Genomic DNA, 44,740 nt, shown 5'->3' with positions numbered 1-44,740 from the left:
ACGATGACGCGGAACTCGTCGTCAAGGCCGGGGATCGCGAACTCGGCGGTGTCGATGACGTTGATGTCGGTGTCGCCGGTCACGCCGCGGTTGAGGAAGGCGCGGACGCGCTCGTCGAGCTTGCGGTTCTCGTCCTCGCCCATGAACAGGAAGACCGGGACGCCGGGCTCCACGAGCTCGAGGGTGCCGTGGAAGAAGTCGGCCGAGGTGATGTAGCGGGTGCGCTTCCACTGCATCTCCTCGAGGATGCACATCGAGAACAGGATGGTCTCGCCCCACAGGGCGCCGGAGCCGATGAACATGGTGTAGGGGGCCAGGGCGTACTTCTTGGCGAGCTCCTCGGCGCGCGGCTCGAAGCGCTTGCGGATATCGAGCATGTCCTTCCAGCTGTCCTTGGTCTGCTCGATAAACAGGTCAAACTTGGGGAAGCAGCCGCGGCGGTTGAGCAGGCGCAGGCCGAAGCAGTCGGCGAGGTAGTAGCCCATCTCGCAGCCGCCGTTACCATGATCGGAAGCCATCTTGACGCAATTCTCGGCGCCCACAGCCTGGCCGATGGGGCCCTCGGGCTTGGTCATGGCGTAGACGCGCACGCCCATGCCCTTCATCTTCTTGACGGCCTCGAGGACCTCGGGGGTGGTGCCGGACTCGGAGGCGGTGAGCACGACGGACTTCTCGGTCATGCGCTTGTGGCCCATGGCGTTCCACTCGGCGGCGTGGATCAGGTAGACCTCGAGGTCGCGGTCGCCGAACTTGTTCATGAGGTACTCGAGCTGCATGAGCTCGTCCCAGGTGCCGCCGACGCCCATCAGGAACACGGCGTCGTAGCCCTCGTCGGCGACCTTGTCGGCGAGCGCGGTCATCGTCTTGCCGGCCTCGTAGACGTTCTTGCCGTCCTCGACGTAGCCCTCCTGGCTAAAGTGCATGATCTCGATCTTCTCGGTTTCCTTCATGGCTTTTCCTTTCTGTCCTGCACGCGAATCTATACATCGCGTTTCTTTTCGATACCAATTATAGACATACACCCAATGTGTTTTTAATACCACTTTTCAATCTGTTCCAATCCTCGGTGAACGGTCGAAATTCTCTGGTGAGTGGTATTAAATTAGAATTTGATGTATAGCTAACGCCCCCGGCGTCTCCCTTGTGCGACAAAGAACAGCGTTCCTACCAGCGCAATAATGGTCGATGCTCCAAACAGTACCGTCTGGACGCCCAAAGCCTCCGCCAAAAACGGAGCCGCCAGCAGCGGCACCACGCCGGCGCTCATCAGGCCAAAGCGCACAAAGCCGGTAATGCGACCCAGGTATTTGATATCGGCGCGCTCCTGAATCAAGATCATCTGCAGCGGCTCCAGGAACCCCCAGGCCAGACCGTTAATCGCCTGACCGACAATCGCGACCCCCAGCATATCGGTGCCCACGTACACCATGGACCCAATGCCCACGGCCATGAGCGCGCCGAGCAGCAATCGCAGGTTGACATGGCGAGCAGAAAGCTTGGTCAGGATGAACGCGCCCACCGAGGAAGTGAGGCCCACGACCGAGGACAGCCAGCCCAGCCAGACGATATCCACGTTGAGCACATCACGGTAGAACAACGACTCCAGCGAATCGAACGCGCCAAACGCAAAGAATCCCAAAAAGCCCGAGATAAAGATGAGGCGCAGGTCGTGGTCGCGAAACGTAAGTCGCGCACCCTCGGCCATGCCGCCCAGAATACCGCCCTTCAGCTTTTCCCCTTTTGCGGGAACAACGCACTCGTGACAGCCCAAGGAGAGCACGGCCGCCACACCCATCATGCCCGCCATGAGCAGGTAGACCGATTGCGTGGCAAAACAGCTCACGATGGCACCGCCGAGCAGCGGGCCAGCGGTATAGGCAATATTGCTGTAGAACACCATGAGGCCGTTCACGCGGGTACGGCCCTCGGTGGTCGACTCCAGGTATCCCGGAAACGCATGCGTGCAGGTGTTGATAAAGCCGCCCGCAAGTCCCAAGACGCACGCGGCAAACAAAAGCCCGGGGACAGACAACGGCGCTAACCCCACACCAAGCGATAGCACTGCCGTAATCACGCACGTCACAAACGACGTCCGGCGCGGTCCAAAGCGGTCGATGACCGAACCCGACACCATATTGCCCACCGACGTCATAAGATTGCGCACGAGCGTAATGGCGGCAACCAAAAAGGCCGTGCCGGCCAGATCATACGTGGCCGCACCGATAAGCCCCAAAAAGTAGACCGCGTTGTTGGCGCACCACTGCAGGGACTCAATAAGAATCAGCTTGACCTCTGCCGGCGTCAGGCGCATTGCTTCGCGATCCTTCGCGAACATACGAACTCCTTCTATACAAAAAGGGGATGGAGGGCATAGGCCTGCTCCATCCCCTTTCCAGGTTGCAACGAAAATCTATGCAGCCGGGCCCTTACGCCAGCACGCCGAAGAACGCGCCGATGATGCCCACGACCATGGTGGCCACGATCAGCACCATGGGGTTGATCTTCTTGGACAGCAGCCAGTAGTACAGCCAGAAGGCGATCATGCCGAGCATGCCGGGCATGATGCCGTCCAGGATGTCCTGGAGGGTCTGGGCGTCGTCGCCCGAGCCGATGGCCACCGGGATGCTGGCCCAGAACATGTCCTTGCACATGGCGCCCACGACCATGACGCCCACGATTCCCACGCAGGTCATGATCTTCTGCATGAGGCCGGTCCTCTGGGCCTCGTCCAGGAAGCCCACGCCCAGCTCGTAGCCCTTGACGGCGCCCCAGACGCGCAGCGCGAAGCCGGGGACGTTGTAGATGAGCAGGAAGGCGATGGGGCCGAAGGGGTTGCCGGCCTGGCACAGGCTGATGCCCACCGCGGCGGCGACCACGCGCAGCGTCGACAGGAAGATGGAGTCGCCGATGCCGGACAGCGGGCCCATGAGGGCGGCCTTGACGTCGTTGACGCTCTCGGGCTCGATCTCGCCGCGGGCGACCTTCTCCTCCATGGCCATCGCGATGCCGCCGACGAACGGGGCGAACTGGACGGTGATGTTGAAGAACGCGCAGTGGCGGTGCAGGGCCTCGGCGTAGTCGTCGGGGCGGCCGGCGTAGATCTTCTTGAGCATGTTGGCGACCATCAGGCAGAAGGCGATGTTCATCTGCTTGTAGTAGGTCCAGGAGAACTCCATGCCTAGGGCGCCGACGTTGACGGCGCTCTTGACGAGGTCGGAGCGCGTGATCTTGTTCTCGGGACTAGAAGTCATCGTCCTCATCCCCTTCCGCGGAGAGCTGGGGCTGGGCTCCGCCCAGGCCGAGCAGGTCGAACTTGTCGATGCCGATGATGATGGCGATCAGGGCGACGCCCAGGACGGGCACGTTGGCATAGGAGCACAGCAGGAAGCCCAGGAAGTAGAAGGGCACGAGCTGCTTGGTGAGCACCAGGCGGCCGAGCATGGCGAAGCCCATGGCAGGCAGGATGTTGGCTGCAACGCCAAAGCCAGCAAGGACAAAGTCGGGGATAAAGTCGAGCACGCCATGGATAGCGTCAGCACCCAGATAGAACGACAGCGAGCACAACAGGAACGCCATGATGATACCGGTCAAACCGATCAGGAAGTGCATCGCATAGACACCCTTAAGGTTGCCCTGGCCGGAGAAGACATCAGCGCGGTCAACCAGGATCGGCAGGGCGGCGTTGAGGATGTTCTTGATGGCAAGGCACAGCGTGGCGATGGGCATGGCAAGCGCGATGGCTGCCTCGGTGCTCTGGCCCAGCTGGATAGCGAAGGCGCAGGCGAGCACGCCGCCGATCGTCTCATCAGGCGGCACGTAGGCGCCGATGGAGATTGAGCCCATGAACAGCAGCTCCAGGCTGGCGCCGATCGCGAGGCCGGACTGCAGGTCCCCCAGCACCAGGCCCACGAGCGGGCACAGGACGATGGGGCGGAACGCGTAGAGCGTACCGAGCTGGCAGTCGAACTTACCAAATGCGGCGATAAGTCCGATGAGGATTGCCTGGGTAAGCATATATCCACCTTTCCTAATAGGAAACTACGAAGAGCTCAGACTCTTCGAAATTGAACGCCTAGAGCACGCTGGCGCAGTCAACCTTGGGGTCATCGGCCAGGGGTCGAATCTCGACCTCAACGCCACGATCCAGCATCTCGCGCACATCGGCTTCCTCGGCAGCGGTCAGGAAGATCTGACGAGAGACCTGACGCGCATCGGGACGCTTCTCGTCCTTGGGCTTGGTGTTGCCCAGGTTGACCGACTTGATCTGCGGGCAGCCCTCAACAAGCTGCTTTGCCTCAGCAATAGTGGCGACACAGATGATCATCTTGTACTTGTCGGTCACGCCCGAGTTGATAGCTTCGATTGCATGCTCCATATCTTTGATGACGAGCTTGCAGCCGGCAGGCTTGCCCATCTTGAGCGTCGTCTTCCACATCGGGTCGTTAGCGACCTTATCGCCCACGCAGAAGATGCAGTTGGAGCCAAGGCCCTGAACCCAGGAAACTGCGACCTGGCCATGAAGCAGGCGATGGTCAACGCGAAGTAGCTGAATCATAATGTGACCCCCCAAAGGTCTTGTGCCGTCTTACGGCGTGTCAGTAGGTGCTGCGGATTAGAACTCTTCTTCCTCGTCGTCATCGACCAAAAGATCGTTGACAAACTTCACGCGCGTATCGTCCGCAGCGACGATGGCGCGAATCGTCTCCTCAACCGGCGCCGACTCGTCAGAGAACAGCAACTGGATGAGGAGAGGAAGGTTCATGTTGGTAACGAGGTACGTGCGGGGACGCGTCTGGACGATCTTGGTGAACTCGTTGTTGACGCTGCCGCCAAAGAGGTCGGTGCAGACAACGACATCATCGTCGGCAGACATGCCTGCCAGCAGTTTTTGGGCCTCCTCGGCCACGTCCATGCGGCCATCGACGAACATCGAAAGATCGTGGACGTTGTCGCGAGCGCCCGAGAGCAGCTCGACGCTCTCCTTGATGCCGGTAGCGAAGTGCGCATGGCTGGCGATGATGTACTGTCTCATTCTGTGTTCCTCTCAATAGCCCGGCACGTTCCCGCACCCGTTTTCTTTAGTAGTCGAACTGGTGATAGTAGCGACGATACTTGAGGTTGTGCTTGGTGACCGTCTCGTAGTAGCGAGCCAGGCGGTCGGTCACGAGCACCGTCAGAATCCACGGGGAGACGATGACGCGGAACTCGTCGTCAAGGCCGGGGATCGCGAACTCGGCGGTGTCGATGACGTTGATGTCGGTGTCGCCGGTCACGCCGCGGTTGAGGAAGGCGCGGACGCGCTCGTCGAGCTTGCGGTTCTCGTCCTCGCCCATGAACAGGAAGACCGGGACGCCGGGCTCCACGAGCTCGAGGGTGCCGTGGAAGAAGTCGGCCGAGGTGATGTAGCGGGTGCGCTTCCACTGCATCTCCTCGAGGATGCACATCGAGAACAGGATGGTCTCGCCCCACAGGGCGCCGGAGCCGATGAACATGGTGTAGGGGGCCAGGGCGTACTTCTTGGCGAGCTCCTCGGCGCGCGGCTCGAAGCGCTTGCGGATATCGAGCATGTCCTTCCAGATGTCCTTGGTCTGCTCGATAAACAGGTCAAACTTGGGGAAGCAGCCGCGGCGGTTGAGCAGGCGCAGGCCGAAGCAGTCGGCGAGGTAGTAGCCCATCTCACAGCCGCCCGAACCATGGTCAGAAGCCATGGCGACGCAGTTCTCGGCGCCGACAGCCTGGCCGATGGGGCCCTCGGGCTTGGTCATGGCGTAGACGCGCACGCCCATGCCCTTCATCTTCTTGACGGCCTCGAGGACCTCGGGGGTGGTACCGGACTCGGAGGCGGTGAGCACGACGGACTTCTCGGTCATGCGCTTGTGGCCCATGGCGTTCCACTCGGCGGCGTGGATCAGGTAGACCTCGAGGTCGCGGTCGCCGAACTTGTTCATGAGGTACTCGAGCTGCATGAGCTCGTCCCAGGTGCCGCCGACGCCCATCAGGAACACGGCGTCGTAGCCCTCGTCGGCGACCTTGTCGGCGAGGGCGGTCATCTTCTTGCCGGTCTCGTAGAGCGCCTTGCCGTCCTCGAGATAGCCCTCCTGGTCGAAATGCATGATCTCGATCTTCTCGGTTTCCTTCATTTGTCTCTCCTTTCTGGGGTTGTTTCCACATCCCCCATGCCAACGGGCATCAAAACCCGCTTACATTCCGTAACACTCGGCCGCTTTGGCCTTAAGCGCATTGACTGACTCTTCGTAGCCCTCTGCCTTGACCTCCATTTGCTTGGAGACGGCATCGAGATACGGGTGCACGTCCCATGACTTCAGACGCTCGGCTATCATGGCCGCAATCGTCTGGAAGAACACAAGATTGGGAATTGCGCTGAGCAGCGGAGCCACCTGAGGCACCGCAACCTCGTGAGCCCTACCCTTGGGATGGGCCGTGAGCAGCACCGTTTTTGTCGTAACGTTCGATAGCGCATCAGCGATATTCGCAAGACGCTCCGACCCCTGCGGATCGTCGACGATAAACACCAGATAGCCCGGAACGATCTGCATCTCGGGACCGTGGACGAACTCCTCGCCTTCGTGATGCATGGCAGGAATCTTGATGGTCTCGCTCAGCTTGAGGGCCGCCTCTTCGGCAACGCCATAGTTGGGGCCGTTGCCGACGACCATGGCGGGCGTGTGCTCAGAAAGCTCGAGCATGTGGTCTTGGACATATGCCTCGGCGGTCTTGCACATCACGGCATTGGCCTGGATGGCCTCGCGCAGGTCGTCAAGACGCTGGGCAACGCCCTTGGCGTCAATCGTTCCGCGCGCCTGACCGCCGTAAATACCAAAGAGCACCAGGTACTCAACGAGCACCTCGACGCCCAGAGTCACAAAGTCCACCGACTCGACGCCCACACCGTAGTCAAGAACGATGTCAGCGTGTTCCTTGATGGGTGCCTCGACGTTTGCCGTGAGCGCAACTGCAGCCATATCGTGTGCGCGCATGTAATCGAGCGCCGCAATCGTATTGGTCGAATAGCCACTCTGCGAAACGGCAATGTTGAGCGCATGCTGCGGATAGGTGTGTTCAAAATCAACGAAGGCCTCGGGCGTCACAACGGACACCTGCATTTGCAGGGCATCTTGCAGGTAATCGCGGGCGCAATCGGCGGCATGGCGCGACGAACCCGAAGCAACGATGCGCAGCGCGTCAAAAGAACCGGACTGGAAAATATCAACGAGCTGCGCTACCAGCTCAGACGAACGCTCGAGGTTCTCCCCCATACGCACATGGGCAAGCTGAACGTAATCGAGCATCTTCATCGTCTCACCTCGTAACAAATCATTAGTATTTGATACCAATCACAGTTACAGGTTACGGCTTTTTGATACCTCTTTGTCGATTAATTTATCCCCATCGGCGAACGGTCGATTTTGAGCCCTGTAAGGTTGTATATACAGCTGACCCAACGATCAAAACTGGTTAGTTTCCCAGCCGTTATTCACAAAATACCAGCTAGTACGTATAGGTGTAGCCGCCCGTATCGCCACGATTGAAGGACTTTACATACTCGATAGCCTGACCGCTCGCGTCATAGCTCACGCATTCCAAAAGCAAAACAAGATCGCCCTGTTCCAGTCCAAGGAGGCCGGCATCTCGTGCGCCCAGCGCTTCGATATCGAGCTTTTCCTGTGCCATGACTGGCTTTCGGCCCAGCATCTCATAGGTCTCGTACAAACTGAAGACCGACACGTCAATATCTTCGATGGTTGGGAACAGCAGGCAGGGAATCAGCGCCGTCTCAATCGATACGGGGCTACCGTTTATGCAGTTCAGGCGTCGAACGGAATAGAGCAGGTCGTCCTCGGCGATGCCAAACAGGTCGGCGTAATATGGCCCCGCATAACGCTTGGAACGCGCGAGAATACGGACGGACGGCTCGCCGCCCGAAGCACGGACCGATTCACGGAAACCGACCGTGCGTTCAAAAAAAGCAGGTACTTTCTGCGCCACAAAGGCACCTTTTCCCCAAACACGGCGAATCTGCCCGCGCCGAACCAGCTCATCGACAGCGCTTCGGATGGTCAAGCGTGTCGTACCAAATTCCTCGGCAAGGTCTTTTTCGGACGGAATCATGGAACCCGTGGGATATATACTGCGCTCGATACGTTCCTCGATGCGGCGTCGAATGCGCATATAAACCGGGGTGGCATCTACTGTTTCAGCCATTGTTCACCTGCCACGCTCCTCATGCCGTTCTCTTCGCCGTTATCGGCAAAGCGGAACTTTGTGGGCAAAATCACCGATTTGCAATGCTCCACAAAACGCATGTCCTTATCAAATTCGATCGAGCTCTCATAGAACACCGGCGTTCCCTCTTCTTGCTGGAGCAGCTCGGCCTCTTCGGCGTTCAAACGCGAGATGGAGATATGCTCACGTCCATGCTCAACACGCACGCCACCTTCTTTGAGCAAGACATCGTAAAGGCTCTCACACTCAAAATCGTGTTCGGGAAGCGATGGGCACAGGGACAGGTTAACGTGAGCGGTCTCGATTGACGCCGGCTCGCCCTCAATAAGTCGAACGCGCTGCATACGGAGCAAGGGAGCGCCTACAGCCACCCCAAGCTTGTCGGCAAGCGCCTCATCCGCCTCGATGGTCCCGGTGGAAACCAGACGAGAAGAGGGGTGCAGGCCGGCAGTCCGTACAGCATCGGAAAAGTTATACGTTTCCTGGAAGATGTTCAACGGCTTGGGAGGACACACATACGTACCCGATCCGCGACGGCTCTCGAGCGTTCCACACGAGATGAGCCGCGTGATACCGGCACGCAACGCCGTACGCGAAACGCCAATCTCTTCGCACAGCACGCGCTCGGCCGGCAGGCGATCGCCGCCGGCAAGCTGATGGTGCTGGATATACCAAAGAATTCCCTCAACAGCACGATCTTTGGGGGGAATTGCATAAGATTCGCCTGCCATTGCACAGACTCCTCATTCAAAAATGTCTGTCACCAGAATTAGGCCAGCCCTCCCATGGCATCAAACTCGGCCTTGATTTTCTCGGCGACATTCCGATACGACTTATATAGGTTTGAATCGCGTTTGACTTCGTCGGTCATAACGGGAATCTCTAATTTGGAAACCTCGTCTTTTCCCGTCTGGACCGCCACAACAACACCCATACCAAGACACATATTACGCTTGGCAGCGTTTATTTTTGCCGCTTTGGCAGGATTTGCCAGAATACGCTGGGCAAATTCCTGTTTTGAAGGCGTCTCGTCGGCTTCCGGGTCGCCAGCTTCTGCCACTTCGCACTGCAGCACATCCGCATAATCAAAGATCTTCGGCTGCGCACCACGCTGATGCACGGCCCACTTGCGACGCGTGGCATCTTGGTAGATAGCAGGCAAAAACGTAAACCGCGGCGGGTCCAAAATCGTATCGGTTATGGTAAACACACCGGGGTCAAAGGCATCCTGCGGGTTTTTCTTCTTGAACAGCCCCATATCAGCCTCCCGAACTAGCATTAAACAACTCAAGCTGAATATAGCACCAATTTGAAGCTGCAACGGCAACCCTTCGGTACACGGCGGCAATCACGCGCTCAGCGGAAGAGTTTACGGGCGAGGGCCGCCTCCGGGCGGGTGCCTTCCTCTGAGAAGTTCGCGAAGCCCACTTCTCAGAGGAAGGCACCCGCCCGGAGGCGGCCCCAGCGCGAGACCGTCCCGGATGCTACTCGTTGTCGCCCGCGGTCATCTGGGTTGCGGAGAGCGCGCCGTCGGCTGCGGTTGCGGCAGCGGCGTCGGGCCAGACCCAGTCGGTGAAGGCCGGGTGATCGTAGCCCTCGTCGCAAGCGAACTCGAAGGCCTCGGTGCGGAAGGCCTCCCACTCGTTGATCTGCTCGGCAAACTTGTCGGCATCGACCATGCGCAGCACGTCGGCAGCCAGGGCCCAGCGGTCCATGTTGTTCAGGCGCAGCATGTCGAACGGTGTGGTCGTGGAGCCCTTCTCCTCGTAGCCGTGGACGCGGAAGGCGTCGTGGCCGGGGCGGTTCCAGATCAGGCGGCGAATCGTGCCGGCATAGGCGTGGAAGGCAAAGAGAACGGGCTTCTCGCCACAGCCGAACAGCTCGGCCCAGCGCTCGTCGGTGATAGCCTGGTCGTTCTCGCAGGCGTTCTGGATCTTGAGCAGGTCGACCACGTTGACGAACCACACCTTGATGCCCAGCTCGCGCAGCATATCGGTTGCGGCAAGGGCCTCGAGCGTCGGCACGTCACCGCAGGTGGCAACGACGACATCGGCCTCGGCGAGCGAGGCGGCGGTCGATGCCCACTCCCAGGTCGCAACGCCCTCGGCAAGCTCGGCCTTGGCCTCGTCGACCGTCTGGAAGGTCGGGGCGGGCTGCTTGCCGCAGAAGATGGCGTTGACGCAGTCGGTGGACTGGTAGACGCGCTCGGCCACGGCAAGGGCCATGTTGGCATCTGCCGGATAGTAGGCGTTCACGATATGCGTATCGTTGGCCTTGTTGAGCAGTAGGTCGATAAAGCCGGGGTCCTGGTGAGAGAAGCCGTTGTGGTCCTGGCGCCAGACGTGGCTCGACAGCAGAATGTTGAGGCCGCTGATGGGGTCACGCCACGGAATCTCACGCTTGGTGGCCTCGAGCCACTTGCAGTGCTGGTTGACCATGGAATCAACCACGTGGACAAAGCTCTCGTAGGAGCTCCACACGCCGGAGCGGCCGGTGAGCACGTAGGCCTCGAGGAAGCCCTCGCACTGATGCTCGGACAGCTGCTCGACGACCTTACCGGAACCAGCCAGCAGCTCATCGTTGGCCTCGTCCTCGTAGAAGCCGGCGTCCCACTGTTTCTTGGTCACCTTGTAGGCAGCCTGAAGGCGGTTGGATGCAGTCTCGTCGGGGCCGAAGATGCGGAAGTCGTCCATGTTCTTGGCCAGGACATCGGCGGTGTACTCACCAAAGACGCGGGCAGCCTCGGTGGAGCCCCAGCCGTGACCCTTCTCGGCAACGGGAATCTCGTGGGCGTGGATGTCGGGCAGCTCAAGCTCGCGACGGACCTTACCGCCGTTTGCGTTGGGGTTGGCACCAATGCGCAGCTCGCCGGTCGGCATAAAAGCCGTCACCTCGGGGCGCACCTGGCCCTCGGGCGTAAAGAGCTCCTCGGGCTTGTAGGAACGCAGCCACTCGCGCAGCACGCGGAAGTGCTCATGGGTGTCCTTGGCGCTCGCCAGCGGCACCTGGTGCGCACGCCAGGAGTCCTCGGTCTTCTTGCCGTCGATCTGCTTGGGGCAGGTCCAGCCCTTGGGCGTGCGGAACACGATCATGGGGTAGGCAGGACGGACAACGGTCTCGCCCGCGGCAGCCTGGGCCTGAGCGGTCGCCTTGATGTCGCAGATCTCGTCGAAGACCTGCTCAAACAGGGCGGCGAAACGCTCGTGGATGCTCGCGTGGCTCTCGTCGTCAAAGCCGGCGACAAAGAAGTGCGGCTTGTAGCCCATGCCCTCAAAGAACTTGGTCAGCTCCTCATCGGACACGCGGGCAAGGATAGTGGGGTTGGCGATCTTGTAGCCGTTGAGGTGCAGGATCGGCAGGACGATACCGTCGGTTGCCGGGTTCACGAGCTTGTTGGACTGCCAAGAGGTAGCCAGTGGGCCAGTCTCGGACTCGCCGTCGCCCACCACGGCAACGGCCAGCAGGCTCGGGTTGTCCATGACGGCGCCGTAGGCGTGGCTGAGCGTGTAGCCGAGCTCGCCACCCTCGTGGATGGAGCCGGGCGTCTCGGGCGCAAAGTGACTCGGGATGCCGCCGGGATAGGAGAACTGGCGGAAGAACTTCTGCAGGCCGGCCTCGTCATTGGTGATGTCGGGGCGAATCTCGCGGTAGGTGCCGTCGAGCAGCGACTGGGCGGTACCGGCGGGACCACCGTGACCAGGGCCCATCAGGAAGATAGCGTTCTGGTTGTGATCGGCGATGAGGCGGTTGACGTGACCGAACAGGAAGTTGACGCCAGGCGTGGTGCCCCAGTGGCCGACCAGGCGGTGCTTAACATCCGGACGACCGAAGTCGCGCGTCTCGCCGGTCTTCTCGTCGACAAAGTCCGCACGCATGAGCGGGTTGGAGCGAAGGTAGATCTGGCCGACAGACAGGTAGTTCGAGGCACGCCAATACAGATCGACTCCCTCGAGCTCGGAAGCGGGCACCTCGTGTCCCAGCTTTTGCCACGGCGTTCCCAGTGTTTTAGCCATTGTTTATGTCCCTTCGCTGCGCGGTCGCCCTCCGATACGGCAACCTTTCGTTGGGACTAGTATATTTGCTAAAACGTTTTATCACTGTGAAAAAACGTTTTACCATCGCTATCTATCCTGCAGCTCGGCAAAACTGGACACTCACCTGCGGCATTATCTGTCACAGGTGCTCCACATTCGATCTATACGAATTGGTAAACGTGTTTAGTTGTGTTTAGTAAGATTGAGCACACTGCCCTTTACGATGAGCGCAGGCTCCAAAACCACTTCTTCGGCACGCCTGCCGCCCTTACCGGCAAGTCGCTTGGACATGCAGCCAAAGGCATGCTCGGCAAGCACGCCCGGATCCTGCTCAATCGCGGTCAGCGCCGGCTCAAAGAGCACATCGGCTGCCGAGTTGTCATAGCTCACCACCGAGATATCGCCCGGAATGTTCTTCCCCATCTCGTGCAAGCGCTTGAGCAAGCCCAGCGCAATATTGTCCGAACTTGCGAACACGGCGGTGGCATCGGTCGCGAGCACCGCCTCCGAGGCCTCGTATGCACTCGGGATGTAATACTCGCTCTCAAACTCCAAACGTGCGTCGATCGGCAGGCCAACCTCACGCAGCGCGCGCTCATAGCCGGCAAGTCGCTTGCGACCCGTATTGGAACGGCGGGCATTAACCAAGCAGGCTATGCGACGGTGACCTTGCTCGATCAGATAGCGGGTGGCCATATAGCCGCCCATCTCGTGGTCGAACATCACCTTGTCGCACTCGAGCCCCTCAATGGCACGGTCGACCATCACGGCCGGGATAGGCAGATGGCTGACTTCTTCGCGCAGGGCGCGGTCGTCGGAGAACTCGTCGCCCACAACCAGGAAGACGCCATCAACGCCGCGCGTTACCAGCTGGCGCAGCAGCTCCAGATCGTCATCGGCGCTTCCACCCGAGCTGGTAATGAAGAGCGCATAGCCGTCCTCGCGACAGCGCTTTTCCAGGCTACCGGCGAGCGAGGCAAAAAAGCGGCTCTCGATGTTAGGGACGATAAGGCCCAGCGTGCGCGACTCGCGCATGACCAGACTACGCGCAATCTGGTTAGGAACATAGTGGTTGCGCGCCGCGACCTCCTTGATGAGTTTGCGGTTTTCTTCCGAGATGCGACAAGGCCGATTATTGAGCACAAGCGAGACCGACGAGGGGGAAAGCCCCACCTCCTGGGCGATCTGCTTGAGGGTGACTTTGTTGGCCATCTCGCTCCTTCCAGGTTTACGCGCAATCTCTTGAAAGTATAGCGACCGACCCTCTACCTCGGTGATAAACACTTTACCAATCCGGTAGACGGCTGTTTTATCGCCGCCAGCGCACCAAATCCGTCCGGGTGGGGTATATTGCAATCGATTGATGACAACGACCACCAAAAGGCGGCTATTAGTATGCACGAAAACGATTTTTTTAACGAGGACCTGCTGTGCGCGCTTGCTGGCGTTGCCGGCGAGGGCAACGTACTGATGAGCGAGCCCATGCGCGAGCACACCACGTTTAAGATCGGCGGCCCGGCCGACGTCTTTGTCACGCCCGATACCGAGCAGGGCCTCGTCGCCACGCTCGATACCTGCTATCGCTGCGACCTGCCGCTCACCATCGTGGGCAACGGCTCCGACCTGCTCGTCGGCGACAAGGGCATCCGCGGCGTCGTCGTAGCGCTGGGCGAAGGTCTCTCCAACATCACCGTCGACGGCACGCACGTCACGGCGGCAGCCGGCGCCTTGCTTTCCGATGTCGCCGCTGCGGCAGCCGAGGCCGGCCTCACCGGCATGGAGCCCATCTCGGGCATCCCCGGATCGGTCGGCGGCGCCTGCTACATGAACGCCGGTGCCTACGGTGCCTGCATGGCCGATGTGCTGGAGTCCGTGCGCGTCTACAAACCCGCTCGCCAGCTCGACGACGGCACCCGCGGCAGCGGCAACATCATCGAGTTCGATGTCGACGAGCTCAACCTGGGCTATCGCAAGAGCCGCATTGCCGACGACGGTTTCATCGTTCTTTCTGCCACCTTCAACCTCGCACCGGGCAACGCCGCGATGATCAAGGCCGACATGGACGACTACCGCCAGCGCCGCGAGGACAAGCAGCCGCTCGACATGCCGAGTGCCGGCTCCACCTTCAAGCGCCCCGAGGGCTACTTTGCCGGCAAGCTCATCATGGATGCCGGCCTGCGAGGACACGCCGTTGGCGGCGCACAGGTAAGCGAAAAGCACTGCGGCTTCATCGTCAACGCCGACCACGCCACCGCCGCCGACGTCGACGAACTCATCCGCGACATCCAAGCCAAAGTCAAAGAGCAGTTCGACGTAGACCTAGAACCCGAAGTCCACCGAGTAGGCGAATTCCTCTAAAAAAAGAAGGCCCCGAAAGGGGCCTTCACCATATTTATTCAGATAACCCAGTCCGGTGTGTCGCGCTCAGGACCCGAGAGGGCCGGGACAGCCCGAGAGGCATAAGGTTGATCGCGAGTTCCGCACGAGCCGGAGAGCACTTAATGTGCTCTCCGTGCGAGCAGGACTGCCCGAGCAGGCAACCTTATGCCTCTCGGACTGTCCCGGACCAAACCGCCGCTACGACAGCGCGATACCGCCAAGCCAGCCCCAACGCACGCCAGAGCCAGTGCCATAGAAGCTAATAAACGAATCAAGCGACTTAGACGTAATGGCACCCTCGTTGCTCATAACGATACCGCCGCCAACGTAGATACCCACATGACCGTAGATAAGGCCCGGAGCACCCGTGCCGCTATGCGATGAGTCGGCCACGATCATGCCCACCTGCAGCGCCGAGCGGTCGGAGCTATAGCACCAGGCGTTAAACATGTCGCACGCATTGCCGCCAAAGTAGCCAACGCCGGCGTTACGGAAGACATTGGTAACCCACGCCGCGCACCAGTTCTGGCCCGGCGAAGGCGTGGAGTAGCACGCGTTGACGACGGCCTGTTGCTTGCCCGAGCCGGCATTCTGCTGCGGAGTTCCGGGCGCATACGATCCGCCACCCGAGCTCGAACCACCCGAGTAGGAATTGTTCTTGTTCGCGGCGGCCGCGGCAGCGGCGGCCTTCCTAGCGGCCTCCTCGGCCTGGGCGGCAGCGAGAATCTCGGAATCACGCTGAGCCATGAGCTCCTTGACATCGTCAGAGAGGCCGTTCAGAACCGTCTGGACTTCCTGCTGCTTGGCCTGCATGTCCTGCATCTGGGCAGTCTGCTGGTCCTTGAGCTTCTCTAAGTCGGCCTTCTGCGACTCGAGCTCGGTCTTTTGCGCATCGAGCTCTTCCTGGATGGTCTGAATGTCCTCGATGGCGTCGCGGTCGCTCTTGTTGATCTTCTCAACGTAATGCGCGTTGGCGACGAGTTCCTCAAACGAGCCAGAGGCCAGCAGCAGCGACAGGATGTTCGTGCCGCCGGACTTGTAGCTGGCGGCCACGCGATCGGAAAGGTCGTTGCGCTTCTTCTTGAGCTCGGCCTTCTTTTCATCGATCTGGGCCTGCGTGTCGTCAATCTTGCCCTGGACATTCTCGATGTCGTTGAGGGTCTGGGCATTCTTGTTGGCCAGCGCCGCATACTCATTTGCGATGCTGTCGAGCTGGGCCTGAACCTCGTCGAGCTGGGCCTGGGCGGCATTCAGTTTATCGGTGGTTTCTTTGGAAGCCTCCGCCGCATGGGCGCGAGCGGGCAGGCCAAAAAGAACTGCCGCAGAAGCGGCGCCGAACAGGGCCTTGAGGGCAGTGCGGCGCGAGAGCTCCTGGGAAAGGATGGAATCGCTGTTTGGTGACATATGTACTCCGTTACATGCTTATTTATATGTCGCTCAACTCATACATATTAGCGTACATATGGCGCGTCCCAACGATTTCCACGAACGGCAGGAAACTGCAAGGTCAGCGGCTCGTAAGCAAATGCCAAAGATCAGGTTATGCGTACGCAAGCTCTTCTATGAGTACGTTAGCACAATCCTCTGCTTTTCCTACAGCGCACGATTTGGGCGTCCCTGCCTGCGCTATACTCCCCTCAAGAAGTGTTCCTGATTCGATAGGAGACTACATGTCCAAAGCACTCGACCCCAAAGACACCTGCGTCCTCGTTACCGGTGGCGCCGGCTTTATCGGCTCGCACACCGTCGTTCAGCTGCTCGAGGGTGGCTACCAGGTCGTCATCGTCGATGATCTCTCCAACTCCAGCGCCGTCGCCGTCGACCGCGTCAAGACCATCGTGGGCGACGAGGCCGCCAAGAACCTCACCTTCTACGAGGCCAACGTGCTCGACCGCGATGCGATGAACAAGATCTTCGATACCCATCAGATCGACCGCGTCATCCACTTTGCCGGCTTTAAGGCCGTCGGCGAGTCGGTGAGCAAGCCCGTCGAGTACTACCACAACAACATCGAGAACACCCTGGTGCTCATCGACGTCATGCGCAACCATGGCTGCAAGTCCATCATCTTCTCGAGCTCCTCGACCGTCTACGGCGACCCGGACAACCCGCCCGTCACCGAGGAGGATCCTAAGAAGCCCGCGACCAACCCCTATGGTTGGACCAAGTGGATGATCGAGCAGATCCTTATGGACGTCCACACCGCCGACCCCGAGTGGGACGTCGTGCTGCTCCGTTACTTCAACCCCATCGGCGCTCATCCGTCGGGCCTGATCGGCGAGGACCCCAAGGGCATCCCCAACAACCTGGTGCCCTATGTCGCCCAGGTTGCCGTGGGCAAGCTCGAGGCCGTTCAGGTCTTTGGCAACGACTACCCCACCCCCGACGGCACCGGCGTGCGCGACTACATCCACGTGTGCGATCTGGCCTCTGGTCACGTTGCCGCCCTTAACTGGATGAACGGCAAGACCGGCGTCGAGATCTTTAACCTGGGCACCGGCACCGGCACCTCGGTACTCGAGGTCATCGCCGCCTTCTCCAAGGCTTGTGGCAAGGAGCTGCCCTACGTGATCCGCGAGCGCCGCGCCGGTGACATCGCTGCCAACTGGTGCGATGCCTCCAAGGCCGAGCGTATGATGGGCTGGAAGGCCCAGTACGACATCGCGGACATGTGCCGCGATAGCTGGAACTGGCAGAGCCACAACCCCAACGGCTTTGCCGACGCCGAGTAGCAAAAACCTACATACCGCTCTTGCCCCGATCTCACGTTGTGAGGTCGGGGCTTTTTCATGGCATGTAACCATTCGCCGAAAATCGACCAACTTTTTTATCTTGCCTGTACATGTTTAAACAACATGTTTTACAATAGGCGTATCGAATCAGAACATCGGAGGCGGACTGCACACCCATCGGCAGGCCGACCCCACAACAAGAAGGTTGGTGAGCGCATTCATGGAGCGTGCAAGCGGCGTCCTCATGCCCGTCTCATCTCTGCCCGGACCATACGGAATCGGCGGCTTTGGCTGGAATGCCTACGACTTCGTCGATTTTCTCGCCTCGTGCAAACAACATTACTGGCAGATTCTGCCCCTTACGACGACCAGCTATGGCGATTCGCCCTATCAGTCGTTCTCGGCCCGCGCAGGCAACCCCAACTTTATCGACTTTGCCGAGCTTATCGAGGCAGGGTATCTGGAGCAGCGCGATATCGATGGCGTGTATCTGGGATCCGACCCCAGCAATGTCGACTACGGTGCCATCTTTGGTGGCCGCCGTCAGATTCTCGACCGCGCCGCCGAGCGCTTTGCCGCCGACAAGCCGGCCGATTTCGATGACTTTATCCAGGCCAACGAGGACTGGCTCATCCCCTACTGTGAGTTTATGACCGTCAAAGAGGAGTGCGGTCTCAAGGCGTTTTGGGAGTGGCCCGCGGAGCTCCGCACCCGCGGCGAGGCTTCCGCCAAGGTCTGCGCCGACCATCCGGCGCGTATGCTCTACCACCAGATGACGCAGTACTTCTTCGATCGCCAGTGGAGCCGCCTCAAGGCCTATGCCAACGAGCGCGACATTCTCATCATCGGCGACCTGCCCATCTATGTCTCGCGTGACTCCGTCGAGATGTGGGCGACGCCTGAGCTCTTTAAGATCGACGCCGCCGGCAATCCCGTGAGCGTCGCCGGCACGCCGCCCGACCAGTTCTCGGCCACCGGCCAGTACTGGGGCAACCCCATCTACGACTGGGACGCCATGGAGTCCGACGGCTTCTCCTGGTGGGAGGGCCGCATTCGCGCCGCCCTCGACATGTACGACGTCATCCGCCTGGATCACTTCCGCGGCTTCGAGGCCTATTGGGAGGTGCCGTTCTCCTCACCCGATTCGTCCTACGGTTCGTGGACGCAGGGTCCCGGCCTCAAGTTCTTCAAGACGCTCGAGGAAAAGCTCGGCACGCTGCCCATCATCGCCGAGGACCTGGGCTTCCTCACCCCCGGCGTCATCGACATGCGCGACAACTCGGGCTTCCCCGGCATGAAGATCCTGCAGTTTGCCTTTGAGGGCACCAACTCGTACTACCTGCCGCATAACTACATCGCCAACACCGTCGCCTATGTGGGCACCCACGACAACGAGACGGCGCGCGGTTGGTTTGAGGGAACGGCCACCCCGCGTCAGCGCGAGCAGGCAGTCCTGTACACCCATCAGCAGGCCGGCGAACCCATGGCAGATGCACTCAATCGCACCATCGCCGCCAGCGTGAGCGACACGTGCATCTACACCATGCAGGACCTGCTCAACTTGGGCAACGAGGCGCGCATCAACACCCCTGCCACGCTGGGCGGCAACTGGACCTGGCGCATGCTCGACGGCGCCATCACCCGCGAGCTCGAGCACAAACTCACCGACTGGACCGAGACCTACTTCCGCATCCCGTCGGAAGCCGAAATCGAGCTTCCTCAATAGGAGCTACCGCGCCCAACCCCTCCCCACCGTGCGGACGCGCTTGCTTTTCCCGCGCGAGGCCACCCCAATCCCCTCGCGCGGGCTTCTTATGAATTGCAGACATGAAACAACCCATCACAGGAGAAAACATGCCCCAAATTAACCTCATGGAACTCGCCGAGCAGTCTTTTGGCACCTCGCTCGAGCAGCTCGACGACCGTCGCATTTACAAGCTGCTGGTCAAACTCGTGCAGGAGCGCTCCGCCGCCTGCCCGCTCAACAACGGCAAGAAAAAGCTCTATTACATTTCCGCCGAATTTTTGATCGGCAAGCTACTCATCAACAACATGATCGACCTTGGCATCTACGACGAGGTTAAGGACCAGCTCACCGCCGCAGGCCACGACCTCAACAAGATCGAGGAGTTCGAGGTCGAGCCGTCACTCGGCAACGGCGGCCTGGGCCGCTTGGCCGCATGCTTCCTGGATTCCATCGCCACGCTGGGCTTGACCGGCGATGGCGTGGGCCTCAACTATCACTACGGTCTGTTCCGTCAGCGCTTTGTCGACAACCAGCAGAAGGCCGTCCCCGACGAGTGGCTCGGTGAGCAGGACATCCTAGTCGACGATGACCGCTCCTACACCGTCGAGTTCGGCGATTTTGCCGTTACTTCCAAGCTCGTCAACATCGATGTGCCCGGTTACGGCCAGCCCACCAAGAACCGCCTGCGCCTGTTCGACCTGGCGAGCGTCGACGACGGCCTGGTCCCCGGCAGCTCCATCGACTTCGACAAGACCGAGATCGCCAAGAACCTCACCTTGTTCCTCTACCCCGACGATTCCGACGAGCAGGGCCGCCTACTTCGCATCTATCAGGAGTACTTCATGGTGAGCAACGCCGCCCAGCTCCTGATCGACGAGGCCGTCGAGCGCGGCAGCAACCTGCACGATCTGGCCGACTATGCCGTGGTCCAAATTAACGACACGCACCCCACCATGGTCATCCCCGAGCTCATTCGCTTGCTCACCACCGAGCATGGCATCGAGTTTGACGAGGCCGTGACCATCGTACGCTCCATGGTCGCCTACACTAACCACACGATTCTTGCCGAGGCGCTCGAGAAGTGGCCGCTCGCCAGCCTGCAGAAGGTCTCCCCTGCCATCGCCGACATTATCGTCAAGCTCGATGAGATCGCGAAAGCCGAGCACGATGACCCGCGCGTCGCCATCATCGACAAACACGATACCGTCCACATGGCCCACATGGACATCCACTTTGGCTTCTCCATCAACGGCGTAGCCGCCCTCCACACCAAGATCCTGGAGGACACCGAGCTTCATCCGTTCTACGAGATCTATCCCGAGAAGTTCTCCAACAAGACCAACGGCATCACCTTCCGCCGCTGGATCCATGGGGCCAACCCCGCGCTCGCCAGCCTGCTCGACGATGTGATCGGCACCGACTGGCGCAGCACCGGCGATCTGAGCAAACTCGCCAAGTTCGCCGACGACAAGGACGTTCTTGAGCGCCTGGCCGCCACCAAGGTCGAGGCCAAGGCCATCATGCGCCAGTTCATGGCGCTCGAGCAGGGCGTGACCATTCCCTCCAACGCCATCATCGACGTCCAGGTCAAGCGCATCCACGAGTACAAGCGCCAGCAGATGCTCGCGCTCTACATCATCTGGAAGTACCTCGATATCAAGAACGGCAACAGACCTAAGCACCCCGTCACCATCATCTTTGGCGGCAAGGCGGCGCCTGCCTACACTATCGCGCAGGACATCATCCATCTGATCTTGACGCTGTCGCAGTGGATTGCAAACGACCCCGACGTAGCTCCCTACCTGCAGGTTGTCATGATCGAGAACTACAACGTCACCGCCGCCGAGCGCGTGATCCCCGCCGCTGATATCTCCGAGCAGATCAGCCTGGCCTCCAAGGAGGCGAGCGGCACATCCAACATGAAGTTCATGCTCAACGGCGCCCTAACCCTGTGCACGCTCGACGGCGCCAACGTGGAGATTGCCGAGCTCGTGGGCGACGAGAACATCTATACCTTTGGTGCCTCGTCCAAACAGGTCGAGCAGCTCTATGCCGACGGCACCTATGACGCCGGTGTGCTCTACCGCAAGCCCGGTATCAAGCTGCTGGTGGACTTTATCACCAACCCCGCCTTTATGGCGACCGGCAACGCCGAGCGCCTGCAGCGCCTGCACGACGACATTAAGGGCAAGGACTGGTTTATGGCCCTGCTCGACATCGAGGAGTACATCCAGACCAAGGAGCGCGTGCTGGCCGACTATGAGGACCAGGACACCTGGATGCGCAAGACGCTCATCAATATTGCCAACGCCGGCACCTTCTCGTCCGACCGCACCATTTCCCAGTACAACGACGAGATTTGGCACCTGAGCTAATTTCGTTTCCTTTACCCATCCTCTTGAAAGCGGAGTCGTGGCAACACGGCTCCGTTTTTTGTGCCCGCACGTTACCCTGTGACCCGACTCGGCCAAACAATCTCGATCTGTAACAACTACTCGGTAAAAACGGTCCCAGCTGTTACAGATTGAGACATACCGGCCCCTCCCCTTGGGTTTATCTCGATCTGTAACATCTAGCAGCTGAAATTCACCTTTGGTGTTACAGATTTAGATGAAATGGTTAGCTCAGCGGAACCGTCTCGATCTGTAACATCTAACGTCCGAAATCAGCCTCACCCGTTACAGATCGAGACAAACGACCGGTCAGACAGCCCCAACACAAAGAAAGGCTCCCCTCTCGCCCAGTGGACGGGAGGGGAGCCTTATATGTGACCGCGGCAAAAGGATGGCAATACCGCAGTCGCCCAAAGGGAGGGCCTGGATGCACCGGGCCTAGATAAGGTTCTTGCCAGAGACCTTATCGAAGAGGTGGGTCGCGTTCTTCTCGAACTTGAACCAGATGGTGTCGCCAGCCTTGAGCGCGCCCTTGGCCTCGAGGTCGACGACGGGGATAATCAGGACAAACTGGCCGTCGGGAGCGGTCACGTGGACATGCTCGGTCGAGCCCATGAGCTCGGTCACCTCGACGGTACCCTGGAGCGCGCCCTCCTCGCCCTTGTCGGCAAGCAGGATCTGCTCGGGACGCACGCCGGCCGTAATCTCCTTCACGTCGCCGCCGTCCCAGTTGAGGGCAAGCTGAGCGCAAGTCTCGGGGGCGAGCGCCACGTTCATATCCTCGGTCTTGACGGTAAAGCCGTTGCCCGAGCGCACCAGCTGGGCATCGAAGAAGTTCATCTGCGGCACGCCGATAAAGCCGGCGACGAAGATGTTCGCGGGATGGTTGAAGACCTCCTGCGGGGTGGCGATCTGCTGGACGACGCCGTCCTTCATGACCACGATACGGTCACCGAGGGTCATAGCCTCGGTCTGGTCGTGAGTAACATAAATGAACGTGCCCTTGATCTCGTGGCGCAGCTTAATGAGCTCGGCACGCATCTGGTTACGAAGCTTGGCGTCCAGGTTGGACAGTGGCTCGTCCATCAGGAAGACCTTGGGGTCACGCACGATGGCGCGGCCGATAGCGACACGCTGGCGCTGGCCGCCCGAAAGCGCCTTGGGCTTACGGTCGAGGTACTCGGTAATGCCCAGAATCTCGGCAGCAGAGCGAACCTTGCGGTCGATCTCGTCCTTGGGGACCTTCTTGAGCTCAAGCGTAAACGCCATGTTCTCGTACACCGTCATATTGGGGTACAGAGCATAGCTCTGGAACACCATGGCGATGTCGCGGTCCTTGGGCGCCACGTCGTTGACGCGCTTGCCGTCGATGAGCACATCGCCCGAGGTGATGTCCTCCAGGCCGGCGACCATGCGCATCGTCGTGGACTTACCGCAGCCAGAGGGGCCAACGAGGACGACGAACTCCTGGTCGTGAACGGTGAGGTTGAAGTCCTCTACAGCGAGCACACCGTCCTCGGTAACCTTGAGGTTGTGCTTCTTCTCCTCGGTCTTCTTCTTTTTGCCAAAGAAGCCCTTCTTTTTGGACTCGGTGTTGGGATACACCTTCTGAACATGTTTGAGAACGATCTCGGCCATGTCTTTACCTTTCGATATGCGGCGCCGCGCTGAGGGGCGCCGCAGAAACTTGCAAAACAGTTACGGCATCAGCCCTTGACGGCACCTGCCACCACGCCGTCGATGATGTACTTCTGACAGAGGATGTACATGATAACGATGGGGATAACGACCATCATGATGCAGGCCATCATGGGGCCGAGCTCGACGTGGCCGTAGCCGCCGCGGAAGTACTGGATCAAGATAGGAATGGTCTTGTACTTGGTGGAGTCGAGCGTAAGGTAGGGCAGCAGATAGTCGTTCCAGACCCACATGGTCTCGAGGATGCCGACCGAAAGATAGGTGGGCTTCATGATGGGAAGGACGATCTTAAAGAACACCTGGACCGGGTTGCAGCCGTCGATCATGGCCGCCTCTTCGATCTCGAGCGGAATGTTCTTTACAAAGCCGGCGAACATAAAGACCGCCAGGCCCGCGCCAAAGCCGAGGTAGATAAAGCAGATGTTGAACGGCGTGTTGAAGCCGATGCGGTCCGCCAAATTGGACAGCGTGAACATGAGCATCTGGAAGGGCACGACCATCGAGAAGACGAACAGGTAATAGAAGAAGTTCGAGATCTTGTTGTTAACACGAACCACGTACCAAGCGCACATGGAGCAGCACACCAAGATCAGCACGACCGACGTGACCGTGATGATGAGCGAGTACATAAATGCCGAGGCAAAGCCCTGCTCGTTAAGGGCGTGCATGTAGTTTGCGAGGCCGTTGAACGTCTCGGGCGTGAGCAGATCGAATGCCGTGGTGGTGCTGATTGCGGTCGCTTTCTTAAAAGAATTAAGCGCAATCATGAACACGGGGTAGATCCACGCGAGCGACAGGATCGTAAAGAAAATCGAGAGCGCGCGGTTGATAACCTTATCGCGTTTCATTACTGCTGCACCTCCTTGGACCTCGTGGCCTTAAGCTGGATCATGGAGATGGCCACGACCAGGATGCAGAAGATAACCGCCTTGGCCTGACCAATGCCCTGCCATGCGATACCGGCACGCGAATAGAACGTGTTGTAGATGTTCAGGGCGAGCATCTCGGTGGAGTGCGCGGGGGCGCCGCCGGTAAGGGCGAGGTTCTGGTCGAACAGCTTAAAGCCGTTGGTGATGGACAGGAACAGGCAGATGGTGATGGTCGGCATCAGGTTAGGGATCTTAACCTTCCAAAACGTCTGCCATGCCGTAGCGCCGTCGACCTTGGCGGCCTCGATGTAATCGGACGGAATGGACTGCAGACCAGCGATGTAGATGATCATCATGTAGCCGACCTGCTGCCACAGGGTCAGGATGATAAGGCCCCAGAAGCCAGCAGCAGAGTTAAGAGCGATGAGCTGGGCGCCCACGTTGGAGAGCAGGCAGTTGATCAGAATCTGCCAAATGTAGCCCAGCACGATGCCGCCGATCAGGTTAGGCATAAAGAAGATCGTACGGAAGATGTTGGTGCCTTTGAGCGCCTTGCGGGTGAGCGCCTGCGCAATGGCCAGGGCGATCACGTTGATGAGCACCGTCGACAGGAAGGCAAACGCCACGGTAAAGAAGAACGACGTGGCAAACTGCGGATCGGACAGTGCGCGCACGTAGTTCTCGATACCGACAAAGTGCGTGTTGTTGATGGTAATAAACTGGCAGAACGAGAGATAGAAACCCTGGATAAAGGGGATCACGAACCCGATCATAAACGCCAGACACGTGGGCAGCATAAAGAGCGGCCACCAGCGCTTGAGTGCTTTGCCCATAGAAGGGTCCTTTCAATATGCAGGGGGCGGGCAAACCAACGTCTGCCCGCCCCCTGTCGCTAATCAGATAGCTTGGGCAGCAACTGCTTACTCGGAAGCAGCCTTCTCGGTCTTCCAGCCATCGACGAAGGCGTTCTTGACGCCGTCCCACTTGCTGTTGTCGGCAGCATAGGCAATCAGAGCCTGCTTGAGGTTCTTCTTCCACTCCTCAGAGGGGATGTAAACGAAGTCCCAAGCGACGGTCTTCTTGCCGTCCTTGGCCATGGCAACGGCCTGCTGCGAGAAGACGTTGGTGGTCTCCTTAGCGCTCTTGAACGGGGCAGTCAGACCCATCTTGTCAGCGATGATGCTGGTGGCGGTGTCAGAAGTGACGCACCAATACATGAAGTCCTCGGTGGCCTTCTGGGCATCCTCGGAAGCCTGGGAGCTGACGCACCAGTAGTTCTCGCCGCCGGAGCACAGGCCCTGGTTCTCCTCGCCGTCGACACCGATGTAGATGGGCATCATGCCAATCTGATCGTCGGTCATGCCGGCCTTGGTGAGGTCAGCGTAGGCCCAAGAACCGTTCTGATAGAAGACGGCCTTGCCGGTTGCGAACTCGTTGGTGGCGTCGTCGCCGGTCTTGGAGGCAAGCTGCGAAGGATCGCAGGTGGAGTCGGTGATGTACAGGTCGAAAATCTGCTTGAAGTTGTCGAGATACTCGCCCTTGATCTCGTCGTCCTCCTGGTTGTGCTCCTTCTCGAACTCGTAGTAGAGCGGGAGGTTGGCGAGGTGGGTGGTGTAGCGCCAGCTGGAGGAGTCATCCATGCCGGCGGAAGTAAAGGCGCCCTCAATGCCGAGCTCGTCCTTGCGGGCCTGGATGTCGTCGGCACAAGCCTTCAGCTTGTCGAAGGAGTTGATGTCCTCGGCCTTGTAGCCAGCCTTCTCGAGCAGCTGCTTGTTGTAGATGATGCCGTAGCTCTCCTGGACCCAGTCGATACCCAGATCCTTGCCATCGGACTGCAGAGCCAGGGAGTCGTCAATGAGCTCACCGCGGAGCTTGGTATCGGACAGGTCGGCGCAGTAGTCCTTCCAGTTCTTAAGACCGGTGGGACCGTTGACCTGGAACAGGGTCGGAGCGGAGCTCTTGGACATCTCGGACTTAAGCTTCTCCTCGTAGGTGTTGGAGGCAGCGGTCACGATCTTGACCTCGACGCCCTTCTCCTTCTTATAGGCCTTGGCGATCTCCTTCCACTCCTTGTCGACCTCGGGCTTGAATTGGAGGAAGTAGACCTCAGCAGCGTCACCAGAAGCAGAGGAGCCGGAGCCGGCAGAACCACCGCAGCCCACGAGACCCAGACCAAGAACCGCAGCCGCGGAACCAGCAAAGCCCAGGAACTGCCTTCTGCTCATTTCGTTCTTCATTACAATCCACCCTTTCACACCGTGGCGGCACCCTTTGCCGCCGCCTTCGGAGATTGGCTCGGGGACTTTGCCCCTTTTGCTGATTTGAACGATACGCTATTTGGCTAGTTGTTTGAACAAGTATTACTAGAGCGGTAGAAAAACTTCGGTGAACGGTAATTTCAACTTGATACTTGACAAGTTTTGTATAAACAATTATTTATTATCGAATGCAGAGAAAACGCCCGGTCAAGCCGATACATCGTCGGTTTGACCGGGCGTTTTCGCTTTGAGGGCATGAGTCTCGTCAGGCTGCGAGCTAGCCGGCTATCGCTTGGAGTTGACGCGGTAGTGGAAGATCTCGGGGTGCGTACGGGCGTGCGTGACCTCGAACAAGATGCCGTCCGAGGTGTACGATTGGCTCTCCATAACGGCGACGCAGTTGTACTTACCAAGGTCCAAGTAGCTGCAGTCCTCATCGTTGGCGAGCTCGACACTCACCGTACGACGACTCGCCATCACTTTGACGCCGCGCTTGTGCTCCAGATAGTCATAAATTGACCTTGCGGCGATCTCGGGTGTCAGGCCTTTGGCGATCGACTCCAGAAAATAGCCGTGGTCCACCTGGCGAGCGTTACCGTTAAGGCTACGGACGCGCACCACGCGAATCAACTTCTCGCCCACCTTAAAGCCCAGGCGACGAGAGAGTTGCTCGGTGCAGACCAGATGTTCAAAAGACTTAACGTCCGTCGATGCAACGGCATTGTTGCGCTTTGCAAACTCGCCAAACGACTCAACCTCTTCGAGTGCGCCCAACATGTCGGTTTCGCCCTTAAGCCAAATAACGCGCACGCCCTTGCCGTGTATGGGCTGCACAAACATCCCGTCGGCCAGCATGCTCAAAGCGCGGCGGACGGTATTGCGCGTGCAGCCAAATTCCGCGGTCAGCTCGGCTTCGGTTGGCAGCATCTCCTGAAACGCATAGGTCCCATTAATGATGCGCGAGCGTATTTCTCGGTAGATTCCTTCGTATATTGCTTTTGGCATTGTTTCACCTCTACATTATTTATTTCCGGCTAGGCACGATAGCATTTCTTAAAGTTGTTTAAACCGAATATCGGTAAAGCGACAGGATTTAACCGTTGACGGTTTCTGTCGTGCCCAAATCGGTTTCGCTCAAAACTGCCGGCACGACAATCGTCTGGTCCTCTACAATGAATCCATTGTTTAAACGTTTCCCCACGCGCAACGCGCCTCGATATTCGGAAGGCAGAACATGCTGCAAAAAATCCAACGCTTTGGCGGGGCAATGTTCGCTCCCGCCATGCTGTTTTCTATATCGGGCCTCATGGTCGGCGTCTCCGCTCTCGCAACGACTGCGGACATCGTCGGCGATCTCGCCGTATACGGAACCCCTTGGTACGCTTTTTGGACCATCATCCAGCGCGGCTCGTGGACGGTCTTTAAACGCCTCCCGCTCCTTTTTGCCGTAGCGCTGCCCATCGGTCTTGCCCAAAAACAACCGGCTCGTTGCTGCCTCGAGGCTCTCGTCGCCTATTTTGCCTACTGCTTCTTTTTGAGCGAGATCATTAAGCTGAGCGGAGACAATCTTGGACTTAAGTACCCGTCGTCTTTGACCTCCGCTAGCGGCATCACCATCATCGACGGCATCAAGACGCTCGACACCGGCATTATCGGCCCGCTGGCGGTATCGGCAACCGTCGTCGCCATCCATGACCGCTTCTACGATGCCAAGGTTCCCGATTGGCTCGGCACCTTCTCGGGCTCCTCGCTGGTCTACCTCATCAGCTTTTTTGCCGTGTTTGCCCTTGCCGCTATCTCGGCCGCCATCGTGCCCTCCGTATACGCAATGACCGAAACGCTGCGCCATGCACTTACGAGCGTCGGCCCCTTTGGCGTGGGCATCTTTGTGCTTTTGGAGCGAGCGCTCGAGCCCATGGGGCTGCACCACCTGCTCTACATGCCGATCTACTACGACAACCTGGTCATTAACGACGGCATCTACGCCACGTGGAGCAGCTTGCTCCCCATCCTCTCCCATAGCACGCGCCCCCTTAATGAACTTGCGCCGTGGGCCGGTTTTACCGCCACCGGCTGGGTCAAGCTCTTTGGCCTTCCCGCCATCGCAGCCGCGTTCTACTCCACCGCAAAACCAGAGCGCCGCGCCGGCCTTAAGGTCATCCTTTTGCCCGCCATCGTCGCCTCGGTGGTTTGCGGCGTTACCGAGCCACTCGAGTTTCTCTTTATGTTCACCCACCCCGGGCTCTTTTTGCTCTACGCCGTCTTATCGTCTTGCCTTGCCACAACCATGAATCTCTTTGGCATCGTCGGCATCTTCTCGGGCGGCCTCATGGAGATGGCAGCCTTCAACTTTATTCCGCTCATGCGCACGCATGCCGGTGCCTATCTTTTGGCGCTCGGTATCGGCCTTGCCTTTAGCCTCATCTTTTTTGTTAGTTTTCGAGCACTCATCTTGGTCTATGACCTTAAGACACCGGGCCGCGAGGATCATGTTGCCAATCGCGCGGCAATCGATTGTTTAACGGGAAGCGACTTTGCCAAAGAGCAATCCCCCAATGACGAGGTCGATAGTCGGTCCGATCAAGATCACGTCCTCGCTGAGCGGGTAATTCAGCTTTTAGGTGGCGTTGGCAATATCGTGGGCGCAACCAACTGCGCCACGCGCCTGCGCGTCGAGGTCGCAGACCCTTCCATCGTTGCAGATAACGCGTCGTTTGTCGCGGTGGGCGCCAAGGGCCTCATCATTACGGGCAAGACCGCCCAGGTGGTCATCGGCATCTCCGTTCCCCGCGTTAAAGAGCATTTTGACCAGATCATGGGCCTCGAGCCGGAATTTGTGCCCACCACCTCGGCCTCCCCTGCCGCCAGCGCAGCCCATAAGCGCGGCGATATCTGCTTCTTCGATATCGACGGAACGCTCGCCTGGCAAGACCCCAGGCTCGCCCAAGACCTTCCCGAAGACGAGCGGGACCTCTCCCCCTATCCCAACGAGGCGGTTTCGCAGGCAATCCGCGAGTTTGTCGCCAACGGCAACATGGCCTTTATCTGCACGGGACGCACCCTGAGCTGCATCCACCCCAAACTTCTTGAGCTGCCCTGGACCGGCATCGTCTGTCTTGCGGGCGGTTACGCCGAGATCAACGGACACGCAATTCGCGATCTGTCGATGACGCCCAGCATGCTGCAGCATCTTGCCCCCTATCTTGAGCAATCGGGCGAGGTCATCCGCTTTGAGGGCCTCAACGGCGTCGTGCGCATGAGTGCCGATGCCCCCGATGCCCCCGGATACGCGCGCACCCTGGGCGACGCAGTCACGCAGCTGCAACATTACAGTGTCTACAAGATCTTGATGTCTACATCGCTCGCCAACCACATCGCTCAAGATAAGGCACTTGAGCCGCTGCTGTGCTTTAACGAGCTCGAACTCGAGGTAACCGAAATCTCGCCCCGCGAATGCACGAAGCGCGGGGGCATCCAGTCTGTACTCGACGCCCTCGATCCCCACCACGGAACCGTATACGGCATTGGCGACGCCAGCAATGACATCTCGCTGATGAACGCCGTCGATGTCGGTATCGCCATGGGCAACGCACCAGACTATCTCAAGGATAAGGCCGATTACGTGACCGACACCGTCGATCACGACGGTGTCGTTGCGGCGCTCGAGCATTTTAGGCTGATTTAGGCACACTCCATCAAACGCACGCCCGTTGTCCTAAATCGCCAAAACTGCCGCGCCAAACGCCCTGATGTGGCAATATGTTGTCTGCATATTGCATCAATGCAACCTCAGAAAGAATGCGAGAACCCGTGTCCAGTCCGTTTACCAGCTTTTTAGCCCAACACTTTGACCAGATTAACGACTATCTGGCCACGTTCTTTGACGGACAGGCGACCTCTGCCGATATCGAGCGCTACCTGTACGCGCCGCTCTCGGCTTTTACGGCCAACGCCGGCAAGCGCCACCGCCCGCTTATCTGCATGCTCGCCGCAACCGCAGTGGGCGGCAGCTTTGAGAGCGCCCGCAGCGCCGCGGCAGCTATCGAGCATTTCCAGTCGGGCGCGCTGATCCACGACGACATCGCCGACAACGGACAGCTTCGTCGAGGCAAGCCCTGTATGCACCTTACCGAGGGCACGGGCCTTGCCATCAATTGTGGCGACCTGGCGCTCACCATGGTCACCAAGACGGTTCTCGACGACCCTACGCTGGAGTCCGACGTGAAGCTGCGCGTGCTCCACGAGCTTACCGAGATGATCGTCCGCACCATTGAGGGTCAAGCACTCGACCTGGGTTGGGTCCGTGACGGGCGCTTTGATATCTCGGTTGATGACTACCTGGACATGGCGACGCACAAGACCGCGTTTTACAGCGGAGCCACGCCGCTTGCCGCCGGAGCCATTATCGGCGGCGGCAGCGATGAGCAAATCGGAGCGCTGCGCGCCTTTGGCCTACACACAGGCCTTGCCTTTCAGATTCAGGACGACCTGCTCAACCTTGTCGGCACTAAGGAAGCCGCCAACAAGGACTTCCGCACCGACATCACCGAGGGCAAGCGCACGCTTGTCGCCGTACACGCCCTCTCTGATGAGCGCCACCACGACGAGGTCGAGGCGATTCTTTCCTCGGGCACCGATGATCCCGCGCAGCTCGCACGCGCCGTGGAGATCTTCCAGGAGACCGGCTCTATCGATTACGCCCACACTTACGCGCTCGACCTGACCGCTAAGGCCAAAGCGGCCATCGAGAACGTTGAGCTTGATCCGCACGCACGCGAGCTGTTCCTCTCCATGGCAGATTTCTTTGTGGAGCGCCTTAACTAACGGGGGTTATAAAACCTGTCAGCAGCGTATTTAGGCACAACTTGCTACACTGTTGAGTGCATGTTTATGCATCCCTTTGCGTTGTCTATCCGACAGACGCTCAAATAGTACGAATGGTACGCCGAAAGGGGTTCGTTCATGGAACCTATTACAACGGGCATGCAAGGAGCAGCCGTCGAGGACGTGCAGTCTCGTCTCCTGCAGCTCGGCTACACGATTGATGCCGCCGAAGTCACCGACAAGTACTTTGGAGCCACCACTGAGCAGGCCGTCAGCACCTTCAGGCTCGACAGCGGCCTTGCTGCCGGTCATGCCGTCGATATCCCCTGTTGGAGCGCCCTTGTAGACGCTTCGTATAAGCTGGGCGACCGCACCCTCTATCTGCGCATGCCCAATTTCCATGGCGCCGATGTGCAGGCCCTGCAGCGCGCTCTCAACGTTTTGGGCTTTGCCTGTGGCGAAGACGACGGCTACTTTGGTCCGCATACCGAGGCCGCCCTGCAGCAGTTCCAGGAAAATGTCGGCCTGTTTGCCGACGGCATGGCCTTCCAGGACACCTACGCCTACATCAACCGCCTGCACCATGTGTGGGAGGGCAAGCCCTCGGTCACCGAAGCCGAGTCCCGCATCGGTTTTGCTCGCGCCGCCAACGTGCTCGAGCGCTTCCAGATTGCCGTTATCGGCGAGGACCCCATCGCGCGCAGTGTTGCGTCGCGCATGTGGAATATCGCCACGGCAACGACCGACAACAGCGGCATGATGCTCTGCGACTCCGAGGTCCCAACCGACGTTGACCTGGTGCTCGAAATCGCAAGCGACGAGCTGCCCGCCGACGCCGCACCGCGCGCCACGATTGCCCTCGCCGAGTGTCACAACCTGGCCCAGCGCATCCGCACTGCCAATGTCGCCGCGCAGCAGAAGCCGGCTCGCATTCGCATTGAGCTCACGGGCATGACGCGCTACAACGGCACCTTTACCGCAAGCGACGCGCAGACCCTCGCCGTCCGCCTTCTCGATGGCGTTTGCGATGCCCTGGCAGATTAGGTAAACTAAACGAGTTGCTTTGGGCAACACCACACATTGGGACGTAGTTCAACGGTAGAACTCCGGTTTTTGGTGCCGGCTGTTGGGGGTTCGAATCCCTCCGTCCCAGCCATTAAAATTGAGCGCCCTGAGCCCATAAAGGCCCAGGGCGCTTTCTTGTGGGCAAGCGGAGGGATTCGAACCCGCAAGGGTGCGGAGCTGAGGAAACGCGAAGACGCCCCAAGCCCATTAGGACCAAGAGCGCCTAACATCAAGAAAATATCAGCCCAGTTCCGAAAAGCGAGCCGCATGCAACAACCAGGTAACCACAGGCCCCGGGAGAGCGGGGACACCGGCTTAGGTTTATCGCGAGTTCCGCACGAACAGGAGGCCACTTAATGTGGCCTCCGTCGTGAGCAGGACTGTAGAGCAGGAAACCTAAGCCGGTGTCCCCGCTCTCCCGGGGCCGAACGCCCTAGTTGTTGAGCATGCGGTCGAAGCTTCCCGAGTCGCCATCCCGATAGTCTGCGGTCATCAGAATCTCCTGCGGAATGCGCCCGCCCTCGCGCAGCACGTTGCGGAACTGCACGCGCGTAACCATGGGCAGATCCTTGATCGTCGCCGCCAGGTTCTGCGGCACGCCCTGGTTGGCAGCCGCGGGCTCGCACTCGCCGCCGGCCTTCACGCGACGCTTATGCTCGGCGAGCATGGCACGGTACATGCCGGCATGCAGGCGAATCTCAACCACATTGGCATTGCGAGCCTGCTCGACAATGCGCGCGCCCTCGCGATCGATGTCGCCTACGTAGTAGACGTAGTTAAAGCGATAGCCAATCTCAGCCAGATAATCGTCCAGGGCATGCGAGACGCTCGCCTTGCATCCGCCGCCAAAAATCACACCGCCCACCTTGATGCCAAAGAGCTTGGCGTGCTTGCGGCCACGCAGCAGCTTGACGATCTCGTCGTAGGTGTCCAGGTTCTCGACCATAATGAACGGCTTGTCGGCGCCCAGCGTAAAGAAGCCCGTAAAGTGCACGGGGCGATTGGGGGCGACCTTGATCGCCTGCATGCTGATGCCCTTTTCGGTCATACGCCTGATCAAGCGCTCACCGTGCTTGCCGTCAAAAGCCTTCTCGTCGTTAAAGATCTGGTAGGCACGCTGGCGGCGCGAGGCAACCGGCGTATCGGCACCTCGGTTCTGCTCGATCCAAGCCTGGATGATTGCGATTTCCTCGGCAATCTTGCGGTTGGACATCTCGTTGTGCTGAGTGCGCTGCGGAGCCTTTTTGCCGTCCTTGCCCTCGACCTTTACGATCTGTGTCTGCTGCTCCTTGATCTTAGAGAGCGCCGTAGGCGTAGGGACAACCTTGAGCAGCTGCCTGCCTAAAACGCGGGCAAGGGCAAACGCCGAGACCTCGCCGTGGACGGACGACTTGGGCTGCTGGGCAGCAGTATCTGCTGCGGCAGACTCCGGCTTCTTCTGAGACTTGCGCTTAGAATCGCCCTGGGAATTGCGCTCGTGCTTCGGCATAGACGTCTGCTTCTGCGGACGAACGAACTTGCTCTCCTTCGCCGGCTGGCGCTTAGGCTGCCCCGAAGAAACCTCGGCCTTCGCATCCTCGTTCTGCGGCGTGGTCTTCTCGGTTGCAGTCTCGGCATGGGAACTGCGGCCCCCACGATGGCGACGGCGGCGAGGCTTGCTCGACGCGCCCTGCTCCGCCTGCTCATCAGTAGGCTGCTGGCCCTTGGCCTCGGCATCAACCTCAAGCTGCGGCTCAACAGGCTTCTGCTCGCGAGCCGCCGGCTCAACGGTCTTCTCGTCCTTCTCGCCCTGAGTGGTCGAAGCCGGCTCGCTCTTCTCCTGACGCCTTACGGGATACGCGCGCCCCGCAAAACCACGTCCGGGACGGCATGAACCCGGAGCCTTCTTGGCAGACTCCTCAACATCGTCTGCAACCTCAGAAGACTCTTCAACCTCACGCGCGGCATCCTGCTGTGCAGCCTTAAAGTGAGCACCGCGACGGCGCTTGGGCTCTTGGGCCTCCACGGGCTTTTGCTCCTTCGTGGGCTTCTGCGACTCGGCAGCAACCTCGGTCTCAACAGCCTCGGCATCCGTCTCACCCTTTTGAGCAACGGCGCGACGGAAGCGCTCCTGCTGGGCGCGGCGCTGCGCATCGCGCTTGCCACCCCCGCCAAAACCGCCGCGTCCTGCCTTGGCCGTAAAGGCACGCACGACGTTCTCATCGAGCAACTCATCGGTATCGACATGCTCACGCGGAGCAGTTTCTTCCACAGCAGGCACGTCAGCGGAATCCTCGACGACAAAATCCTCGACGGACTCGGCAGGCTGCTCCTGGGCATCGCGGATCTCGGCATTGATGGTATAGAACGCCGGGCGCCCGTTAATGCCGCTACCCTCGATCTTGGTCACGATATTTGCCGCGATAAGTTCATCGCGCATCGCCTTGGTGTCACATTCCTTATCGACGGAGCGGAAAATTTGCGCCAGCGCACTCGACTTAATCTTGAGCGCCTTGCGGCAGAGCAGGTCGTAGGCAACCAGCTTGGCACGCTCGGCAGAAAGCGACGTCTGGCTGCTCAGACGTTCAGCCAGGGCATCGACATTATTTTGGTTATCGGAATATACCGTCTTGGCCACGGGGCCCCTTTCATATGTACACATATACGTCTATATGGTACAACGCGCGCCCTTATCCACGCAAAACATCTGCGAGAACACTCGAGCGTCACCCGCTTTTGCATGAAAAAAGGACCGAGCCCGCGAAGTCGCGGACCCGGTCTTTCCGAGTCATATAGATGTGACGTTCAACTCGTCAGGTCGACTAAGCCCTGGCGGCCTCGGCGTCGGCAGGAGCCTCAGCGGCAGCGGCGCGGCCGTACTCGGCCTTGCCCATCTCGGACCACTCGGGCTCCTCGTCGGGCATGGAACCGGCCTCCTTGCCGAAGAGCTCCTTGAGGCAGTTGACGGCGACGATGAGGCCCAGGACCATCAGCAGAACGGCGAAGACAAGCTGCAGGCCCTTGGTGGCGGCGACGGAGACGGCGGCCGTGGTGGCGGTAGCCGGGATGGTGCCGAAGAAGCCGTAAGCCTGGACAGCGGCCATGCAGCCCATGGCGCTCTGGACCAGCGAGGTGAAGGTGCAGCAGAGCAGGAAGACGACGGGCACGTATAGCATCCAGCCCTTGCGGCCGGTGCACTTGCAGAACACGGCGAGGGTGATCATGGTCATGCCGCCGAGCAGCTGGTTGGAAGCACCAAAGAGCGGCCAGATGTTGGCATAGCCACCAAAAGCGAGGGCGAGACCGGGAAGCAGGGTGACGACCGTGGCGAACCAGGGGTTGCCGAGGACCTTCATGTAGCCGGCCTTAGACTCGATGGCCAGGGCGTCGTTGGTCTGGGCAAAGAACTCGGAGAACGAGGTGCGGGCGATGCGGGCGACGGCGTCGAGCGAGGTCAGGGCCAGAGCGGAAACGTTCATGGTCATAAAGACGGTAGCGAGCGTGCCGTCAACACCGAAGGCCTGCATACCGCGGGAGATGCCAGCGGCGAAGATCTGGAACGGGGTGGAAGCGACGCCGGCGTTGAGGGCGCCGGTACCGGCGGTGTTCATGTCGGAGAACATGATGCCGGCGACGATGATGGCAAGGATGCCGACGAAGGACTCGACGATCATGGCGCCGTAACCGACCTTGACGGCGTCCTGCTCCTTCTCGACCTGCTTAGAAGAGGTGCCGGAAGAAACGAGGCTGTGGAAACCGGAGAGAGCACCGCAAGCGACGGAGACGAACAGGACCGGGAACATCATGCCGGAGGCAGTGGAGAAGCCGGTAAAGACCGGAGCGGTGATAGTGGCCTGACCGTTGACGCCCAGGACGACGATGCCGAGGACAGCGCAGACGATCATGACGATCATCATGATGGAAGTGAGGTAATCGCGCGGAGTCTTGAGCATCTGGATGGGCATGGCGCCAGCGAAGACCAGGTAGACCATGACGACGGCGAACCACTGGAACTTATCCAGGTAGACCGGGAACTGCATACCGACGGCGAACATGAGAACCATGAGGATAACGCCGGTGACGAACTCGGCAGCGCCGGTGAGGTTGAACTTCTTCTGGGCCCAACCAAAGGCGATAGCGACGAAGGTGAACAGGATGGAGATGGTACCAGCGCAGCCGGCGGCATAGGACTTGGTGAAGTCGATGGCACCGGTAGCAGCACCAGAAGCGTCAACGGCCGGGGTGAACATGAACGTCTTGCAGACCATGTCGGTGAAAGCGGCGATGACGATGATGCAGAACAGCCAGCAGAACAGCAGGAACAGGCGACGGCCGGTCTTGCCGATGTACTTCTCGATGAGCTGAGCGAGCGACTTGCCGTTGTTCTTCATCGAAGCGTACAGGGCACCAAAGTCGTGGACGGCACCAAAGAAGATGCCGCCGACGAGGACCCAGAGCACGACGGGCAGCCAGCCAAAGGCCATGGCGACGATCGTACCCGTGACAGGGCCAGCACCGCAGATCGAGCTGAACTGGTGCGAGAACGCGGTGAAGGCGGAGACGGGCGAGAAGCTCTTGCCGTCCTTCATGCGCTTGGCCGGCGTGAGGGCCTCTTTGTCAACGCCCCATTTGTTGGCCAGCCATCGGCCATAGCCCAGATAGCCGCAGGCGAGCACCGCCGCGGCCACAACCATGAGCAAAACTCCGTTCATTACATTTCCTCCTCTAAAAAGAACTTCCTAGACATAAAAAATGAGGGCCGTCGGTTGCGCTCGACGGCCCTCATCTTTATCAGCCGCCCGTTATCGTACGGGCTAGCTGTATGTGCTAACCCGCATCAGATAATTACTACGCTGATAATGTTTAGCTGATGTGTGAACATGCCTAAGAAATCCTCTTCAATCATGATGTGAACGATCCGTGCGTGTTCACATCCCCCAGTGGTTGAAAAGGAGTATGAAACTTTAGTTACCTAAAGTCAACGCAAATATGTAATGAATTTTCAACTTTTTTGAATTTCTCGGTATAAAACGCCACTGACCTCGGACTTTACCCAACAAAAGTTTTTGCATGAGAGATGCCCCCGAGAGCGGCGGGAGCCGGGCGGCGCATGTGAACTTTCCTGCTCTACAGTCCTGCGCAAGACGAAGGCCACATTAAGTGCTTTCCTTTGCGTGCGGAACTCGCGATAAAGTTCACATGCGCCGCCCGGCTCCCGCCGCTCTCGGGGGCTCCCATCCCAAATGCGGAGCAAAGCTCCGCATACCATCTTTTTCTTTCAGCTAAAGCACGCCGGAAATTCGACGCTGGCTTGTTAATCTTGCTGGACGTTGTCGACGCCAAACCAGCTCGGAAGCTATATCGATACAGGAAGGTCCCCGGCCGGAGGGGCCGGATATAAGGTTTATCGCGAGTTCCGCACGCAAAGGAAAGCACTTAATGTGGCCTTCGTCTTGCGCAGGACTGTAGAGCAGGAAACCTTATATCCGGCCCCTCCGGCCGGGGACCGCGCCTTTGCGGCTACAGCGTCATGTTCGGATCGGCGTCGACGTCGAACGGCGAGATTTCTCCTCGGTCGAATTTACGGCGGGCGACCTCCGCGATCATGGCGGCGTTGTCGGTGCATGCCGAGAGAGGCGGCACCGTTACGCGGATCCCCTGACGCCCGAGCTTCTTGATCATCATCTCGCGCAGATGCGGATTGGCCGAGACGCCACCACCGATGCAATACTCCTTGCACCCGGTGGCATGCAGCGCGTTCTTGGCCTTCTTGTACTGAACGTCAAAGACTGCGGCCTCAAACGAAGCCGCCAGGTCGGGCAGATGAATCGTGCGTCCGGCCTTGGTCTCCTGCTCGATGTAGAGCGTCACCGCCGTCTTGAGACCCGAAAGCGAGAAGCGATAGTCCCCCCTGCTGTTAAGCGCACGGGGGAAACCGATCGCCTTGGGGTTGCCCGTCTCGGCAAGCTTGGAGATGATGGGGCCGCCGGGATAGCCCAGGCCCAGCGCCTTTGCCACTTTGTCAAAGGCTTCGCCCGCGGCGTCGTCGAGCGTCTCGCCGAGCACCTCGTAGTCGCCCCACGCCTTGACGTGAACAAGCATGGTATGACCGCCCGAGACGAGCGTGAAGATAAACGGCGGCTTGAGATCGGGCTGCGCCAGCAGGTTGGCAAACAGGTGGCCCTCCAGATGATTGACACACACGAGCGGTTTACCGGCAGCATAGGCAAAGCCCTTGGCGAAGGCGACGCCCACCACCAGAGCACCCACCAGGCCCGGACCCTGTGTCACGCCAACAGCGGCGAGTTCGCTCGGCGCGATGGCTCCGCCCTCAAGACCAAGCGATGCCGCGGCATCCTCGAGCGCCGCGTCCACGACGCTCACGATAACCTCAACGTGCTTGCGCGAAGCGATCTCGGGCACTACGCCGCCAAAACGGGCATGAAAATCGATCTGCGTCGAAACCTGATTGGCCAGCATATTACCGTCCGCATCGATAATCGCCACAGCCGTCTCATCGCACGAACTCTCGATGGCAAGCACCAGGCGGCGACGCTCAATTTCGGCGCGTTCCTCAACGGTTCGCTCGGGTGCAGGTAGCGGCCATACACGCTGCTCAGCCGCCGTCGGCTCGGGCGAAGCGTTGTCGACCGGGAGCACCAAGGGCAGCGGCGCCGTCATGACAATGGCATCTTTGCCAACACCGTAGTAACCGCGGCGGCAGCCCGCCTCGGTAAAGCCCAGGGAGGCATAGAGTGCAATAGCGCCCTCGTTGCCGTCCTCGACCTCGAGCGAAGCCGTGGTGCAGCCGAGCATCTGGGCATCGTAGCTCACGTGCGACAGCAGCTTGCGGGCAATACCCTCGCGGCGATGCTTCGGATCGACGGCAACATCCAGAATCTGCACGTCCCCGTCGACGACCATGCCGCCGGCAAGACCCAGCAACTGACCGTCGTCGTGCGCCACCCACCAGCTACGCGGAGCGGCAACGTCCTCGCCCAGCTCGGACAAGAACATGCCCGGCGTCCACGCCTCGTGTCCGGCGCCTTCAAAGCAGGCGGTCTCCAGTGCGCTCGCGCCCTCGGCATCCGCCGCGCCCATGGGGCGGAATTGCAGATGACGCCCAGCGAGCTCATCGGCAACACCCGTAATTTCGCTCTGCGCACTCTCGGCAAGACCAAGACGCTTGCGCTCGTTTTCCTCGGCATCCGAAAGGCGCGTGTAAATCGGCAGGACGCGAGCCGGATCGCCGTCACCCGCAGCGTGCGCCATCAGCAGGCCCTCGCCCGAGGGCCACCACAGGCCTCGCTCCACGCAGCGTGCCGTCTCGTCCTCACCCAGCAGCTTGCCATAACGCACGAGACCGTCACCAGTTAGCTGAACCTGATCCCAGCCCGCGGTCTGACGCCACTCATCAAGCGCCACGGCGGCCTTGACCACGCGCTCGCGCTGAAACAGACGCTCGGGACCCTCATCGACCAGCATATACAGCGCCGGATATACCTCACCGCGCATAGCATCGGCCAAGATACCAAGCTTGCCGCGCACGCCAGCCTTCCACGCCGTCCAAGCGCAGGCGTCGAGCGTCGACACGCCCAGCAGCGGAACATTGGCACCACGCGCGAGGCCCTTGGCAGTGGAGATGCCGATGCGCACACCCGTAAACGACCCCGGGCCGCGGCCGACCACGTAGTAACCAACATCGCTGCGATCCAGACCGGCTTGAGCCAGCACGCCATCAACGGTATTCACGAGCTCAACGTTGGCGTGACGGCGACACATGTGGTCGCCACTCACGAGCTTCGTCTCGCCCGTCTGCCCATCAATCCAGCTTGCCGCGCAGGCAAGCATGTCGGTCGAGGTATCGAGCGCCACCACCAGCGCGTTGTCGTTATGCAAGCTCATCTTGTACAGCCTTATCAATCAAATGGGAAAGCTCCATTGCGCGGTCACCGTGTGCCTCGAGCGTTATCGTTCGCACATCGCTGTCGCCCTCATCACGCTTGAGCGTCACCGAAAGATACTCATCCGTCAGCTCGTCCTGGAATTGTTCGCCCCATTCCAGCAAGCAAGCACCCTCATAGCCCAGCACATCGAAAATGCCCGTATCCTCGAGCTCGTAGGCATGCTCCAGGCGGTATAGATCAAAGTGAAACAGCGGAATACGACCTTGATCGTGAACGGCCATGAGCGCAAACGTAGGGCTCGTAACCATATGCTCATCGCCCAGCCCGCGCGAGACGCCCTTGGTAAAGTGAGTTTTGCCCACTCCCAGGCCACCGGTCAGGATGAGCACATCGCCGTCCTCAAGGCACGGTGCAATTAGCTCGCCAAAGTACTCCGTATCGGCAGCGCAAGTCGTTTTGTAAGTACCTACCCCCAGGCGCTCCAGGGACATATATGCTCCTTATTATTCCGAGGCGTCCTCTGGTGCGGGATGTCGCTCCAGATAGTCGCCCAGCATCTTAAAGTCTTCCTCCAGCAGCTCCTGCCACGCCGGATTGCGCAGCGCTGCTGCCGGATGGAACGTGGACATTACTACAAAATGCCCCATCTGGTGGAACCTGCCGCGCAGCTTAGTAATGCCAATCTCGGTCTTAAGCACAAAGTGCGTCGCGGGGTTGCCGAGCGTCACGATAATATCGGGCCAGATGCTTCGAATCTGCTCACGCAAAAACGGCGAGCAAGCCAGCACTTCCTCGGGACGCGGATTGCGGTTTCCCGGCGGGCGGCACTTAAGCACGTTGGCAATGTAGACGTCTTCGCGTTTGAGGCCCGCCAGCGACAAAATGCCGTTGAGGTCCTCGCCTGCCGCCCCCACAAAGGGCTCGCCCTGCAAATCCTCATTGCGGCCCGGCGCCTCACCAATAAACATCACGCGAGCGCGGGGGTTTCCCACGCCAAACACGATATTGTGACGCGACTGGTAGAGCTGGCAGAGGTGACAATCGCCCAGAACGGCCTCAATTTCCTCGAGTGCGACCTCACGTGGTGCCTGATGGGTATGGCCGGGGATGTGCATGACGCCCATAGCGGCTCCTACACGTAGACCTTGTCGAGACGCATGCCAAAGCCGCAGGCGACCTCGTAGTTAATTGTTCCGCGCAGTCGGGCCATCTCGTCCATAGTGATCTCGGCATCGCCATCGCGGCCGACAATGATCATCTCGTCACCATACTCGGCCTCGGGAATCTCGTGTGCCGGGTTGGACTGAATGGCGACCATAAACTGGTCCATGCAGATATTGCCAACCTGATGCACACGCTCGCCGCGATACAGCACATCCATACGATTGGAAAGCGTACGCGATAGGCCATCGGCATAACCGATCGGCAGCGTGCAGATCTGAACGCGCGTACGCGGTACGCGGTAGGTAAAACCGTAGCCCACGCCCTCACCCATCGCAGGGTGTGCCACGCGCGTCACACGCGCATGGACGCTCATAACGGGATCAAGCTGCATCACGCGGCCACTCAGCTCGCACGGCTGCATGCCATACAAGCCAACGCCGGCGCGGATCATATCAAAATGCATCGAGGGGTCGAGCATCGAGGACGGCGTGTTGGCGCAGTGCACGATACCGCACTCAAAACCCGCATCCTTAATGGCCTGAACGGCCTCGGTAAAGCGCTGACACTGCAGCTTGTAGTCCCAGCCCGAAGGTTCATCGGCCGTGGCGAAGTGCGTAAATACGCCGTCGCACTGAATACCGCGATGGAAATTTATACCGCGGACAAAGTCGAGCACCTGCGTGTAGTGAACGCCGATACGATTCATGCCCGTCTCGATGGCGAGATGATACTTGCCCACTTTGCCCGCCGCGACGGCACATTCGCCATACGCAAGAGCAAAGTCAGACGTATAGACCGAAGGCATGATATCAAACTCGAGCAACGTCGGAATGGCCTCGATAGGCGGCTCGCTTAGGATGAGGATGGGTTTCGTAATCCCGCCCTGTCGGAGCTCAACGCCCTCGTTAACCGTCGCCACGGCAAACATGTCGGCACCGGCCGAATACATGATCTTGGCGCACTCAACAGCTCCATGGCCATAAGCATCGGCCTTGACCACGCAGCACAGGCGCTGACGTGGATTCAGCAAGTTCTTATAGGCCCTCGTGTTGCGACGGAGCGCCCCGCGGTCGATCTCGACCCAGGACCAGCGCGTCAAATCGGCTTTATTCATGATTAGTCATCCGACCCTTCGTCCATGATTCCCAGATCTTCGAGCGCATCCTTTGCCGCCAGTTCCATGGCCGGACCGATCAAGTCGATAAGATCGGTCGCGATGACGCTCTTCTCACCATACTCCGTCGCCGCGGCAAAACCGGCGTAGCTGTGAAGTGCGACGGCGTACGAATACAGCAACTCCCAACGATCCATCTCGTCGCGCATGGTGGCAAGCGTGCCGGCCAAAATACCCGCGAGGACATCACCCGAACCGGCAGTTGCCAGAGAAGCCGGACCCGAGAGCGGCAGCAGCACACGCTCAACGCCACAGATAGCCGTCGTCGGCCCCTTGGCAATGACCACCAGATTGTCAGAGCCTGCAGCCCAGACAACCTTCTGCGCGGCTGCAATCGCAGTACCAAGGTCGTTCACCTCGTCACCGGCAACCAGACGCGAAAGTTCACGATAGTGCGGCGTCATAACCAACGGCTGCTCGCGACGATACATCTCGGGATTACTATCAATACCGTCAATGGCAATCTTAGCAAGGCAGTTGAGTGCATCGGCGTCCAAGATAAGCGGCACATCAAGCTCGAGCAAGCCCGAAACCACCTGCATAGCGCCGGCAGATGTCGTCATACCGGGACCGCACAGTACACAGCTGTACTTCTTTGCAATCTCGCACACAGTCATGCGCGCAGCGGCGCCAAAGGAGCCGCGGGAATCAGACGGAATAGCAAAGACGGGAATCGAAGGAAGTGCCATGCGAATAAGATTGGCGCAGGCGTCAGGAGCCGCGACTGCCACGTAACCAGCACCCGCGCGAGCTGCAGACTTGGCCGCCATAATGGCAGCACCAGGATATTGCGCAGATCCGGCGACAATAAGCACAGAGCCACGGGAATACTTATCGATATTCGTAGGTAATGGGGCAAAGTAATCAACTAAGTCACCGGGCTCGACAATCTCGGCGGCGTGGTCGACATCATCGATGACCTCGTCAAGACGGTCGTAAAGATTGCCGCAGATCAAATCGCCAGCATACTCAGGACCATCAGCGCTATACAGACCAATCTTGGGCGCAATCATCGTCACCGTATGCTCGGCACGAATGCAGTCGTCATCAACAACGCCCGTCTCGGCATTCAGGCCCGAGGGAACATCAATGGATACGACACAATCGGCGCATTCATTGACCGTAGGAATCCAGATGGAGAACGGCGCACGCAGATTTCCGTGGAAACCGGTACCAAAAATGGCATCGACAACAACATCGGCCTTATCGATCAAAACCTCGAGTTCGTCACGCGAGGGGCCGACGCAAACGTGCACATCGCGGCCGGCAGTACGACGAGCAACATGACGTGCCAGAGCAGCAGGAATCTCATCCGGCTCAACCGGAGAAACGATATCCACGTCCACACCCTTATGGCTCAGGATATCGGCGGCAACCCAACCGTCGCCGCCATTATTACCAAAACCGACCAGAACGAGAACCCGATCGGGATTGAGCTTCAAGACCTCGTTGGCGGCAAACTCACCCGCTAGCTCCATAAGCTCGGCCTTCGAAGTCCCTTCGCGTTCGATGATATCCTCGAGACGAACGACTTCTTCGGTACTCAAAACCGGTTTCATCTATGCTCCTAGCGTATCTTGCGAAGCATCGCCCAGGTGCTCCGTCAATGCTGAATTCTGCAGCTGCTCAAGCTCATCTAAAACAGAGCGAGCCTCTTTAAATGTCTGCGCTACGCGTTTCTTGGTGCTCACCTTTTCCTCTTTTGGCTTAGGCCGAGCATCTTCGGTAATCGCGATGGCATTCGCAACGGCCAAGTCTCCTGTAAGCGTAATGGAAAGAGCGACCTCAACAACACCCAGTTCTTGAGCGATCTCGAGAGCACGGCCCGAAAGCAGCGCCTTCGGTTTGCCGAGTTTATCACGCGTAACCGAAACATCCTTGCGACCCACGCCTTGACTAAAACCCGTGCCGAGAGCTTTAAGTACCGCCTCGCGCGAAGCAAAGCGGCTCGCATAGTGAGCAGCGGGACGCGATGATGCATCGCAATACGCACGCTCTTCTTCGGTAAACACACGCCGAGCAAACGACGGCGTCTTTTCAAGAATTGATTTCATGCGGGAAATCTCGACGATATCAACGCCGATACCAGCTTCAGCCATGTTCACCTCCATATCGCACAGACTAAGTTATTGTAGCCCGTTCGCAGAAGATGCGACAAACGAGGGTTATAAAACACAGCTACTATGTGAGACAAAAGCCCGTAAACGCAAAAAAGGGTGAGGCCGCGAGGCCTCCCCCTTCTCAGTTCAAGCGCACGGCTCGGTGCCGTCCAC

34 protein-coding genes and 1 tRNA gene are annotated in these 44,740 nt (G+C 59.3%); 8 read left to right on the top strand and 27 right to left on the bottom strand.

Features of this window, described 5'->3' with window-relative positions:
• From KSY82_RS06910 to KSY82_RS06850, 13 genes are all read right to left on the bottom strand, one after another.
• The coding region (locus KSY82_RS06910; protein WP_217752375.1) for an SIS domain-containing protein at nt 1–950 on the bottom strand (950 nt) is incomplete at its 3' end.
• 170 nt (nt 951–1,120) lie between these two features.
• The gene (locus KSY82_RS06905) at nt 1,121–2,335 is read right to left on the bottom strand and encodes an MFS transporter (protein WP_217750755.1); all 1,215 of its coding nucleotides are present in this window, start codon (nt 2,333–2,335) and stop codon (nt 1,121–1,123) included.
• A 91-nt stretch (nt 2,336–2,426) separates the two neighbouring features.
• Nucleotides 2,427–3,260, bottom strand: a complete 834-nt coding sequence (locus tag KSY82_RS06900; RefSeq protein WP_138341427.1) for a PTS system mannose/fructose/sorbose family transporter subunit IID — start codon at nt 3,258–3,260, stop codon at nt 2,427–2,429.
• On the bottom strand, nt 3,241–4,014 hold the full coding sequence (locus tag KSY82_RS06895; protein ID WP_217750754.1) for a PTS mannose/fructose/sorbose/N-acetylgalactosamine transporter subunit IIC: 774 nt from the start codon (nt 4,012–4,014) through the stop codon (nt 3,241–3,243). The genes KSY82_RS06900 and KSY82_RS06895 overlap by 20 nt, the downstream gene beginning before the upstream one ends.
• 58 nt (nt 4,015–4,072) lie before the next feature.
• Nucleotides 4,073–4,555, bottom strand: a complete 483-nt coding sequence (locus tag KSY82_RS06890; RefSeq protein WP_148346727.1) for a PTS sugar transporter subunit IIB — start codon at nt 4,553–4,555, stop codon at nt 4,073–4,075.
• Nucleotides 4,556–4,612: 57 nt separating this feature from the next.
• Complete coding sequence (locus KSY82_RS06885) at nt 4,613–5,032, bottom strand: PTS sugar transporter subunit IIA (protein WP_035137739.1); 420 nt, start codon at nt 5,030–5,032, stop codon at nt 4,613–4,615.
• 46 nt (nt 5,033–5,078) lie between these two features.
• Nucleotides 5,079–6,140, bottom strand: a complete 1,062-nt coding sequence (locus tag KSY82_RS06880; RefSeq protein ID WP_217752374.1) for an SIS domain-containing protein — start codon at nt 6,138–6,140, stop codon at nt 5,079–5,081.
• Between the two features lie 60 nt (nt 6,141–6,200).
• Entirely contained in the window at nt 6,201–7,316 is a 1,116-nt protein-coding gene (locus tag KSY82_RS06875; protein ID WP_117716999.1) for an SIS domain-containing protein, read from the bottom strand.
• 193 nt (nt 7,317–7,509) lie between these two features.
• On the bottom strand, nt 7,510–8,223 hold the full coding sequence (locus KSY82_RS06870; protein WP_217750749.1) for a GntR family transcriptional regulator: 714 nt from the start codon (nt 8,221–8,223) through the stop codon (nt 7,510–7,512).
• Nucleotides 8,208–8,975 carry a GntR family transcriptional regulator gene (locus KSY82_RS06865; protein ID WP_118260373.1) on the bottom strand — a complete coding sequence of 256 codons (768 nt, stop codon included), beginning with the start codon at nt 8,973–8,975 and terminating at the stop codon, nt 8,208–8,210. Before KSY82_RS06865 ends, KSY82_RS06870 begins: the two co-directional genes overlap by 16 nt.
• 38 nt (nt 8,976–9,013) lie before the next feature.
• Nucleotides 9,014–9,502, bottom strand: coding sequence for a hypothetical protein (locus tag KSY82_RS06860; protein WP_138341415.1), 489 nt, complete (start codon nt 9,500–9,502; stop codon nt 9,014–9,016).
• Between the two features lie 226 nt (nt 9,503–9,728).
• Nucleotides 9,729–12,257 carry a phosphoketolase family protein gene (locus KSY82_RS06855; RefSeq protein WP_217750747.1) on the bottom strand — a complete coding sequence of 843 codons (2,529 nt, stop codon included), beginning with the start codon at nt 12,255–12,257 and terminating at the stop codon, nt 9,729–9,731.
• A gap of 204 nt (nt 12,258–12,461) precedes the next feature.
• The gene (locus tag KSY82_RS06850) at nt 12,462–13,490 is read right to left on the bottom strand and encodes a LacI family DNA-binding transcriptional regulator (RefSeq protein ID WP_217750745.1); all 1,029 of its coding nucleotides are present in this window, start codon (nt 13,488–13,490) and stop codon (nt 12,462–12,464) included.
• 183 nt (nt 13,491–13,673) lie between these two features.
• Here KSY82_RS06850 and murB point away from each other — a divergent pair, with 183 nt between their 5' ends.
• Entirely contained in the window at nt 13,674–14,636 is a 963-nt protein-coding gene (gene murB / locus KSY82_RS06845; RefSeq protein WP_217750744.1) for a UDP-N-acetylmuramate dehydrogenase, read from the top strand.
• A gap of 219 nt (nt 14,637–14,855) precedes the next feature.
• Here murB and KSY82_RS06840 read toward each other — a convergent pair whose 3' ends face one another.
• Nucleotides 14,856–16,061: a coiled-coil domain-containing protein gene (locus KSY82_RS06840; protein WP_006235871.1), complete on the bottom strand. Its 1,206-nt coding sequence runs from the start codon at nt 16,059–16,061 to the stop codon at nt 14,856–14,858.
• Between the two features lie 266 nt (nt 16,062–16,327).
• Between KSY82_RS06840 and galE the strand changes: the two genes are divergently transcribed.
• The 3 genes from galE to glgP all read left to right on the top strand — a co-directional run bounded on the left by galE (nt 16,328) and on the right by glgP (nt 21,511).
• Nucleotides 16,328–17,389, top strand: coding sequence for a UDP-glucose 4-epimerase GalE (gene galE, locus KSY82_RS06835; RefSeq protein ID WP_217750743.1), 1,062 nt, complete (start codon nt 16,328–16,330; stop codon nt 17,387–17,389).
• 208 nt (nt 17,390–17,597) lie between these two features.
• Nucleotides 17,598–19,115, top strand: coding sequence for a 4-alpha-glucanotransferase (gene malQ / locus KSY82_RS06830; protein ID WP_368042043.1), 1,518 nt, complete (start codon nt 17,598–17,600; stop codon nt 19,113–19,115).
• Nucleotides 19,116–19,243: 128 nt separating this feature from the next.
• On the top strand, nt 19,244–21,511 hold the full coding sequence (glgP, locus tag KSY82_RS06825) for a glycogen/starch/alpha-glucan family phosphorylase (RefSeq protein ID WP_254881756.1): 2,268 nt from the start codon (nt 19,244–19,246) through the stop codon (nt 21,509–21,511).
• A 456-nt stretch (nt 21,512–21,967) separates the two neighbouring features.
• Here the strand turns inward: glgP and KSY82_RS06820 are convergent, their stop codons facing one another.
• The 5 genes from KSY82_RS06820 to KSY82_RS06800 all read right to left on the bottom strand — a co-directional run bounded on the left by KSY82_RS06820 (nt 21,968) and on the right by KSY82_RS06800 (nt 27,359).
• On the bottom strand, nt 21,968–23,167 hold the full coding sequence (locus KSY82_RS06820; protein WP_138113449.1) for an ABC transporter ATP-binding protein: 1,200 nt from the start codon (nt 23,165–23,167) through the stop codon (nt 21,968–21,970).
• 68 nt (nt 23,168–23,235) lie between these two features.
• Nucleotides 23,236–24,075 carry a carbohydrate ABC transporter permease gene (locus tag KSY82_RS06815; RefSeq protein WP_022095055.1) on the bottom strand — a complete coding sequence of 280 codons (840 nt, stop codon included), beginning with the start codon at nt 24,073–24,075 and terminating at the stop codon, nt 23,236–23,238.
• Nucleotides 24,075–24,929: a carbohydrate ABC transporter permease gene (locus KSY82_RS06810; RefSeq protein WP_055285610.1), complete on the bottom strand. Its 855-nt coding sequence runs from the start codon at nt 24,927–24,929 to the stop codon at nt 24,075–24,077. The genes KSY82_RS06815 and KSY82_RS06810 overlap by 1 nt, the downstream gene beginning before the upstream one ends.
• A gap of 87 nt (nt 24,930–25,016) precedes the next feature.
• Nucleotides 25,017–26,333 (bottom strand): ABC transporter substrate-binding protein, encoded by a 1,317-nt coding sequence (locus KSY82_RS06805; RefSeq protein ID WP_195544790.1) that lies wholly within the window; start codon nt 26,331–26,333, stop codon nt 25,017–25,019.
• Between the two features lie 306 nt (nt 26,334–26,639).
• Nucleotides 26,640–27,359: a GntR family transcriptional regulator gene (locus KSY82_RS06800; protein ID WP_217750741.1), complete on the bottom strand. Its 720-nt coding sequence runs from the start codon at nt 27,357–27,359 to the stop codon at nt 26,640–26,642.
• Nucleotides 27,360–27,588: 229 nt separating this feature from the next.
• On the opposite strand from KSY82_RS06800, the gene KSY82_RS06795 reads away from it, so the two are divergent.
• The 4 genes from KSY82_RS06795 to KSY82_RS06780 all read left to right on the top strand — a co-directional run bounded on the left by KSY82_RS06795 (nt 27,589) and on the right by KSY82_RS06780 (nt 32,334).
• Nucleotides 27,589–30,039 carry a PTS transporter subunit EIIC gene (locus KSY82_RS06795; protein ID WP_217750740.1) on the top strand — a complete coding sequence of 817 codons (2,451 nt, stop codon included), beginning with the start codon at nt 27,589–27,591 and terminating at the stop codon, nt 30,037–30,039.
• A gap of 125 nt (nt 30,040–30,164) precedes the next feature.
• Nucleotides 30,165–31,178, top strand: a complete 1,014-nt coding sequence (locus KSY82_RS06790) for a polyprenyl synthetase family protein (RefSeq protein ID WP_035137766.1) — start codon at nt 30,165–30,167, stop codon at nt 31,176–31,178.
• A gap of 138 nt (nt 31,179–31,316) precedes the next feature.
• Nucleotides 31,317–32,222: a peptidoglycan-binding domain-containing protein gene (locus tag KSY82_RS06785; protein ID WP_022094145.1), complete on the top strand. Its 906-nt coding sequence runs from the start codon at nt 31,317–31,319 to the stop codon at nt 32,220–32,222.
• Nucleotides 32,223–32,259: 37 nt separating this feature from the next.
• A tRNA-Gln gene (locus KSY82_RS06780) sits at nt 32,260–32,334 on the top strand.
• A 342-nt stretch (nt 32,335–32,676) separates the two neighbouring features.
• Here the strand turns inward: KSY82_RS06780 and KSY82_RS06775 are convergent.
• From KSY82_RS06775 to acpS, 8 genes are all read right to left on the bottom strand, one after another.
• Nucleotides 32,677–34,860, bottom strand: a complete 2,184-nt coding sequence (locus KSY82_RS06775) for a hypothetical protein (protein ID WP_217750739.1) — start codon at nt 34,858–34,860, stop codon at nt 32,677–32,679.
• Nucleotides 34,861–35,044: 184 nt separating this feature from the next.
• Nucleotides 35,045–36,934, bottom strand: a complete 1,890-nt coding sequence (locus tag KSY82_RS06770; protein ID WP_217750738.1) for a carbon starvation CstA family protein — start codon at nt 36,932–36,934, stop codon at nt 35,045–35,047.
• Between the two features lie 808 nt (nt 36,935–37,742).
• Nucleotides 37,743–40,127, bottom strand: a complete 2,385-nt coding sequence (gene tsaD / locus KSY82_RS06765) for a tRNA (adenosine(37)-N6)-threonylcarbamoyltransferase complex transferase subunit TsaD (protein WP_217750736.1) — start codon at nt 40,125–40,127, stop codon at nt 37,743–37,745.
• On the bottom strand, nt 40,114–40,620 hold the full coding sequence (gene tsaE / locus KSY82_RS06760; RefSeq protein WP_117735673.1) for a tRNA (adenosine(37)-N6)-threonylcarbamoyltransferase complex ATPase subunit type 1 TsaE: 507 nt from the start codon (nt 40,618–40,620) through the stop codon (nt 40,114–40,116). The genes tsaD and tsaE overlap by 14 nt, the downstream gene beginning before the upstream one ends.
• 12 nt (nt 40,621–40,632) lie before the next feature.
• On the bottom strand, nt 40,633–41,253 hold the full coding sequence (locus KSY82_RS06755; protein WP_217750735.1) for a uracil-DNA glycosylase: 621 nt from the start codon (nt 41,251–41,253) through the stop codon (nt 40,633–40,635).
• Nucleotides 41,254–41,261: 8 nt separating this feature from the next.
• Nucleotides 41,262–42,407 (bottom strand): alanine racemase, encoded by a 1,146-nt coding sequence (alr, locus tag KSY82_RS06750; RefSeq protein ID WP_035137770.1) that lies wholly within the window; start codon nt 42,405–42,407, stop codon nt 41,262–41,264.
• A 2-nt stretch (nt 42,408–42,409) separates the two neighbouring features.
• Entirely contained in the window at nt 42,410–44,026 is a 1,617-nt protein-coding gene (locus KSY82_RS06745) for an NAD(P)H-hydrate dehydratase (RefSeq protein ID WP_082222952.1), read from the bottom strand.
• On the bottom strand, nt 44,027–44,566 hold the full coding sequence (gene acpS, locus KSY82_RS06740; RefSeq protein ID WP_006235843.1) for a holo-ACP synthase: 540 nt from the start codon (nt 44,564–44,566) through the stop codon (nt 44,027–44,029).
• Nucleotides 44,567–44,740: the final 174 nt, after the last annotated feature.

Source organism: Collinsella aerofaciens (assembly GCF_019131995.1).
Classification (GTDB): Bacteria; Actinomycetota; Coriobacteriia; order Coriobacteriales; family Coriobacteriaceae; genus Collinsella; species Collinsella aerofaciens_S.
Note: the sequence above shows the minus strand (reverse complement) of the source record. Positions and strands in the feature narration are given on the sequence as shown.

Bases quoted from the DNA above. Each gene is read 5' to 3' on its own strand.
- KSY82_RS06905 (WP_217750755.1), bottom strand. From the start codon at position 2,335: ATGTTCGCGAAGGATCGCGAAGCAATGCGCCTGACGCCGGCAGAGGTC.
- KSY82_RS06900 (WP_138341427.1), bottom strand. From the start codon at position 3,260: ATGAGGACGATGACTTCTAGTCCCGAGAACAAGATCACGCGCTCCGAC.
- KSY82_RS06895 (WP_217750754.1), bottom strand. From the start codon at position 4,014: ATGCTTACCCAGGCAATCCTCATCGGACTTATCGCCGCATTTGGTAAG.
- KSY82_RS06890 (WP_148346727.1), bottom strand. From the start codon at position 4,555: ATGATTCAGCTACTTCGCGTTGACCATCGCCTGCTTCATGGCCAGGTC.
- KSY82_RS06885 (WP_035137739.1), bottom strand. From the start codon at position 5,032: ATGAGACAGTACATCATCGCCAGCCATGCGCACTTCGCTACCGGCATC.
- KSY82_RS06880 (WP_217752374.1), bottom strand. From the start codon at position 6,140: ATGAAGGAAACCGAGAAGATCGAGATCATGCATTTCGACCAGGAGGGC.
- KSY82_RS06875 (WP_117716999.1), bottom strand. From the start codon at position 7,316: ATGAAGATGCTCGATTACGTTCAGCTTGCCCATGTGCGTATGGGGGAG.
- KSY82_RS06870 (WP_217750749.1), bottom strand. From the start codon at position 8,223: ATGGCTGAAACAGTAGATGCCACCCCGGTTTATATGCGCATTCGACGC.
- KSY82_RS06865 (WP_118260373.1), bottom strand. From the start codon at position 8,975: ATGGCAGGCGAATCTTATGCAATTCCCCCCAAAGATCGTGCTGTTGAG.
- KSY82_RS06860 (WP_138341415.1), bottom strand. From the start codon at position 9,502: ATGGGGCTGTTCAAGAAGAAAAACCCGCAGGATGCCTTTGACCCCGGT.
- KSY82_RS06855 (WP_217750747.1), bottom strand. From the start codon at position 12,257: ATGGCTAAAACACTGGGAACGCCGTGGCAAAAGCTGGGACACGAGGTG.
- KSY82_RS06850 (WP_217750745.1), bottom strand. From the start codon at position 13,490: ATGGCCAACAAAGTCACCCTCAAGCAGATCGCCCAGGAGGTGGGGCTT.
- murB (WP_217750744.1), top strand. From the start codon at position 13,674: ATGCACGAAAACGATTTTTTTAACGAGGACCTGCTGTGCGCGCTTGCT.
- KSY82_RS06840 (WP_006235871.1), bottom strand. From the start codon at position 16,061: ATGTCACCAAACAGCGATTCCATCCTTTCCCAGGAGCTCTCGCGCCGC.
- galE (WP_217750743.1), top strand. From the start codon at position 16,328: ATGTCCAAAGCACTCGACCCCAAAGACACCTGCGTCCTCGTTACCGGT.
- glgP (WP_254881756.1), top strand. From the start codon at position 19,244: ATGCCCCAAATTAACCTCATGGAACTCGCCGAGCAGTCTTTTGGCACC.
- KSY82_RS06820 (WP_138113449.1), bottom strand. From the start codon at position 23,167: ATGGCCGAGATCGTTCTCAAACATGTTCAGAAGGTGTATCCCAACACC.
- KSY82_RS06815 (WP_022095055.1), bottom strand. From the start codon at position 24,075: ATGAAACGCGATAAGGTTATCAACCGCGCGCTCTCGATTTTCTTTACG.
- KSY82_RS06810 (WP_055285610.1), bottom strand. From the start codon at position 24,929: ATGGGCAAAGCACTCAAGCGCTGGTGGCCGCTCTTTATGCTGCCCACG.
- KSY82_RS06805 (WP_195544790.1), bottom strand. From the start codon at position 26,333: ATGAAGAACGAAATGAGCAGAAGGCAGTTCCTGGGCTTTGCTGGTTCC.
- KSY82_RS06800 (WP_217750741.1), bottom strand. From the start codon at position 27,359: ATGCCAAAAGCAATATACGAAGGAATCTACCGAGAAATACGCTCGCGC.
- KSY82_RS06795 (WP_217750740.1), top strand. From the start codon at position 27,589: ATGCTGCAAAAAATCCAACGCTTTGGCGGGGCAATGTTCGCTCCCGCC.
- KSY82_RS06785 (WP_022094145.1), top strand. From the start codon at position 31,317: ATGGAACCTATTACAACGGGCATGCAAGGAGCAGCCGTCGAGGACGTG.
- KSY82_RS06770 (WP_217750738.1), bottom strand. From the start codon at position 36,934: ATGAACGGAGTTTTGCTCATGGTTGTGGCCGCGGCGGTGCTCGCCTGC.
- tsaD (WP_217750736.1), bottom strand. From the start codon at position 40,127: ATGAGCTTGCATAACGACAACGCGCTGGTGGTGGCGCTCGATACCTCG.
- tsaE (WP_117735673.1), bottom strand. From the start codon at position 40,620: ATGTCCCTGGAGCGCCTGGGGGTAGGTACTTACAAAACGACTTGCGCT.
- KSY82_RS06755 (WP_217750735.1), bottom strand. From the start codon at position 41,253: ATGGGCGTCATGCACATCCCCGGCCATACCCATCAGGCACCACGTGAG.
- alr (WP_035137770.1), bottom strand. From the start codon at position 42,407: ATGAATAAAGCCGATTTGACGCGCTGGTCCTGGGTCGAGATCGACCGC.
- KSY82_RS06745 (WP_082222952.1), bottom strand. From the start codon at position 44,026: ATGAAACCGGTTTTGAGTACCGAAGAAGTCGTTCGTCTCGAGGATATC.
- acpS (WP_006235843.1), bottom strand. From the start codon at position 44,566: ATGGCTGAAGCTGGTATCGGCGTTGATATCGTCGAGATTTCCCGCATG.